A 57,671-nucleotide genomic window follows, 5' to 3' on the forward strand; every position below is an offset into this window, starting at 1 on the left:
GTTCTCAGGGACCCGGGAGTGTGGTTAAGAGCCCGGTTCCCTGGCCCGCGATTGGGCCTGTAACGCATCACGATTTCTCGGCCGCGCCATCTGGCGACGGTGGAGCGGGTATCACCGACGAAGCCGTGTCGAAACCAAGATGCATTGTGTGACGTTGCCGGGCCAGAGCCTCATGGCGCGGGACTTCGACCGGCAGGTCGCGGAAATCCAAATCCGTGTTGCCGTTCTCAACAAGTACACAGTTCTTGGCATACCCATTACTGAGGTCGTAGGCTAAATCCGTCCGGGGAAAGGGGAAGTGCAGGCATGCCCCGATTTGTGCAACAAAGCCCATTGGGCGCCACGCCATTGCGCCGCGCAACGGCGGAAATGCTCTCGCCGTCATACAGGGTCTCCTCAACGATCCGCAGCTTCTCGGCCATGGTCCAGCGCCGACGGCGACCGCCATCGGTGATGGTTTCAATCTCAGATATGAGCACATGCTTAAGGCCATCCTTAAGCCTCCTTGGTCAGGCCAAGGCGTCTGGTCGAAATGGGGGCCAGTTCACTGACCGACTTTCCATCTTACTGCTACAGACCTGATGCCGCGCAAGATTTTGTGAGATGGCCGCAGTGAAGGGTCCGGCGTCGCACAAAAAAGTGACGGGTTTTCGCCTTGTATCATGCGGCGTCTCCCCGTGGAGACGCGCGGGATTTGGGGGTCTGGCCACGTGTGAAGGTCTCGATGATGATCATCGAGCCACCGCCTTTAGGGCATGGCTTTGACCGGTCTCGTTCGTCGATATCGACGTCTTGGTCCGCACTGACTTTCGGATTGGCATCTGCCTCAACCTCCAGCAAGCACCTGATCTTTGCGATCCTGTCCCGCCTGATGCCATTCGCGAGGAAACCTGTGTGTCGGATGCGGTGTAAGCCGGAGGGCAGGATGTGGATCAGAAAGCGGCGGATGAGTTCATCCGTGCTCAGGCGCATTGTCTTCATGCGTCCTCTCGTGGTTGTGCTGCGCAAACCACTGCCGGGCACTGGTACGCCGTGCTTGATCCGATCGTCTTTCCAGCGGAAGGCCACGGTATGGGCATCCGCGCTGACAAGGCGATGATTGGAGATAGCGACACGATGGGTGTATCGGCTCAGGTATGCCAACACCGCCTCGGGCCCAGAGAAGGGCGGCTTGGCATGGACGACCCAGCTGGTTTTGCGCAGCGGCGCAAGATGGGCTGCGAAGGTATCCGGATTGGTCAGCTTAGCCAGATCACCAAAGAAAGACAGTTTCCCCGCCTTGTGGGAACTGTCCAGCCCTTCGAGGAACAAACGCCGGAACAGCCGCGAGAGCACCCTCACCGGCACAAAGAAGCCCGGGCGGCAGTTCACCCAACGCCTGCCATCGGGGGGACAGCCCGCCACCCGGCACAATGACATGGACATGCGGATGATGCGTCATCGCCGAGCCCCATCTGTGCAGGACTGATGTCATGCCGGTCCAGGCACCGAGGTGGTTGGGATCGGCAGCGATGGTCAGCAGCGTCTGGGCCGACGCCTTGAACAGCAGACCATAGACCGCCGCCTTGTTTTGGTAAGCAATATCGACGATCTGCGGCGGCAAGGTGAAGACCACGTGGAAGTATTCGACGGGCAACAGGTCCCCCATCCGCGCCTGTATCCAGCCCTGCGCCGCAGCGCCCTGACACTTTGGACAATGCCGCTTGCGACAGGCGTTATAGGCGACATGCCCGCCAAGGACCGCAGTCCGGCAATCCTCAATTGCGGACATGACTTTCAGCTGCGGCAGGTTCAAATGACCTGAGTGTTCACGACGATTGGCAGCACCATGGAAGCGGAAGATGTCCGCGACCTCCAGTTTGGTGCGGGGCATCTGAGCCGGGGTTTATCCGGCCCCGACCTCCCGGCGCACCAACAGATCGAGCGGGCTGGTCACATCCCGGATCCATTGCCGGGCAGGGCATTGCGCAGCAATGTCCCAAGAGGGGGCTTGGTCGCCACCTTCGTGTAAATCGTCGTCGTTTCCAACTTTGCATGGCCGAGTAGAACCTGCCCTCTCATCGAAACTGCGTTTCGACTGTCGGGTGATAAATGACCCGGATGTCGGTGCCGCCCTCCAGCAGGTGCGTGGCAAGGCTGTGTCGGAGCGTGTGGGGCCAGACGGTCTTCCTGATCTCCGCGAAGTCACAGGCCACCCCAAAGGCCCGGTTGAACTGCCGCGTCGAGATCGGGTCAACCCGGTTGCGCCCGGGAAAGAGCCAGCCTCCGGGCCGAGCCTCGCGATAATAGTCACGCAAAAGCTCAAGCCGACTGGGCGACAGCATCACATGGCGATCCTTGCGGCCCTTGCCCTGGTCGATCCGGATCAGCATCCGGTCGCTGTCGATGTCGCCGATCTTCAAATGTGTGACCTCGCTCGCCCTGAGCCCGCCGCCATAGGCCACGCTGAACGCCGCCCGGTATCTGAGCCCGGGTCCCGGCGCGGCCTCGAGAATGCGCGAGACTTCCTCGGCGCTCAGCACGACGGGGATCTTCCTGGCCGCCCGCTGACAGCGCATATGCCGCTTCATCTCCGGGCGCAGGCACGTGGTCGCGTAGAAGAAACTCAGCACCGCCGGCCGGTTGTTGAAGGTCGGTGCCCCGACGCCCCGTTCCTTCATATCCAGTTGAAACGCCCGCAACTCCTCAGGCGTCGCGCTATCCGGTGTGTGCACCAGAAACCGCGCGACATCGCGCATCGCCCGCAGATACATCGTCTGCGTCTCGGGTTGCAGCCCCTCGATCCGCATATCTTCAAGGAACCGCTGGCGCAGCTTCGGTACATATTGCTCTGACATTGAAATCTCCTGTCATCAGATTGGGAAGATCCCAATCGTCCAACAGGTGCGTCAGTTCACAACATCACGGCGCTTCGATCAGCACACATCACCCGCAACAAGCACCAATACCGCCAGAGCGGTTTCGTCCGCGTCCCGCATTGTGTATTTCTCCAGTGCGCAGCGCATGGCGGGTCATCATCGCTTCGCGCTCAGAACTCCTGATTGTCGCAGGGTCGCGCTGCAAGGGCGGACCTTCGCGGCCACGCGTCGAACCAGCGGGTTGGCTCATGCTGGCCACCGGGGCACACCGATGACCCATGAAGCCGGGATCAACCCCTAGAGCCAACAGCAAAAAAAGGGCCTCAGAGACGAGGCCCTTTTTTCAACCCTCTATGGAGGATCACACCCCGATCAGATCCGGAACGATGGTGACGATACCCGGGAAGAACCACAGGATCGCAAGGCCAACCACCTGGATTAACACAAACGGTATGATCCCGCGATAGATATGGCCCGTGGTGATCCCCGCCGGTGCGACCCCTCGGAGGTAGAAGAGCGCAAAGCCGAAGGGCGGGGTCAGGAACGAGGTTTGCAGGTTCACCGCGATCATGATCGTCACCCATTTGGGATCGAAAGACCCGCCATAGATCACCGGCCCCACAATCGGGATCACGATGTAGATGATCTCAAGGAAATCCAGCACAAAGCCCAGGATAAAGAGCACCAGCATCACGATCAGGAAGACCTTGTACTCGTTGTCAAAGCTCTTGAGGAACTGCTGGATGTAATGCTCTCCACCAAAGGAGATCACCACCAGGTTGAGCAGCTGCGAGCCGATCAGGATGGTGAACACCATCGAGGTCACCTTGGCTGTCTCGCGCACCACCGGGCTGAGAACCCCGTTGGAAAAGAGCACCCAACAGCCAAAGAGCAGACCGAACAGCGCATAGAGATACGCGCCATACGCCAGCAGGAAGGCGATCCAGGTCTCGGCAGACACGACCTCGTTATTGATGCGCAGGTCGAAATTCACGCCGATCAGGATGCAGATGATGATCGCGAAGGTGGACCAGATGATGATATGGCCCGACCGGTTGAGGTCTTTGAGCTTGCGATAGGCCGCCAGCATGATCGCGCCACCCGCGCCCAGCGCCGCGGCAGGGGTCGGGTTGGTGATCCCGCCCAGGATCGAACCCAGAACCGCCACGATCAGAACCAGCGGCGGGAAGACCACCCGGATCAGGTCGTTTTGCGCCAACCGCCCGGCGGCCTCTCGACACCCGTAAAGAACGATCAGAACTGGAATGGCCATCAGCAGCCATTCCGCCCCCGCGCTCGCCGTGGGCGCCACAAGGGTGATATCCACAAGCAGCATCAGGATCAGCCCGATCGCACCGATGATCAGCGGTTTGGGATCGCTTGACGGCGACACCCCCCGCGCAGTGGTCAGCACCAGCCCCAACAGCACCACCAGGATCGCCACACCGGTGCCGATGGGTGCGGCATTGGCGATCTTGGCCTCAAGGGCCGCGGCCAGCTCGTCCTCGGTCAGCCGTTCGCTCTGTGCGACACCGCCCGTCGCATCGATCTGGTTCTGCTCGGCCACAGCCGTGTCCCAGGCCTCCTGACCATGCAGGTCGATCATCGAGGCCTGACATTCCTCGGACACATTGGTCCGAAGGCTGGCCCCCTGCCCCACATCCGAGAACGACGAGATGGTCAGGTTCTGCGAGCCCACGATATTGAGGCTGCTCAGCAGGATCGTGCCACCGATCAACAGGATCGGCGCGCCCAGGAACCAGGTGAATGCCTCGTTGCGCGTGACCGGTTCGTTATTGGTACTGCCCAGCTCCACGGCCGGCGCCTTGGACGGGTTGAGCAGGGCAAAGCCAAAGGCATAAAGCGCATAGAGCAGCGCCAGCATGATCCCCGGCAAAAGCGCCGCCTGAAAGAGTGTCCCAACCGAGACCACCGCAGGCTCCCCCAGGAAGGTCAGCGCGTCCGAGCACCCGGCACTTTGCGCACGCGCCTCTTGTGCGGTGGAATAGAGATCGCCCGCCAGCGTACCCAGCAGAACGATCACGATCGAGGGCGGAATGATCTGCCCCAGCGTACCCGAGGCCGCAATGACACCGGTCGCCAGTTCCGGGGAGTAATTGTTGCGCAGCATGGTGGGCAGCGCCAGAAGCCCCATCGTGACAACCGTCGCACCGACGATACCGGTAGAGGCCGCCAGAAACGCGCCCACAACCACGATCGACACGGCCAGACCGCCGGGCAGCGGACCAAAGACACGCGCCATGGTGGTCAGAAGATCGTTGGCGATCTTGGAGCGTTCCAGTGTGATGCCCATCAAAACGAACATCAGCACCGCCAGCAGCGTCTCAATCGACGCACCGGCCAGTACGCGTTCGTTGATCCGATTGACGATGAACGACACGTTGCGGTCCATCGCGACTTCCCAGCCTTGCGGGAACACCGGCTCGCCTATGCGCGGCAATTCGGGGTATCGGAAGACCGAGACATCCGCAGCTTTCGCCCCCCCCGCGATCAGGTCCGCATAGGCCTGACTGGAGGTGTCGATCGCCTGGTGGATCAAGAGCCCCGCACTGTCGAGGGCCGCGATGATGGCGAAAGAGATGACCCCGGCCCCGCCAATGGCAAAGGCCACGGGAAAGCCGGAGAGGATGCCCCCGAAAAGGCAGATGAATACGATGATCAGGCCGATTTCGACGCCATCAAGACCGAATAGCATGGTTGCTGTCCTTAAAGGTTAATGAGCGCCTTCGTAGGCTTCTTCACCCTCGCCAAGGCTGTCCTTGTCGAGGTATTTGTTCTCGCTTTCCTGCCCTTCACGCCATTCCTGGAATGACCGGAAGAAGAAGGCGACCGCATGGATAAAGACCATTGCCGCGAAGGCGCAGAGTAGCACCTTGAAGAGGAAATAGGCGTTGAATCCGTTGGGGCTGAACCCGATCGTCTCGACATTCCAGCGCAGCGCGCGGGATTTCATCAGCAAACGATCCAGCGATTCCGAGGCCGAGGGTTTCGGTACGATCAGATGGCGCCAGAGGAAATACCAGCCGTACATCCACGTGATCACCGCCATCGGCGCCATGAAGATCAGGCAGCCGACCATGTCGATGACCTTCTTGGTGCGGAACCGCACCGAAGAATAGATCAGGTCGACCCGCACATGCCCGCCCTGCACAAAGGTATAGGCACAGCACAAAGCCACCACCATCGCATTATAGAGTTTCAGTTCTTCGGCAAACCAGCTCACATCGAATTGCAGCGGGATACCGAACCCGATCGAGATATCGGGCCGTGCAAAGACCCGTTGCATGAAGATGATAACGATCTGCTGAAGGACCATGATCAGGCCCGCCCAGGCAAAGAACCGGCCGACCGTGTTGGCAAAGCCTTCCAGCACCCGCACGGTGCCCCACATGATCGACCCGCGCCATATGCCCAGCCCGAACAGGATCAGTACCGTGGTAAAGCAGACGAAGAAGAATTCCACCGATCCGCCGTAATACACAAAGCGCATGATCGCTTCGTTGTTCGACCAGTCCAGCCAGAGGCCGGGATGTGTGATCGCATAGAAAAAATTGTAAAACGATAGGCCGATCTGGCTGACGAACCAGACGATACCGTCCAGAATGGCCGCGAACCCGCCGCCTTGGACTGCTTCTTCTTCCATCAAGGCTCCCCCGTGCGGCGCATCTTTGGCGCCTTGTCTCAGGCCGGTGACGTTGCGGCTCTCCCCTTCCGCATGTCAGCTTGGATGAAAGAGGCCCGATGCGGATGCACCGGCCCTCTCTCGCGATATCTTCCTGTGGTATTTTGGATCGGTCCAGGCGGTAACCCGGACCGCAAACCGCTCTCGCTTAGCCCAGAACCCGGTCGCGCTGTGCGACATAGGCGGTGGACGACTGCTTGAGCCAGCCCGACGAGGACTTCATCGAGGCCATGGCGCTGTCGTGGATCTTCTTGAACAGATCGTCACCCATGTTCTCGTCGAGAACTTCGCGCGATGCCGCACCGAACGCATCCCAGACGCTGTCGGGGAATTCCATGACCTTCACGCCCGAGGACTGAAGCCGCTGAAGCGCCGAGCCGTTGTTGGACAGGAATTGTGCCAGATTCCACTGGTGGCATTCGCCCGACGCGATCTCGATGATGCGCTGATGCTCGGGGCTCAGGCTGTCAAAGACTTCCCGGTTTGTGGCCAGCGACAGACCCGCGCCCGGCTCGTGGAAACCGGCGGCGTAGTATGTCTTGGTGATTTCCTGGAAACCGGCTTTTTCATCCGCCCAGGGGCCGATCCACTCGGTCCCGTCAATCGCACCCGACGCCAGCGCCTGATACACTTCGGAACCGGGAAGGTTCTGCACCGATGCACCCAGTTTACCCAGAGCTTTGCCGCCCAGGCCGGGCATGCGGAACTTCAGGCCGTTGAAATCTTCGGGTCCGCTGATTTCATTCGCGAACCAGCCGCCCGCTTGGGCACCGGTGTTCCCGGCGAGGAACGACTTCAAGCCAAAGATCTGGCCCAGTTCGTCATGCAGTTCCATGCCGCCGTCGAAATAGTACCAGTTCACCAGCTCCTGTGCCGTCATGCCAAAAGGCACGGCTGTGAAGAACGCATAGCCTGGGTGCTGACCCACGAAGTAATAGTCGGCCCCATGATACATGTCGGCCTGACCGGCGGTCACGGCGTCGAACACTTCGAAGGCGCCCACAAGCTCACCCGCGGCCTTGAGGTCGATCGTCAGCGACCCGCCGGACATTTCGGTGATTGTTGTGGCCACACGCTCGGCCGCGTCATGCACGCCCGCCAGGCCACGGCCCCAGGTTGTTACCAGCGTCAGCGTGCGGTTGCCCTGTGCGTAAGCCGGTGCGGCCAGCGCGCCCGTGGTTGCGGCAGCGGCACCACCCAGTGCAGAGGTTTTTAGAAACTTACGGCGATCCATAGGGTCACTCCTCCCGTTATGGTTGACGCCCGGCTCTTGCGGCCAGGCGGATCATCAAAGTGGCGTCACCCTACTGATCATCCTGCCGGTGTGAATACCAAGTACTACGTAGAGAGGTAAATTTTTCAGACCAATTTAGCTATTTGACCGGTTTGACGCGGAAAAGAGGCTGATCGGGCCATGCGATTCGCCTCAGGACATCGGTCGGGACTGGTCTTTAGGGTGATTCCCCCGTAACGATTCGACTATGCGGAGGTTACGCGCATTCCTGACCCCCAATTACGCCCAGAAACTGTCGTTGCTGGCGGCGATTCCCCTGATTATCGCCGCCACGCTGATCGCGGTTCTGGTCGCCTATCAGTCCAGGGTGCTGGCCAACCGCGAAATCGAAGCGCTTCAGGAACAGCTCATCGAAGCCAAAAAGGCCGAGCTGAGAAACTATGTCACCCAGGCGCGCAACGGCTTCTATTTCATCTATGGACGCGCGCCCCACGATGACGACATTGCCAAGGATCAGGTTGCCCAGATCCTTGCCGCGATGATCTACGGTATCGACGGATCCTTCTTTGTCTACGATTACGACGGCACCAATCTGGTCAATCCACGTCATACCGATCTGATCGGCGGAAACTGGGCCGGTCTGACCGACACCGCGGGCACGCCCGTGGTCGATGAGCTGATCCGCCTGGCGCGCGAGGGGTCCGGGTATCACAGCTTTTTGTGGACCAAACCTTCCACCGGTGAAGAGGCGCAGATGATCGCCTATGTCCTGGGCTTGCAGGACTGGCGGTGGGCCGTGGGCACAGGTGTCTTCATCGACGATATTCTGGCCACGGTTGCCGCCCAGCGGGCCGAGGTCGAGGCCCGCGTTCAGACCACCTTTGTCTCGATCGGGGCGATCACGCTGGTCGCGCTTTTGGTTGTGTTCGCCTCGGGCATGGTGCTCAACATCCGCGAACGTCGTCTGGCCGATGCCAAGCTCAAGGAACTGACCCAGCGCGTCTTTGATGCGCAGGAAGAGGAACGCGGTCGGGTTGCGCGCGAGCTGCATGACGGGATCAGCCAGATCCTGGTGGGCATCCGCTATGCGCTGGACAACGCGCGCCGCCGGTTCCAACGCGGTGACGACCGCGCCGAGGAGGCGCTGGAGAACGGCATCGAGACCCTGGGTCAGGCCATCCAAGAGGTCCGCCGGATCAGCCGCGATTTGCGCCCCGGCGTGCTGGACGATCTGGGCCTCGGCCCCGCGCTCAAGTCGCTGACCGACGATTTCAGCACCCGGACCGGGATCGATGTGGATTTCACGACGGTCGTGTTCCGCAACCGCCTGGACCAGGATGCCAAGATCGCACTCTATCGTATCGCACAGGAAGCCTTGACAAATATTGAACGGCACGCCGGCGCCACCCAGGTGTCGATCGACCTTCGCGGGCACACGTCCGGCGCCACCCTCAGGATCAGCGACAATGGCCGGGGCCTGCCAGACCACCATCACCCCCGCGCCGGACTTGGGTTGCGCAATATGCAGGAACGCATCGAACAGCTTGACGGTAGCCTCAGGATCCTGTCCACCAAGCCCGCGCGCGGACAGCGCGGCGGAATGGTGATCGAGGCCCGCGTGCCACTGACCCATCTGCTGCCGCCGGACGAGCATGCGCAATCCGATTGGGAGGCCCAGGCATGACCGCAGCCATCAAACCGCCGGTCAAGGTGATGATCGTCGATGACCACCCGATGGTGGCCGAAGGGATTCAGTCGATCCTTGAGACCTATGACGATATCATGATCGTGGGCACGCTGGGCAATGGTCAAGAGGCCGTTGACCAGATCGACACCCTCGCCCCGGATGTGATCCTGATGGATCTCAACATGCCGCGACTGGGGGGGCTCTCGGCCACCGAGATCCTGCTTGAAAAACGGCCCGGCACCCGCATCCTGATCCTGTCGATGCATGACAGTCCCGAATACATCTCAAGCGCGCTCAGCCATGGCGCGATGGGCTATGTGCTCAAGGACGTGCCCACCGACGAGATCAAACAGGCCATCGACACAGTGATGGGGGGTCGGCGCTATCTGTGCACCGGGGCCGAAGGATCGCTCAAACCCAAGGAAGGCGCGCGCGAGGCGCTCACCGGGCGCGAGCAGACCATTCTTTTGCAACTGGCGCAGGGCAAATCCAACAAGGACGTTGCCGAAGCGCTCGATATCTCGGTGCGTACGGTGGAAACCCATCGCAAGAACATCAAGCGCAAGCTTGGCATTTCTTCGACCGCCGGCCTGACACGCTATGCGTTGGAGCATGGCGTGCTCCAAGGGACCGGCACCGGATTCTGACGCGGATTTCAGGCGGCATCCGGATGCGTTCGGGCAGGAAGGCCATCGGTCTCCTCAGGCACAATTCCTGTCCTAAACGAACGGTCGCGCCGACCGCCCGTGATCTGTCGCATTTTAAGAAGCGATAAACGCCTTGTTAGGGGCTCTGAGCCTAGGTTGCGGCCAGATGGATCGCATTCAAAGGGGCACCCGTATGAAACTGCGTATTTTGATGATGCTGATAATCGGCCCACTTCTTGCACTGGCCGGTTTCTTCCTGTGGCTGGATCTATCCGAATTCCGGGAAGCCATTAAGAATGGCGAACACACCCAATCCGTAGCCGCGGAAATGAGTGCAGTGTCTGAATTGACGCATCAACTGCAAAAGGAACGCGGATATTCTGCGGGGTTTGTCGCTGCCAATGGAACGAATCTCCGCGAAGATCTTGCCAGACAACGAGGTGCGACCGATCAGACAGTGGACCGGATATGGCAGAGTCTGTCGCATATCGGGGAGCATGACCCGGCGCTTTTGTCACGGTTGCGCGACAAGATGGATCGGGTGGAGGCGCAACGCGCGCAGGTTGACAACCTGTCGGTCACCGTTGCGCAAACGGTCACCTTCTACACCGATCTGATCGACACACTGCTCAACACGATGAAGGCAGACACACTTGAGATCGAAGAGCCGTCGGTCCGGTCCTTGGCGCGCGCAGCGATGCTGTTCGGACGGGCCAAGGAATATGCCGGGCTGGAACGGGCCGCCGGGGCTACGGGATTGGCGGCAGAGCAGTTCTCACACGGCATCTATGGTCGGTTTTTGGGACTGGGCGCGTCGCAGACAACAGCGCTCGATCTGGTTGCGATCGAATTGGCCGACCGTCAAGCGCTGAACGATCTCTATCGCCAATCGGCCTTTCTACAGGTCGAATCGATGCGCGATGCGATCGCTGCGGCAATGGCGGGTGATCGGATCGTGGACTTTGGCGCGGCTCAATGGTTCGAGACCTCCACCCGCTGGATCGACAGCCTGTACGAGATCGAGGGTGATCTGATCAATCAGATAAAGACCGAGACCAAAAACCTGCTGCAGGAGGCGCGCAAGAAATTGCGCGACGAGTTGATCTATAGCATCAGCATCGCGTTTGTCGTCGTACTGCTGGCGGTGGCGAGTTTCGAGTATCTGATTTTCCGGGTCAAACGCCTGACCCGCGCAATGAAGCAGTTCACGGAAGGCAAGTTCGACGTCTGGATCCCTGGTATCGACGGCCGGGACGAGGTGGGCAGAATGGCCCGAGCTGTCTATGAATTCAAACAGGAAACCCTGGCGATGCGCCGGGCAGCGGCCGAAGAGAAGGCCAATGACGAGGCTTTGATCCTGGGCAAGGCGCAAAGGGTGGTGGAACTGGTCACCGAAGGGCTTGCCGCTTTGGCGCAGGCCGACCTGACCCAGCATTTCGAGGATCCTCTTGCGCCCGAATACGATGCGATCCGCAACGATTTCAACGCAGCAACGGCACGGTTGCGCAATGTGATGGCGGCGATTTCGGAAACGGCGGTCGATCTGGATGAACGCGCGGAAAACCTGATGCGGTCCTCCCGCGATTTGGGAACCCGCACGACCGAGCAGGTGGAAACGATCGCCTCCACCAACGAACGGGTCTCCAAGCTTTCGGCGGAGGTAGCCGATTACGCCTCCCATGTTCGCGACGCGTCGCATCGCGCAAGTCTGGCCAAGAACACCGCCGACAAATCGGGCGAGGTTGTGCGATCAGCCGTTGATGCGATGGACCGTATCGCCTCCTCTTCCAAAGAGATCGGCCGCATTATCTCGATCATCGAGGATATTACCTTCCAGACCAATCTCTTGGCGCTCAATGCCGGTGTCGAAGCGGCACGCGCCGGCGAAAGCGGGCGAGGCTTTGCCGTGGTTGCGTCCGAAGTGCGGGAGCTGGCCAAACGGTCCAGCGCCGCCACACAAGAGATCAAGACGCTGATTGATGACAGCAGCACCAATGTGGCCGAAGGCGTTGGACTGGTCGGCGAGGCTGGACGCTCTCTTGAAGAGATCTTCGGCGAGATCGCCCAGATTGACGATGTTCTGGGACAAGTGGCCCAGGGGTCCATCAGTCAGGCCGATGATCTGCGCGACATCGCGCAGGAGGTGACCCGCCTCAACGATCTGGCCAACCGCAATATGGATGTTGTCGAAGCATCCGGAGACACCTCGCAGGAAACCGCGCAAATCTCAAAACAGATGACACATCTGGTCAGCGATTTCCGCCTCGGTTCGGGCGAGGATCAAAGACATCTGTCCGCGCGGGTCGCCTGACCTGCCGGCAGCACCTTGCCCGACGCGGCGCACTCCCGCGCTTTGGCCACGACACAACAGACCCTGAAGCCAAGACCGCGCTACACAGCTCGGTCTTGGCCCGTTTAGGAGCCGGGCATCGTCCAACCTTTGGTCAATGTGCCGCAGAACCCCATCTCAGATTGCAGTTGTTTCTCTTTACAGCCCAAAACGCGCAACTTCTGCAAAGAAATCCCTGCGGCCACCGATGTTTTTTTCTTGATTGACTGTTGACGCCCTCCGCGCGCGCTCATAATGTCCGCGTCAGCGTAAAGGAGCTACGGTATGACCCGGCTAATCGTCATTGTAAGGAACACGCGCATGGGCCGGTAACGGTTGACCATACTCAGACCCATGCGCCTCCGACTGACCATCGGGGGCTTTTTTATGCGCTACAGCGGATCTCAATCGGAGACATGAGATGAACAAGGACATGACCGGAGCGAAAATGGTGGTTCAAGCCCTCAGGGATCAGGGCGTGGACACGGTATTCGGGTATCCCGGTGGCGCCGTTCTACCGATTTATGACGAGATCTTTCAGCAAAATGACATTCGCCACATCCTGGTGCGCCACGAGCAAGGTGCGGTGCATGCCGCCGAAGGTTATGCGCGATCCACCGGAAAACCCGGCGTTGTTCTGGTGACATCCGGCCCCGGTGCGACAAATGCTGTGACCGGCCTGACCGACGCGTTGATGGATTCCATCCCGATCATCGTGCTGACTGGCCAAGTGCCCACCTTCATGATCGGCTCGGACGCGTTTCAGGAGGCCGATACGGTCGGCATTACACGGCCCTGCACCAAGCATAACTGGCTGGTCAAGGAAACCGATGCCCTGCCCCGGGTCATCCACGAGGCGTTTCATGTGGCAACCGCAGGTCGCCCGGGCCCGGTTCTGGTCGACATCCCCAAGGACGTTCAGTTTGCCAATGGCACCTATCAAGGCCCCAAACCGTCGGCGTCCCATTACCAACCGCCCGTCAAAGGCGATATGGAAGAGATCACCGAACTGGTCGCGGCCATCGAAAAAGCCAAGCGCCCGATCTTTTATACAGGCGGTGGCGTGATCAATTCCGGCCCCGCCGCCAGCCAGCTGCTGCGCGAGCTGGTTGACGCGACAGGCTTTCCGATCACCTCAACCCTTATGGGGCTGGGCGCCTATCCGGCATCGGGCAAAAACTGGGTGGGAATGCTGGGGATGCACGGTCTTTACGAGGCCAACATGGCGATGCACGATTGCGATCTCATGATCAATATCGGCGCGCGCTTCGATGATCGGATCACCGGCCGTATCGACGCATTCAGTCCCACATCGAAAAAGGCCCATATCGATATCGATCCGTCGTCGATCAACAAGGTGATCCGCGTCGACATCCCGATTATCGGCGATGTGGCGCATGTGCTGGAGGACGTGCTCAAGGTCTGGAAGTCACGCGGTCGAAAGACCAATGGCGACGGCCTGGCGAAATGGTGGTCTCAGATCAACGACTGGCGCAAGGTGGACTGCCTGGCCTTTACGCAATCGGGCAATACGATCAAACCGCAATACGCGCTGGCCCGGCTGGAAGCGCTGACCAAGGACCGCAAGGATCGCTATATCTGCACCGAAGTGGGTCAACATCAGATGTGGGCCGCGCAGTATCTGGGTTTTGAAGATCCCAACCTGTGGATGACCTCCGGTGGCCTGGGCACAATGGGCTATGGGTTTCCCGCCTCAATCGGCGTGCAGATGGCGCATCCCGATGCACTGGTTATCAATGTCGCGGGCGAGGCGAGCTGGCTGATGAATATGCAGGAAATGGGCACCGCGGTGCAATACCGCCTGCCCGTCAAGCAGTTCATCCTGAACAACGAACGCCTTGGCATGGTGCGCCAGTGGCAGGAGCTCTTGCACGGGGAACGGTACTCGCATTCCTGGTCCGACGCGCTGCCCGATTTCGTGAAACTGGCCGAGGCGTTCGGCGCCAAGGGCATTCTTTGCAAGGATCCTGACGATCTGGACGACGCAATCATGGAAATGCTGAACCATGACGGCCCGGTCATTTTCGATTGTCTGGTTGAGAAACACGAAAACTGTTTCCCGATGATCCCGTCGGGTAAGGCTCATAATGAAATGCTGCTGGGCGAGGCCGAAACCCAAGGCGTGATCGACGCCAAGGGCTCGGTTCTAGTTTAAGAAAGGTCGGCAAATGTCTGCACTAAAGATCAAAAAAGGCGCGACCAGCCATTCGGCCTATAACCTGCGCCCCACCTTTTCGGATGTGGAGGAGCGGCACACGCTGGCCGTGCTGGTCGAAAACGAGCCGGGCGTATTGGCGCGGGTGATCGGGCTGTTCTCCGGGCGCGGCTATAATATCGAAAGCCTGACGGTCGCGGAGGTTGATCACACCGGCCACTTATCGCGCATTACCATCGTAACCACCGGGACCCCCCAGGTGATCAACCAGATAACGGCGCAGCTGGGCCGCATCGTGTCTGTGCATCAGGTGCATGACCTGACTGTCGAAGGGCGCAGCGTGGAGCGCGAGCTGGCCATGTTCAAGGTCGTCGGCGGCGGCGAGAAGCGAGTGGAGGCCCTGCGGCTTGCAGATATCTTTCGCGCCAATGTTGTCGATTCCACCCTGGAGAGTTTCATATTCGAGATTACCGGCGCGCCAGAGAAAATTGACGCATTTGCCGATTTGATGCGACCGCTGGGACTACAAGAAATGGCGCGCACCGGCGTTGCCGCCCTTTTGAGGGGCGAATAGAACGTTAAGCTTGTTCTGACATTTCGGCCAGACCGCGGCATGCTGCAACCGGCTGCCTGCTGCGGAACGGAATGATCTGGGCCGAACCTTGCGGCGCCTGCTCCGGGGTACTCTCTGCGCGTTCCAAAGACGCCGAAAGGCTTAGATACAGGCCTTCTGTCACAACCTGTGGATTGTGTGCGTATCGCAAATGCCGATCCGTCTGGATATCGAACTGCACGAGATCGCCAGTGTCGAACCCCAAGTCATCAAATGAGGCCACGTCGTTCTCTGCATAAAACGCGAGATCACCGTGGTCCTCACACCAGATGACAGCCTTTCTTTCCTGCGGATTGCTCCAAAGGACTACACCAAACATACTATCCGACCCAACTTTCCGTATTTTTAATTATTGAACCAAAACTGTGTCACAGGCAGTTGGAAATGCTGCGTCTGAAACTTGCATTTTGTGTCGGTTTGGGTAGTGTGTAGCCGCACAACAGCGTCACACCTGATGCTATACAGCACCAAATTCTTAGTTTTCTTAAATCGTGCCCTGTTTTCACCAAAATTTTAGGCTTCAAATAGCCCAATACCGTCGAAAAGATGTTGCGAAATGACTAAAACGACCAGAACGCCGGCTGAACTCCGCAACATGTTTGGCGCAAATCTGCGCATCATGGCGCGATCCTACCCCTCAATCTCTGAACTTTCGCGTCAGCTTGGGATCAATCGGACGCAGTTTAACCGCTATCTTGCGGGCGAAAGCTTCCCCCGTCCGGATGTGTTGAACCGCATCTGTACCTTTTTCGGGGTGGATGCGCGTATCCTCCTGGATCCGGTTGACGCGCTTTCGTCCACGACTGACCCATTGACGGGCGGCTTCCTGAACGAATTTGTGGGCAAGGGTGTCTCTGAGGTCACCGAAGACTTCTTTCCAAGCGGGTTTTATCGGTTCAGCCGTCGATCCTTTGTCGACGCCGAAAGATTTGCCATGGGCTTTGTCTATGTCTTTCGACGCGACGGGACCTGTTACGTGCGCGGCTATGAACCGCGAGAGGCCATGCGGGTCCAAGGCTTTCCCTTGGGTGCGCGGGCGCGGGAGTACCGCGGGATCGTACTGCGCGAAGAAGAGGGAATCGCCTCGCTGATGTCGCGACGCGGCACGATGACCTGTTCGTTCAATTTCCTGACGCGCGTTGCGTCTTTCGACAATAACTACTGGGTCGGTTACGTCACCCGGACGGTGCCAGAGAATGTCAGCACCAACCGCGTCGTGCGGATGGTCTATGAGTATGTCGATCTCCCTTTCCGGGAGGTGATGAGCATGGCACGCGAAACGGGGTTTATCACCCAGGACAAGCTGCCTCCGTTCCACGCGCGCCTCCTCGAGCCGTCCCGCACATTCCGGTGAATCTGGCCGCGCCCAATGTTGTGTCGGTTGCGGTAAAGTCGCGTCGCCCTTGGGCGCGATTGGCCCATTAATCCCACCCAGACTGTCGGCATCTGCAAGAAAGGACCGTGCCGATGACCGCCTCTCTGACCGATCTCGCCCAGGTGCGCCGCCCAATCGACAGCGCCCGTGGCCTCTCAAACGCGCATTACGTCGATCCCGCTGTCTATGACGAAGAAAAACACGCCGTTCTGGGCGCCAATTGGGCGGGTCTCGCGACCGCCTCGGACGTGCCGGAGCCGGGCGATGCGGTCCCGGTCAGCTTTCTTGGACAGCCGCTGCTGCTGATCCGCGACAAATCGGGGCAGGTTCGGGTCTTTTTGAACACCTGCCGTCATCGGGGCATGATCCTAGTGTCCGAGCCCGGCAAGATCGACGGCGCCATTCGGTGCCCCTATCACAGCTGGTGCTACGGCACGGATGGTCGCCTGGTCAGCACGCCCCATGTGGGCGGACCCGGGCACAACACGCATGAAGGGATCGACCGCGCCACGCTTGGTCTGATCGAGGTGCGCAGCCATATCTGGCGCGATGTTGTGTTCATCAACCTCTCTGGGCAGGCCGATCCATTCGAGGTGGCGATGGCAGATGTCATGGACCGCTGGGCTGAGTTCGACAAACCCCTCTTTCATGGCGGACCCGAAAGCGCATTTCAGCTTGAGGTGAACTGCAACTGGAAGCTGGCCGTCGAGAATTACTGCGAAAGCTATCACCTGCCCTGGGTCCATCCGGGCCTGAACAGTTATTCCCGCCTGGAGGATCATTATCACATCGAAGCGCGGGGCCGGTACTCCGGTCAAGGGACCTTGGTCTATCGTCAGTTCAAAGGTGAGGATGGCACGGTATTCCCCGATTTTGCCGACCTTTCGGATCAGTGGGACAAGGGGGCCGAGTACATCGCCGTCTATCCCAATGTGCTGATGGGCGTGCATCGCGATCATGCCTATGCGATCATTCTGGTCCCCGACGGACCGGGCAGAACGGTCGAACATGTGCATCTCTATTATGCCACCCCGCAGACCGATGCCGAGATGCGCAGCACCAACGCCGCGCTGTGGAAAGGGGTCTTTGTCGAGGATGTCTTCGTCGTCGAAGGCATGCAACGCGGCCGGTACGCCGAAGGGTTCGACGGAGGCCGGTTCTCACCTGCGATGGATGGGCCAACACATTTGTTCCATGACTGGATCGCTGAGCGAATAGAGGCTTACCGCGCCACCGAACAGGCCGCTGAATGACCGATCTGGATTCGCGGCTTCTGGCGGCGCATGCCGCGGGGGACCATGTTGCCCTCGTCGAGCTCTATCGCGAGGCCGCAGATCGCGCGGCCTCGGTGGATGCGGCCTGTTTTTATCTGACACAGGCCTATGTGTTCGCTTTGGAACGCGGCCATATGGCGGCCCCCGCCCTGCGCGCGCGACTGGTCGCCCAGGGTCGGGAACCTGCCTAAACCTCGGCGCTGATCAGCCGATAGAAATGCCAGGTTGCGTGCCCCAGCAGGGGCAGCACGACCAAAAGACCCAAGAACCAAGGCACCAACGCAATAAACGTGGTCACAGCAATGAAAAAGGCCCAACCCAGCATCGCGGTCGGGTTGGCCAGCACATATTGAAAGCTGGTGATCATGGCGGTTACGAAATCCACCTCACGGTCCAAAAGCAGCGGCAGCGCCACAACCGTGATCATGTAAAGCAGCAGTGCAAAAAGCGCGCCGACCAGAGTACCCACTGCCAGCATCGCGATCCCGTTGGGGGTTAGAAACACGTCCATCGAGGTAGAGACGTTGGTCATCGTCGAAAGCCCCAGAAACAGCGCAAAGATCATATGCCCCAGGAAGAACCAGAACATGAACACCACCACGATGATCGCGCAGATGGATGGCAACTGACGGCGGCTCTGGCGCAGGACCACACCGAAAACTCCAGGAATGTCCAGCGTCTGGCCCGCCTCCAACCGGCGCGACACCTCATAGAGGCCGACCGCCGCAAAGGGTCCGATCAGCGGAAAACCGATCGCCGCGAGGACCAGCCAATAGGTCGTTTCCGTCTCGGCCGTGATCCAGGCCATGATCCACCCGGCCATCACATAAAAACCGCCAAAGATCAGACCGAAAAGCGGCGCGCGGCGCATATCCTGCCAACCGCGCCTGAGCGCTTCGCGCATCACCCCGGCATCGGCCGATCTCAGTTCGGGCACACCAAATTCAGGCACCTGCTCGGTCATGGGTTTTTTCCTCCTCCAATTGCGGGGGCCGTGTATCGGGCCATTGGGTCGCCGCGTGATAGGCCGCCCCAATCCCCAACAGACGCGCATCAGCCCCACGCGGACCCACCAGCTGGAGGCCCATCGGCAAACCCTGCGCGCCAAATCCCGCGGGCGCCGCCAGCGCAGGCAGGCCCGGCAGGCTGGCAGGCACCATCACCTGCATCCACCGATGATAGGTGTCCATGGATTGCCCCGCAATCTGGCGCGGATAGGCGATCTCATTGGCAAAGGGCCAGACCTGCGCCGTGGGCAGCACAAATGCGTCATAGCGTTCAAAAAAGGTCAAAGACGCCTTAAGCCAGGCGGAGCGTACCACGCTTGCGTTATGCACCTCGAACGCGCTCAGCGCGCGCCCCCGTTCAAGCTCCCAGATCGCGGTATCCTTGAGCGTCCCGCCCTGACCCGCGAGCGCTTCCAGCTCGACCGCGACCTGCCAGGATCGCAGCGTTGACCAGCTCTGGAACAGCGCCTCGGCATCAAAGGGCGCGCTGGGCGTCTCGACGTCCGCTCCCAGATCGGCCAGCGCCCTCAGTGCCGCCTCACAGGTTTCCAGCACCCCCTCCTCCATCGGAAAGGCGCCGCCCCAATCGCCCAGCCAGGCAATGCGCACACCGCGCAGCGACGGCGCATGCAACGGCACGAGCGGCGGAATGGGCCAGCCATGCGGCCTGCGCGGATCGGGACCCGAGATCACATCGAGCAAAAGCGCGATGTCCTCGGGACTGCGCGCCATCGGACCAGGCGTCGACAGCTGGTGCAGATAGACTTCGCTGCGGGGTTGCGGCGGCACCACACCCCAGGTCGGCCGGAACCCATAGACATTGTTCCATCCCGCCGGATTGCGCAGGCTGCCCATCATGTCCGATCCATCGGCCAAAGCTGTCATCCCGGTGGCAAGGGCCACGGCGGCCCCGCCCGATGACCCGCCACATGACAGCGACGGATCATACGGATTGCGGGTCACGCCATAAACAGGGTTAAAGGTATGGCTGCCCAGACCAAACTCTGGCGTATTGGTCTTGCCGATCAGGATGGCGCCTGCGGCCCTGAGCCGCGCGGCCAGCAGATCGTCCTGATCCGGCACGAAACTGGCCAACAGAGGTGAGCCTTGGGTAGACCGAATACCCGCCACATTCACCAGATCCTTGACCGCGATGGGCAGCCCATGCAGCGGGCCCTTGTCCCGGGCCGCATCGGCGGTCGCGGCTTCTGCCATCAGATCCTCGGCATCGCGCAGCGCCACGATGGCATTTACCTTTGGGTTTACGGCCGCGATCCGATCCAGCGTCGCCTCCATCAACGCGGAGGCGGTCAACCGACCCTCCCGCAGGTTCTGCACAAGGGTCGAGGCAGAGAGGGGGATCTGGTCGGTCATCTGGGTCTTCCTTCAAAGTTGGATGCAACCTTGGCCCAGAAAACCGGCATTGAAAAGATGCGCTCTGGTCGGGACACGCCCGTGGGGTGCCCGAGAAATGCAGCGCGGTCAGTCGCCCTGCGCCTCGGCCCGGCTCTTGCCCGACACATCCAGCGCCAGTGTCGCCGCCATGAATGCGTCGAGATCGCCATCCAGAACCCCCTTGGTGTCGGAGGTTTCAAAGTTGGTGCGCAGATCCTTGACCATCTGATAGGGCTGCAAAACGTAAGACCGGATCTGATTGCCCCAACCGGCATCGCCCTTGGCCTCGTGAGCGGCATTGATCTCCGCGTTGCGGCGGTCCAGCTCCAGTTGATAGAGGCGGGATTTCAGCGCTTTCATCGCGATATCGCGGTTCTGGTGCTGGGATTTTTCCGAGCTGGTGACGACGATCCCAGTGGGCGCGTGGGTGATCCGAACGGCGGAATCGGTGGTGTTGACATGTTGCCCGCCCGCGCCCGAGGACCGGTAGGTATCGACGCGAATGTCGGACGGGTTCACCTCGATCTCGATATTGTCGTCGACCACCGGATAAACCCAAACCGATGAAAACGACGTATGCCGCTTGGCCGCACTGTCATAGGGCGAGATGCGGACCAGCCGGTGCACACCGCTTTCGGATTTGAGCCATCCATAGGCGTTATGCCCCGAGATTTTGTAGGTCGCCGATTTGATGCCGGCCTCATCGCCCGCGCTTTCGGACTGAAGCTCGACCTTATAGCCCTTCTTTTCGGCCCAGCGGACATACATCCGCGCCAGCATCGCGGCCCAATCGCAGCTTTCTGTGCCGCCCGCGCCGGCATTGATTTCCAGAAAGGTGTCGTTGGCGTCCGCCTCACCGTTCAAAAGCGCTTCCAGCTCCTTCTGCGCGGCCCTACGCGCCAGGATCTTCAGGCTTTCCTCCGCCTCGGCAACGACCTCGATGTCCTCTTCCATCTCTCCCAGTTCGATCAGGTCGACGATATCGGTCAGGTCCTGTTTGATGCCCTCATAGGTTTCCATCGCGTCGACCAGTGCCTGCCGGTCCCGCATCAGTTTTTGCGCAGCCTCCGGATCGTCCCACAGATTGGGATCCTCGACGCGCGCGTTGAACTCCTCCAGCCGGTGCTGCGCGGTCGCCTGGTCCATCCGTTGGGCCAGCAGATCCAGCGATTTCTCAATCTCGGCCACGGTATTCTGGGCATCTGCGCGCATCGGGTCGGTCTCCTGAACTCAACGTATCGCTGATATCGCACAGGGGTGCGCCCCACAAGCCTCCCTCAGGGGGTTTGACGGCGCGACCGGGGTTGGCGGGCGGGCGCCTTTGGCGCAGCCAAACAGACCCGCCGCGCCGACCGCAATGCACGCCCGGTTTGCGCTCTATCCTGACCAGACATTAAGGCGCCCTAATACAACCCACCCGAGCTAAGTGTCCCGAACGAGGCGCGCGGTCCCACCACCGCCGTTCCACCCGATGAGGTGGTCACCTGCCGCCCGCCTGTGGCCGCCTCCTCAAACAGCGGCAGATCCGAACCCATGGCAAATCCGCCGTCAAACATCACACCGAAAAGCGGCTCTTCCCCGTCGCGGAAATACTCGGCCACCACACTGGCCCCGCTCGCCTCATCCGAAAGGCGCGCGCCGGTGAACCGGTCGATCTTGATAAACCGCCCGCCCGGGGGCACGTCAAAGGCGCCACCGCCGTATTTCTCCACTGCCTCTTGCATGAAGGTGTTAAAGACCGGCCCGCACATCCCCCCGCCCGAGGCGCTCCGTCCCAGGGGACGGGGCTGATCATAGCCGATGTAACAGCCCGCCGCGATGTTCGAAGTAAAGCCGACAAACCAGACATCGCGCGCATCATTGGTTGTGCCGGTCTTGCCCGCCGCGGGCACCGGCAGGTTCACCGTGCGGCTGGCGGTGCCGCGATCCACAACGCCTTTCATCATCGACGTAAGCTGATAGGCCGTGATTGCATTCATGATCCGTTCGCGGTTCGACCGGATCTGCGGCAGCATGCCGGGGTCCAGGCTGGCCGACTGGCAGTCGATACACTCGCGCTGATCATGGCGATAGATCGTGCGACCATAGCGATCCTGGATCCGGTCCACCAATGTCGGCTGCACCCGCTCGCCGCCATTGGCAAACATGGAATAGGCGGCAACCATTTGATACAATGTCGTTTCCTCTGATCCCAGAGAATTGGCGAGGAACAGCCCCATATCGTCATAGACGCCAAACCGTTCCGAGTAATCCGCAACGACGCCCATACCCACTTCCTGTGCGAGACGAATGGTCATCAGGTTCCGCGACCGCTCGATCCCGGTCCTCAGCGGGGTCGGGCCGTAAAACTGGTTCGTTGAGTTCCGGGGCCGCCACAGACCTTGCGGCGTGTCGATCTCAATGGGCGCATCCACTACGATAGTCGCTGGTGAATAACCGCTGTCGAGGGCTGCGGCATAGACAAAGGGCTTGAACGACGATCCCGGCTGCCGCAAGGCCTGTGTGGCCCGGTTAAAGACCGACTCCTGATAGGAAAACCCGCCCTGCATCGCCAGCACCCGTCCCGAGTTGACATCCATCGCCATAAAGGCGCCCTGCACTTCGGGAACCTGACGCAGGGTCCAGCGGATAAAGCTGCCATCCTCGTCAGAGGTCATCGCGCGCACCAGCACCACGTCGCCCACATCCAGCAGATCGCCCGCGACCCGTGCCTGACGCCCCAATGCGCCGCCATCCTGGCGCGGACGGGCCCACTGCACGTCGCGCGCGGTGATCCAATGGCCGTCCTCGTCCTCGGGCACTGTCTCAATACCCACCCGTGCGTCATTGGTGCCCACCTCCAGCACCACCGCAGGGAACCAGGGGCCCTCCAGCACGATATCGCGCGGCATCTCGACATCCACCAATGCTGCGCGCCAACGCTCCTCGCTGGTCAACTGATCGGCAGGAATGGTCAGCCCGGTGCCCTCCCAGATGCCGCGATTGCGGTCGTATTTCTCCAGTGCGGCGCGCAGCGCGGTCGCGGCCACCGCCTGCATTTCGGCGTCAATGGTGGCGCGCACAGTAAATCCGCCGGTGAAAAACTCCCCCTCGCCGAAATCCTGGCTCAGCTGGCGGCGGATCTCGTCGGTGAAGTAATCGCGATCGGGAAGGGCTGTGCGAAAGCTTTCGAAATCGCCGTTTTGCACCGATCGGAGGGGCGCTGCAATCTCGGTCTCATAGGTCGCGCGATCAAGATATCCGTTCTCGTACATCTCTTCGAGAACGAAGTTGCGCCGCGCCAAGAGCCGGTCCTTGCGCCGGACGGGATGGTAGTCTGACGGCGCTTTGGGCAGAGAGGCCAGGAACGCCGCTTCATGCGGGGCCAGCGTGTCCAGCGTCTTGTTGAAGTAAGTCTGGGCCGCCGCCGTCACGCCATAGGAGTTCTGGCCGAGAAAAATCTCATTGAGGTACAGTTCGAGAATGGATTCCTTGTCGAGCGTTTCTTCCAGACGGGCGGCCAGGATGATCTCCTTGATCTTGCGCTCGACCTGGCGGTCGCCGGAAAGCAGAAAGTTCTTCATCACCTGCTGAGTGATCGTCGACGCACCGCGCAAGGTCTCGCCGCGAGACCGCACAGCCTCCACCCCGGCGGCGGCAATGCCGCGCATGTCATAGCCCTTGTGGGTATAGAAATTCTTGTCTTCGGCGCTGATGAAGGCCTGTTTGACCAGATCGGGGATGTCTTCGGCCGGGGTAAAGAGGCGCCGTTCCTGTGCGAACTCGTCGATCAGACGCCCTTCGCCTGAGTAGATACGGCTGATCGTGGGGGGCTTGTACTGCGCCAGTGACGCATGGCTGGGCAGATCGCGACCATAGATCCAGAAGATCGCGCCGATGGACAGCGCAACCATGGCCACGCCCAGCGTGATCATCGAAAAGATCGCGCCGAAAAACGAAAAGACAAACCTCAACACCTGGGGCCCCCTCTGGTCAGGTTCATCCAATATAAAGTGCGTGGATGAACGCGTCAAAACACGAAACGCAGCGGAACGGCCGGTTTCCGCCAGCAACACCAGAATTTGACACAAATTCTGAGTCAGAAACTGACACAGTTTCTCAGGCCCGGCGCGCAACCGTCGCCCAAAGTGAGATTTTGCGTCAAAATCTAACCAGAACCTGTGTCAGGTTCTACGTGACTAGTGCCGCACCAAGGGGCGCATCTCGGCGTCCTTGCGCAGCCAGAGTTGCAGCCCGTCACGAATGCCCTCTGCCATTCCGGCCCGCCAATCCGCATCTTGCAGATTCTGCAAATCACGCGGGGAGGACAAGAATCCGATCTCAATAAGAACCGACGGAATATCGGCGGCCTTGAGCACCGAAAACGCCGCCCGGCGCAGCGGTCTGCGGTTCATCGGCCCGCCCCGATTGCCCATGCCAGAGACCAGCGCCTCTGCCAGACCTTCGGTGCGCGGCGCGGTTTCCTGGCGCGCCAGAGACAGCAAGACGGCGGTGACCTGATCATCGGCCCGGGACAGGTCCACGCCAGACAGCAGCTCGTCGCGGTCATGCCGTTCGGCCAATTTGGCCGAGGCCACATCCGATGCCTCATCCGACAGCACATAGACCGTCGCCCCATGTGCGCCGCCATCGGCCAGGGAATCCGCGTGCAATGACAAGAACACATCCACCTGCGCCTCATGCGCCATTGCGATGCGCCGCTCCAGCGACACAAAATAATCCCCCGTCCGCGTGAGTTGCACCTCGAACCCGCCCGCGCGCAGCAACGCCTCCTCCAGCTCGCGGGCAAAGGTCAACATCAGTGTTTTTTCATTGATCCGCCCCCGCTCGGCGCCGGGATCAATCCCGCCATGGCCCGGATCCAGCATCACCCGCACCAGATCGTCAGAGCGCGCGCGCGGCGTATCGAGCACTGCGGCAGGGGGCAGATCCCAGCGTGGATCGTACGGGGCACCCGCAGCCGCAGCATAGGCATCGACCGGCATCTGCTCCAGCGACAGGCGCAGCACGGCGCCGCCGGTTTCCGGATCGGTCTGCAACTCGACACGATCGACGCCATAAGGTCCCGCCAGTTCCGCAACCAACCGGGACCAGCCCGGACGGAACGTGCCCGCGCGCAGCCTGGTCACCGCCTCGGCCCGATCGAACGCGTCCAGATCCAGCCCTTGCCAATCCACTTCGCGGAAATCGACCACCAATCGGCGCGGCGCATCCAGCGTGAAGACACGGTAGGGCACCCCTTGTGTCAGCGACAAGACCATGTCCACGCCGTGCCGGGTGTCCGTCATCCGGCTGGCCTCCGCCTGCACTCGCGCCAAGCCCGAAAACTCCTGCCCGGCGGATGCGGTGACCCAGAGGCCCCACAAACACATGACAAGTCCCGCGATCCTGCTCATCCGCGTCTCTGCCTTCTGCTCTCAACGGGCTCTGATCGGCCCTTCCTGAACAGCAGGTTACACCAGCCCGGTGCGTTTGGAAACGCTCAACGCGTGGCCATGAACGCTCTGAGCCGCGCCAGCCCCTCTTCGATATCGGGCGTGGCGCGCGCATAGGAAAAGCGCAACGTCTGATGTCCGCGCACCGGATCGAAATCGAGGCCCGGTGTCACCGCAACACCGGCCTTGTCGAGGATCTGAGCGGCAAAGGCGCGGCTGTCATCTGTCAGGCCCGACACATCCGCATAGACATAGAACGCACCGTCCGGCGGCGCGATCCGGTCAAACCCGGCTTTCGGCAATCCAGCCATCATCAAATCGCGATTGGTGCGGTAAACCGCAAGATTGGCCTGCAGCTCCGCCTCGCAGTCCATGGCCGCCAACGCCGCCACCTGCGCCACATGCGGGGCACAGATGAACATGTTCTGTGCGATACGCTCGACCACCCGCACATGATCGTCCGGCACGACCATCCAGCCCACACGCCACCCGGTCATCGAAAAATACTTGGAAAACGAGTTGATCACATAGGCCTCGTCCGTCACCTCCAGCGCGGTGACCGCCTTGGCTTCATATTCGATGCCATGATAGATCTCATCGCTGATAAACGAGGCGCCCTGCCCCTGAGCGGCCTCGATCAGCGCACTCATCGCGGTGCGATCCAGCATTGTGCCTGTCGGATTGGCCGGGCTCGCCACCATCAGCCCCGCCAGATCGAGCGTGGCGAAATCCGCCGGAACAGGCTGATAGCGGTTTTGCGGATCTGTCTGCAAATCGACAGGCGTCAGATCCAGCGCGCTGAGGATCTGGCGATAGGAGGGGTAGCCCGGGGCGCCGATGCCGACCCTGTCGCCGGTATCGAAAAGCGCCGTGAACGCCAGGATAAACCCGCCAGACGAGCCGGGTGTGATCACCACACGTTCGGGGTTCAGATCGACATTGTACCATTCGCCGTACATCCGCGCGATCCGCGCGCGTAGCGCAGGCAGTCCCAGCGCCACGGTATACCCCATCGGGTCGCCCTGCATCGCCCGCGTCACCGCCTCCACCGCGCCTGGCGGTGCGCCGGTACCGGGTTGGCCCACCTCCATATGGATGATGTGGCGGCCGCTGTCTTCGGCGCGGCGCGCGGCATCCATCACATCCATCACGATGAAGGGATCGACCTTTGACCGGGTTGAAACTCGCATGGCTTTTCCTCAGACTTCCTCCATGGTCTTTCATCCTGTCTGTCGCCTCGCGTCAATCCCGGCCCTGTGCCTGATCGTGTTGCTGGCCTCTGCGCTGGCGGCACAGGCGCGCGGGCTCTTGCGCGACGCCGATATCGAACACGCATTGAGCGAACTGGCGACGCCGGTGCTGCGCGCGGCTGGCCTCAGCCCGGCGCGGGTGCGAGTGCTGGTCGTCAATGACAGCTCTCTCAATGCGTTCGTGATCAACAACCAGGCGATTTTCATCCATTACGGTCTGATCCAAAAAGCCGAAACGCCTGAGATGCTGCAGGCCGTGATCGCCCATGAAGCGGCCCATATCGCCAATGGCCACATTGCCCGGCGGATGGGCAACATGCGCGGCGCGCAAACGCTGGCAGGGCTGGGTATCGCCCTGGCCGCCGCCGCAGCGGCCAGCGGCAACAGTCAGGCCGCGGGGGGGCTGGCTGCGGGGATCTCAAGTTCAGCCTTGCGCGGCTTTCTCAAACATACCCGGGCCGAGGAAGCCGCCGCCGATCAGGCGGCCGCCCAGTTCCTGCGCGCTGCCGGTATCAGTCCGACAGGCCTGTTGGAGGTGCACCGGCTCTTTCGTGGTCAAGAGGCGCTGAGCGAAAGCCGACAGGATCCCTATATGCGTTCGCACCCCCTGACCCGCGATCGGATCCGCGCCGCCGAAGCCTATGTCGCGGCCTATGGAGATGAGGCTGAACCCAATCCACAGGCCGACTATTGGTTCGCGCGGATGCGTGGCAAGCTCTCGGCCTTTACCCGGTCGCCCAAATGGACAATGCGCCGGGTGGGCGAAGAACGCTACAAGGACGTGCGCCTGATGCGGGAAGCGGTCGCCTTTCACCGCCAGTCCGACACAACAAGGGCGCTGCGCGCGATTGACGCGGCAATTGCCGCGCGTGGCGGGCAGGATGCGTTCTATCTTGATCTCAAAGGGCAGATCCTGTTGGAAAGCCGCCGGTTCGACGCGGCGCTGGACGCCTATATGCGGGCTGCGCGGCTTGCGCCACGCGATCCGCAGGTCCTGGGCGGTCTGGGACGCGCGCAACTGGCCGGTGGCCGCCCACAGGCCGCCGTCGAGACGCTGGAGGCTGCGCGCGCGCGCGACCGGGCGGATGCGAGAATCCTGCGGGACCTGGGACAGGCCTATGCGCGGGTGGGTCAGACGGGCATGGCCTCGGTGGTGACGGCTGAGCGGTACGCGGTGCAAGGCCGACTTGACGACGCCGCAATCCATGCAAATCGCGCGATGGGCCTGTTGCCTCGCGGAAGTGTGGGTTGGCGTCGGGCGCAAGATGTGCTTGTTGCATCCCAGAACGCTGCAAACCGGAGATGATGATGTACCGTTGGATTTTGCCCGCGCTGGCCGCGCTGACATTCGCGACCGCGCCCGCTGCGGCTTTTGACATCTCTGCCATGTCCGATGAGGACCGCGAGACGTTCCGGGCCGAAATCCGCGCCTACTTGCTCGAAAATCCAGAGGTGATCTTTGAGGCGGTCCAAATCCTGGAAGAACGCCAGGCCCAGGCCCAGGCATCTGCGGAAATGGATATTATCGCGGCCAATGCGGAGGCGATTTTCGACGACGGGTTTTCCTGGATCGGCGGAAATCCGGATGGCGACATCACGCTTGTGGAGTTCATGGACTATCGCTGTGGGTTTTGCCGACGTGCAGCCCCCGAGGTTGAAAAGCTCGTGGAGGGTGACGGCAATATTCGGCTAGTGATCAAGGAATTCCCGATCCTCGGGGAGGCGTCGATGTCGATGTCGCGCTTTGCCATCGCCACGCATCAGGTTGCGGGCGACGCGGCCTACAAACAGGTCCACGATGTGCTCTTGTCGATGAATGGCGATGTCAGCGCGCCGCGCCTGCGCCGCGTTGCGACCGACCTCAATCTGGACGCGGATGCCATCCTGGCCCGGATGGACGCTCCCGAGGTGACCGAGGTGATCACCCGAAACAGGGCGCTGGCACAGGTGCTCAACATCTCCGGCACGCCCAGTTTCATTGTCGTTGACGAGGTCCTGCGCGGGTTCTTGCCCGCCGATGAGATGGGACGGATCGTCGAGGAAAAACGCGATCAGGGGTGACCAGAAACTGACACAGTTTCTGGGCAGAATTTGACACAAATTCTGGAGCGCACGGCACAAGCCTGGAACAGAAACTGTGTCAGTTTCTCCGCAAAATCTGCGTTAGATTTTGCTATTCTGCGGCCTCCTTGGCGTGCTCCGCATCTAGCTCGGCGGCCTTTTTCTCCACCTGTTCCACAATGTGATCGACCATCTGGTCGTTCGACATCTTGTGGCTTTGCTTGCCTGCCAGATAGACCATCCCCGCCCCGGCCCCACCGCCGGTAAAGCCCACATCGGTCATCAGCGCCTCACCGGGGCCATTTACCACGCAGCCGATAATCGACAGGCTCATCGGCGTCTTGATATGCTCCAGCCGCTCCTCCAGCCGCTCCACCGTCTTTATCACGTCAAAGCCCTGCCGCGCGCAGGACGGACATGAAATGATATTGACACCCCGATGCCGCAGGCCAAGGGATTTCAGGATCTCGAAACCAACCTTGATCTCTTCGACAGGGTCGGCGGACAGGCTGACGCGGATCGTATCGCCGATCCCCATCCACAGGAGGTTACCCAGACCAATCGCCGATTTAATGGTGCCCGAGACAAGCCCCCCTGCCTCCGTGATCCCGAGATGGATCGGCGCGTCCGTCGCCTCTGCAATGCCTTGATAGGCGGCCGCGGACAGAAACACGTCGGACGCCTTCACGCTGATCTTGAACTCGTGAAAGTCATTGTCCTGCAGGATCTTGATATGATCAAGACCGGATTCGACCATCGCCTCCGGACAGGGTTCTCCGTATTTCTCCAGAAGGTGCTTTTCCAGGCTTCCGGCGTTCACACCGATGCGGATCGAGCAATTGTGGTCACGCGCGGCCTTGATCACCTCTTTGACGCGGCTCTCATCGCCGATATTGCCCGGATTGATCCGCAGGCAGGCTGCCCCGGCCTGGGCACTTTCGATCCCGCGCTTATAGTGGAAGTGGATGTCGGCCACGATGGGAACCGGGGATTCCGCCACGATCTCTTTCAGGGCCTTGGACGATGCCTCGTCGGGTACCGACACACGCACGATATCGGCCCCTGCATCCGCCGCCGCCTGAACCTGAGCAACCGTTGCCTTGACGTCCGTGGTCAGCGTGTTGGTCATCGTCTGAACCGCAATCGGCGCATCGCCGCCGATCGGAACGGTGCCAACCATGATCTGCCGCGACTTTCTGCGGTAGATATTGCGCCAGGGGCGAACATGGTTCAGCGACATCGGTTCCCTCGTCTTTCCAGTCAGGTTCATCCGCAAAGATAAGACGGAACAGACCGTCCGGCAATGCGACGCAAGATCAATCCCGAACCCTAAAGCATGCCGACCATAATCTGAACCGCCTGTCGCTGCCTGAAATCTAACGATTTCAATGCGAAAGGCGGTGTTAGATGCCTCAGATCAAAGTCGAAACGCTATCGGAGGAAGGGTCAGTCTGCCGCAACATCCGATATCGCGGCCTCGGCCACCATGCGGGCCAGATCATCATCCCGGTCCAGATCCGCCAGCGCCATGGTCTGGGACACCTGATCGACCGAGAGCGCGAGGTTCGCGGTAACCGTTCCGCGTGGCCCCACTGGTCCATAAAGCGCCCCGTTCAGGTCGAAATAGATGGCGCCGGATTCCCCCACGCGTAGCGTCGGAGGCTCTTCGGTGGCGGGCACGTCATAGCTTTGGCCGCCCTCCATGATGCCTTCGAAAACCACCGTTCCATCGGCCGATGTCACGCGAACCCAGGCCGGGCGCACGGCGACCATGCGCAGCTGGGGCGCACCGTCCTCGACCACACGCGGCACTGCGCCCTGACTTCCGGGCGCCGGAGCGGCCTGCGCCTGTTGCGGCGTTTGCGGAAGGTCCGGGGCGCGGAACGTGCCCACGGTCCGCGGATCCAGCGTTGAGATCGGCGCGTCACGTGCCACCAGCACCGGCACATCCAGCGCCTGCGGGCGGTAAAGCCGGTCCAGCGCCTCGACACTGGGTGCAGAGAATCCGTCCGACCCGGTGCCCGTCGCCGATAGGCCATTCGCGTTCAACGGATCGAGATCCGACAGCACCACCGGCGCCTGATCAACCGGTGCGACCTGCACCTGCTGCACCTCGCGCAGCACCGTCCATCCGCCATAGCCCAGCCCGCCGATCAACGTGACCAGGACCAGCATGGAGCCAATCGCGCGCGGTTCGATCTGCGACAGGATGGTGTCCCCGGGCACACCTGCAAAGGGCGATGCGGAGGACCCGAACGGGTCGGGTCGGCCCGCCCCCATGTTGCCGCGCGCGGCTGCGTCCGATTTCTTGACCACAGAGGCCTCGGAGGACATGCCATGCGCAACGGTAAAACCGCTCTCCTGACAAAAGGTGTCATAGGCCTCGTCAGGGTTCATGTTCAGATAGCGGGCATAAGACCGCACATAGCCCGCGATGAAGCCGGGCGTGTCAAAGGCGGAAGGATCGCAATTCTCAATAGCGGCGATGTAGGACGCTTTGATCCGCAACTCGCGCTGCACATCCAAAAGCGATTTGCCCATTGTCGCCCGCTCGCCGCGCATCACGTCCCCGAGGCGCAACTGGAAATCGTCAAAGCCCTTCGGCTTTGCGATCTCTTCGCTATCCGCGCGCGATGGTTTGCGCCTGATCATGCCTGCCGCCCCATTTCATTTCGCCGCGACATCCCCATCCCCGAATGATTCGTCGCAGAAAAAGTTTTGCGAACATTAACACAGACAGGGACGAATGCACATCGTCGTAGCGTCAGGCGGACAGCTCGGCGCGATTTAGCGCACAATGGCTCCACAGCGCGTCCATAGCCCGCACCAGGGCGTCCATCTCATCGGGGCCATGAACCGGAGACGGCGTAAACCGCAGGCGTTCTGTCCCGCGTGGAACGGTGGGATAATTGATCGGCTGCACATAGATACCGAAATCCTGCAACAGCATGTCGGACAGCTGTTTGGTATGGACCGGATCACCCACGATGACGGGCACGATATGGCTGCCGTGATCAATGATCGGCAAGCCAAGGCCCTTGAGACGCATCTTCAGAATGCGAGCCTGATCCTGATGCTGCTGGCGCAACTCAGGCGCGCGTTTGAGATGCGCGACCGATGCGGCGGCCCCTGCGGCAATCGTCGGCGGCAGCGATGTGGTAAAGATGAAGCCCGGCGCATAAGACCTTATGGCATCGCACATTTTCTCGCTTGCTGCGATATAGCCACCCATCACGCCAAAGGCTTTGGCCAAAGTGCCATTGATGATGTCCAGCCGGTGCATCAGCCGGTCGCGCTCGGCCACCCCGGCCCCGCGCGGCCCATACATGCCCACCGCATGGACCTCGTCGATATAGGTCAGCGCGCCAAACTCGTCAGCCAGATCGCAGATCGCCTCGATCGGGCCGAAATCGCCATCCATGGAATAGATCGATTCGAACGCGATCAGCTTGGGCGCGGCCGGATCATCCGCTTCAAGAAGCGCGCGCAGATGGTCGAGATCGTTGTGCCGGAAGATCCGCTTGGCCCCGCCGTTGCGACGCACCCCTTCAATCATCGAGGCATGGTTCAGAGCGTCCGAATAGATGATCAGACCCGGAAACAATTTGGGCAGCGTGCTCAAAGTTGCATCATTCGCGATATAGGCGGAGGTGAAAAGAAGCGCAGCGTCCTTGCCATGCAGATCGGCCAGCTCGGCCTCCAGCCGCTTGTGATAGACGGTGGTGCCAGAGATATTCCGGGTCCCGCCAGAGCCTGCGCCTGTGGCGTCAATCGCCTCGTGCATGGCCTCCAGAACGACCGGGTTCTGACCCATGCCAAGATAGTCATTGCCACACCACACGGTGATCGGCTGTTCGGTCCCGTCAGGCCGGGTCCAGACCGCATGGGGAAATTGCCCCTTGCGGCGTTCGATGTCGATGAACGTGCGATAACGCCCTTCTTCGTGCAGACGGGCGATCGCTTGATCCAGCTTAGCGGTATAGTCCACCGGCTCCTCCAGGTATTTTTATCTTGCCTTCCGATAGCAGGGGGGTGGGCAACATGTCGTGGGCAGTTCTCTTTTTCGCTTTGCTCCGAATATAGACCCCAATCCCTGTGTTCAACTTAATACCTGTGGGCGCGGTGTCGCAGCCTTGATCTGGATCAAGGGCTTCTCGGTAACACGACGGCCGGAGCATGCGAGACCGGGAACCGACCGCCCGGGCAACGGGGCTGGACACCGCGCGGCGCGGCGTTAGGCTCGGTCCCTGACCTCACTTAAACGGAGATGCCACACATGTCGCTTGATGCCGTTCTCGCCCGGATTGATGCCGATCTGCCTGCCGCCACCGACCGGTTGCTGGAGCTGTTGCGCATCCCGTCAATTTCTACCGACCCCGCGTTCAAGGCCGACTGCGACCGGGCCGCCGATTGGCTGGTGGCCGATCTGACGTCGTTGGGGGTCGAGACCTCCAAGCGCGCCACGCCGGGCCATCCGATGGTGATGGGGCATGTGGCGGGCGAAGGGCCACACCTTTTGTTTTATGGCCATTACGATGTCCAGCCGGTGGATCCGCTTGAGCTGTGGGACCGCGATCCGTTCGATCCGCAGGTCGAAGAGACGCCCAAGGGCAAGGTGATCCGGGGGCGCGGAGCCGCGGATGACAAGGGTCAGCTGATGACCTTTATCGAAGCGTGCCGCGCATGGAAGGCGGTGCAGGGCACCCTGCCCTGTCGGCTCACCTTCTTTCTGGAGGGGGAAGAGGAATCGGGATCACCCTCGCTCGTGCCTTTCATGAACGACCATAAAGAGGCGCTGAGTGCCGATCTGGCCTTGATTTGCGACACCGGGCTTTTTGACAGCCGGGTACCCGCGATCACCACCATGCTGCGTGGGCTTCTGGGCGAAGAGATCACCATCACCGGGCCCGACAAGGATCTGCATTCGGGGATGTATGGCGGGGCGGCAATGAACCCGATCCGGGTTCTGGCGCGCATTCTCGCATCGCTCCACGATGAGACGGGGCGCATCACGGTCCCGGGGTTTTACGACCGGGTGCCCGAGATCTCTGACGAGCTGCGCGCGCAGTGGGAGGGGCTGTCTTTCGATCACAAGGCGTTCTTGGGGGATGTGGGCCTGAGCGAGCTGGCCGGAGAAGAGGGGCGCAGCGCGCTGGAAATGCTCTGGGCGCGCCCCACTTGCGAAGTCAACGGCATCTCGGGCGGCTATGCGGGCGACGGGTTCAAGACGGTGCTGCCCTCGAAGGCCAGCGCCAAGATCAGTTTCCGGCTGGTGGGCAGCCAAGACCCGCTGGCCATCCGGGAGAGTTTTCGCGCGCTGGTGCGTGGAATGGTCCCGCCCGATTGCTCGGTCGCATTCGAGGGGCATGGCGCCTCGCCAGCCGGGAGTTTCGACACGACCGGCCCGGCCTTCGAGGCCGCGCGCGCCGCACTCAGCGAGGAATGGCCTGACCCTGCGGCCTATATCGGCTGTGGCGGGTCAATCCCCATTGCCGGGCATTTCCAGCAAATCACCAACACCACGCCGATGCTGATCGGTTTTGGCAAGGATGACGACCAGATCCATTCGCCCAACGAGAAATACGACATGGAGAGCTTTCACAAAGGGATCCGGTCCTGGGCGCGGATCCTCGATGCATTGACGTGATCCGAATGTGCGCCCTGCGGGCGCGTTACTTTGGCTGATCCGTGAGGGGGCGCTGCCCCCTCACACTCCCCCGTCGGTATTTTGAGCGAGAAGAAGGATCAGGATCGTTTGATCCGTTCCTCACGCCAGAAGATGTAGATGCCAGATGCGATGATGAACGCGGCCCCCACAAAAACCGACGCGCGCGGCCATTCGTCGAACACAAGCCAGCCCCAGAACAGCGCGAAGATCAACATGACGTATTCAAAGGGCGCAACCACGGAGGCTTTGGCCTGGCGATATGCCTGGGACATCGAATAGCCGATCAGCGCTGAAAGTACACCGAGGCCGATCAGCAAGGGCAGATCCTGATCTTCGGGCCAGGTCCAGGCCCGCAGGAGGAAGTAAAGGCTTTCGGGTGTGGTGTCATCGACAAAACGGCCATCACCCGCAACCAGATAAAAGCCGGCCGCCACGATCAGGAAAGCCACCTGAAGATAAAACGCCAGCGCCGAAGCCGCACTTGCCTGTCCGAGCTTGCGGGTCAGCACCGACATGCCTGCATAGCCCGCCGCCGCCAGGACTGGCAAGACCACCGCCCAGCCAACGCCGCCCGTTAACTGGGCGCCCATCATCAAGAGCACCCCGCCAAAGCCCGCAAGCACCGCCAGCAGCCTGCGCGGGCCAACCTGTTCTTTCAGGACAGGCATCGACAATAAGGTCACAAAAAGCGGTGCCACGAAATAAAGCGCCGTTGCCGTGGCCAGCGGCATAATCACGATGGCCGCGTAAAAGCAGCTATTGGCAAAAACCACCAAGAGCGCGCGCAACGCATGCAGCCCTGGTTTGTCGGTGCGCAGGAGGACAAATCCGCCTTCCAGTTTCAAAAAGACCAGCGTCAAGCAAAGGCCCAGCCCGGTGCGCCACATGATGATCTGGTGCAGCGGATAATCCCCAGCCAGGCCCTTGATCAGCATATCGTTGAGCGAGATCAGGAACATGCCCGCCATCATGAACGCGATGCCCAGACCGGGTGCGTTGCGTTCGGTCTGCATGGACGGGCCTTTCCTGTGATGCGCGGGCGCGGTATGTCGCCCCGAGATAGACCTTCGAAGGCCGACAAAGGCAAGGGAAACCATCATGAACACTTTGGACGGGTTCACCGATCACGTCGCGCATTTGGATGCGGGCGACATCGCCTATTCCCGCGCGGGCAGCGGGCCGCCGGTCCTGCTCTTGCATGGCTTTCCCCAGACACGGGCGATGTGGCACGCGGTAGCGCCGCACCTGAAGCCCGAATTCACCGTGATCGCGCCAGATCTGCGCGGCTACGGCCAGAGCCACAAGCCCAAGGGGGTGGAGGCGATGAGTTTTCGCAGCATGGCCGCCGATCAGGTCGCGCTGATGGCCAGCCTTGGGTTCGACCGGTTTCACGTGGTGGGCCATGACAGGGGCGCGCGGACCGCACATCGACTGGCCTTGGATGCGCCCGATGCGGTGCTGTCGCTCACGCTGATGGATATCGTTCCCACCCATCTGTTGCTGGATGCGCTGACCCAACGGGTAGCCAGGGATTACTATCACTGGTTTTTCCTGGCACAGCCCGCCCCCTTTCCCGAAACCCTGATCGGCGCCGATCCGGATCTCTATTTCGAGCGATGTCTCTTGGGATGGGGAAAGGCGACGCTGGACGATTTTGATCCGCGCGCGCTGGACGCCTATCGACATGCCTGGCGCGATCCGGTGACAGTTCACACCATGTGCAACGATTATCGCGCGGCAATCGAGGTGGACTTTCACCATGATACGGCGGATCTGGAGCGGCGGGTCACCTGCCCTGCGCTGATCCTTTATGGCAGCGCCGGACCGATGGCCGCGACCTATGATGTGGCGGCAACCTGGGCGGATCGGCTGACGCGCTATCGAGCGGCCGCCATACCGGGCGGGCATTTCTTTCCGGATCATGCACCGCGCGAGACGGCAAATGCTCTTTGCGATTTCCTATTGGGCACGGACGCCTGACCCCGCGCCTGTTGCTTCTTCTGGCCCTAAATATTCCCGGGGGAGCGCGCAGCGCGGGGGCAGAGCCCCCATTCCGCGCCCGGCCCCTGCGCCCAGATCGTTTCGGCTCTATGGTTTTGGCGACCATCCTCGCCGGTGAACGCGACACGCAACTCTCGGTTTTTCAACGCCCCGTCCAAGCGCCCTAAAAGACCCCGTCAAAGCGTTCCGGCAGCAGGTACTGAATGTCGTAGTCCGGCCGGTCGAATTGCCAAAACCCCGTATCTCCACGCGGACGCCAGGTGCGGTGCATGTTCTGGCGGATTGGGTCAAGATCGAAACCGTCCTGCATCTCCAATCCGGCAAAGGTGTCAAAAACGGCGCGGTCCTCGCCGCGCTCCTCGGCGAACCAATGGCGCCCGATTGCGGCCTCGCGGATGCCCACACCGGTGGCGGCGCTCACCGCATTGCGATGATCCATAGCGCGGGAATAGGCTGCGGCATCGCAGAATTTCAGGTGAAAGAGATAGAGCGGATCAGGCGTGATCAGCTTGTCAAATTCTGTGAAATGACCGCCCCGCGCGATCTTGGTGCCTGCCGAGATCACACAAGGTTTGGAGTAATGAGGGGCCGGGCGCACGTGGCGCCTGGGACCCAGAACCGTGCCCATGATGGGACGATCCTCCAGATCGATGCGGTGGATGACCTCAAGCCCCACCGGTGTGAGCACCCGGCGCGGCGGGGCCCGCATCAAAAACGCGCGCAGATCCTGGCCGCTGGCAGGGTCCATCACGACCAGCTCGTCCACATCGCCCACAACCACATAGTCGTAATACGAACGCAGCCCCATCACCAGATTGTTGAGCAGACGCCACCGTTTCATGTCGAAATTCTTGTGATGAATACCGGGGATGCCGATCAGGTTGCAGCCTTCGGCCTGCGCCGCGACATCCTCCCCCCGGCCATGATTGACGATGTAGCAGTTTTCGCGCCCGAACATCTCGCCATAGTACCGCAGCCAGATATCGAGAAAGAACGCATCGTCGCGCACCATCGTAACAACGGCGATTTCGGGCATCGGCTCGGGCCTTTTCTGGTACACGCGGGAATGGGTTTGCGCGCGCTGTCTTTTTTACTCTTTCCGTTTTACCCAAAAGCGGGCCGGTGTAGAATCCCCAAAAACCATCAGGGTCGGGCAGTATGACAGATCTTTCCGCCGTCGCCGCATATATGCAGAAGACAGGCTTTCATTTTCATCGCGCCAGGCCGGAGGACCCCACCATGTTCCAGGTGCTGGGCGAGAGGGGCAGCGGCACAAACCTTGTGCGCAAGGCAATCCAGCGCAACGTAGATATTTTCCGAACCGAAGCGCTGGGATGGAAGCACGGCTTTCCGATGATGCTTGCGATCCCGCGTGAGATGGTGGTGGTCTGCGTCTTTCGCAATGCGGTGGATTGGGCGATCTCGATGTATAAACGGCCCTGGCATGCGCATCCCGACATGCAAAACCTGGGTTTTTCTGCGTTTCTGCGCACCGAATGGCGCAGTGTCGTGGATCGGACAAGCGACTTCGAGATGATCCATCCCGAATTGCGCGTTGACGGGATGGATCTGCAATTCGACCGCCACCCCGTGACGGGCGCGCGGTTTGAGAACCTCTTTGCGCTGCGCCAGGCCAAGATGGCAGCGGTTCTGGGGATGCTGAACCGCGACTGTCACGTGGCACTGGTCAAGATGGAAACCGTCCAGGAGGCCGGTGAAAGCTTTATCGGAGCGTTCCGCAATGCATATGGGCTGAACCAGCGCTGGCCGCAGGTAAAGATGCCGCAGCGCCGGATGGGCAACCTGTTCAGTGCGTCGGTGAAAGGCCGCGAGCCGGCGCCGGATCATCTGTCGGATGCGGATCGCCAATTCATGCGGTCACAGCTCGATCTGGAGGCCGAGGCGGCATTGGGTTATCGCTATTGATCCACACCCGGGCCGCGTGCGCCATCGAAGCCGTGATCCAAAGGCGCGCCTGCGGCGCACGCATTTTATCGCCGGATTGGCACGGCGGGATCCCCAGATAACGTCCTCGATGTCTGCCTGCCCGGTCAGAGCCGTGCGCCTGCGCGCCGAAAATCAAGCCGATGTCGGACAAACTCAAAAAGAATAGGGCCGGATGAAAGACTGGCGCGGTTGACGGGGCTCGAACCCGCGACCCCCGGCGTGACAGGCCGGTACTCTAACCAACTGAGCTACAACCGCTCACTGCCCGTCCAAGGATGCCCTCGAACGTCTGGATCTAATATGGTGCGCCCTGCCCCCCGTCAAGCGAACAAATGCACGAAGCGGACGGAATTCAGGATGGCTTGGCCAGCGCGCTCAGGTCGGACCAGTGTACCGGCACCGATCGGACCGGATGGCCCAGGACCGTCACGTCACGGACCGCCCCTTCGCGCCCGCCCATCCTGGCATAGACTGCGCGGGCAGAGCCGTTGTCCGCAAAAACACAGAGCCACATTCCCTCGAACCCCTGCGCCAGCAAGTCCCGCGCGGCGTGCGCCATCAGCGCGCGTCCAACGCCCTGACCGCGTGCGGTTGCCGCGATATGCAGGCTTTCCAGCAGCGGTCCTTCGGGATCGTCAAGATGGATCAGGCAAAACCCCAGCAGGCCGGATCGGCCTTCGGCTACGCGCACAAGGCTGCGCTGGCCCGGAAGGCTGGCCCATGCCCGCCCCATCTTCGCATCAAGTGGATCACCCAGTAAGGTGGCAGGCAACTGATCGCGATAATCGTGGCGCCAGTTGGATAGATGCAATGCCGCGATATGTGGAAGATCGGTTTCTTTGGCCGGGCGGATCAACATGGCACCCTGACTGCCATGCCCTTACCGGTCGGGCAAGGGGATGAACTCCCGATCGTCCCCAGGCGGCAGGCGAAAGCGGCCATGCGCCCAGTCCCCCGCGCGCCATGCTTCCTTGGCCGCGTCGATGCGTTCCTGCGAAGAGGCGACGAAATTCCACCAGATATAGCGCGGGCCATTGAGTGTCTCACCGCCCAGCAGCATCAGCCGCGCACCCGCGTGACCGGCCGTCAGGCTGATCCGGTCGCCGGGACGAAAGACCATCATCCGGCCCGCCTCATAGGTCTCTCCCGCCACGGTGACGGCGCCGTCGACCACATAGACGCCTCGGTCCTCGTGATCGTCGGGCAGTGGGATCGAGACCCCGGGCTTGAGCACCGCATCGGCATAAAACAGTTCCGAGGCGACCTGAACGGGGGCGCGTTCGCCATAGGCCGAGCCGAGGATGAGGCGCACCTCTTTGCCCTCACCCTCCATGAACGGCAGCGCCTCTTTTGGCTGATGCTCGAAATAGGCGGCATCGTCTTCGTTGCGCTCCGGAAGGGCGACCCAGGTCTGGATCCCGAAAAAGGGCATGGGATCGGTCTGTGTCTCGTCATCGGTACGCTCGGAATGGGTGATGCCGTGGCCTGCGACCATCCAGTTCACGGCACCCGGTTCGATCCAGCTGTCGGTGCCAAGGCTGTCACGGTGATGCATGCGACCGCGATAGAGATAGCTGATCGTCGCCAACCCGATATGGGGATGGGGGCGCACATCCATGCCGCGCGTCGGCAGGAACTCTGCCGGGCCCATTTGATCGAAGAAGATAAACGGCCCGACCATCTGGCGCTTGGGCGCGGGCAAGGCGCGGCGCACCTCAAATCCCCCCAGATCGCGGGCACGCGGGATAATCACGGTTTCGATGGCATCCACAGCGTCACCTTTGGGGCAATCGGGATCAAGGGCGGGGTTCCAGCTCATATCCGGTCTCCTGAAATTGGGGGCCCCTTTTAAATAGGGCGCATCGATCCGGTCACAAATCGCTGTGGGCGGGCAGGATCTGTGCATGATTGCACATTGTGCAAAGGGGCCGCCAGCAACCGGCAAGGACCGCACCTTATGCGGACAACAGGACTGCCCAGAAGGTCAAGTGGTTTGCCGCGCGTGTTACGGCGATGCGTTGAAGGTGCCGCTCAGTCCACGCGGAACGCCGCGCTGAACTTTGTCAGGTTGCCGAGCCTCGTCCGGGGAACAACGTGCTGCACATCCCGGTCCGATGCGCCTTGTTCAAGATGCGAGACGTGCGCGGATTTGGCTGGGCGCAGATTAGAACATGTGGTTGTGTCCATCCTCTCGGCATTCAGGACCTCGGCGACGCCACCTTGGCGGATGTCAGAAAGCCGATCGCCGACGGGGGCGCCGCCCCCTCTGGCCTAACCGCCCGGCAAAATGTCCAACAGACCGCGCTGGCCAAATGTGGCGCCGCGATCCGCGCCGAAATCGAGCCGCACGCCCAGCCCGATATAGGATTCCGATCCACCCAGCCCCATCAGATTTGCATCCACATTGCCAAACTCGGCATAGTAATTTGCAAAACCCGGTGTCTGATACTCAACCCCAACGCTCAGCCGTGTCAGATCCGCCCCAAGGTCAAAGCTGGCCCGGTCAAATCCGGCGTTCAGTGCGATCTGATCGTTGACGTTATAGGCGAGATCGAAACCGAAGACATCGCCATCAACCCCGTCGTCATCGCCGGTCGAGAAATAGACCTCTGCCCCGACGGCGTTACTGAAATCGAACCCGGCCTCGACACCGAAGAAATCCGCGTCTCCGCTGCCGATGTCGTCACGTGTATAGAACGCACCGAACGAGGTCGTCTCGTTCAGGTGGAAAGTTCCGTGCAGCGACACATTCGTGCCGGTTTCATCCTGCGCATCAAAATTATACGAACCCAGATCCAGTTGCAGTCCGAAATGGCGGTTGAACCCAAGCTCGGCCTGTCCCCGCAGCGCGGTGCGCGAGACATCCGTGTCGTCCGTAAAGGCAGAATAGCCCAAATCGATCGACCCGCCGGTCAGTTCCACCGCGCCGGCATGTCCGACACACAGATAAAACGCGCAGAACGCGCCTGCTGTTGCTTTTCTCATTGATCCTGCTCCGCCATCCGCATGCGCCAGTTGATCTGACGCTATATAGCACCGATCTAGCACGGGATTGATTCACGGTGAATCCAACGGGATAGCACAAAGACCGAGTGTTGCAGGCCCGCCACAAATGTCTGACCGAAGGACATCCGGGGCGCATGTCGGCCCACGCCCCCTCGCCTGGCGGCGGGATCGCCGATGCGATGATCGAACGCCCTTGTCCAAAGGACACGGAGCAGGTAGCTGGTCCCCCGAAAACCATCCGACGGATCATGGTTGTTTGGTTGAGCGGACTGAGCCCCGAACCCCAGCGCCACAGACCTGCGGTATAGATCAAAGCAGCGACAGGAGATGAGATGACCCACCCGCCGATCTGGTTCCTGCGACATGGGCAAACCGAATGGAACGCGGTGCGCCGCATTCAGGGTCAGATGGAATCGTGCCTCAGCGATCAGGGCCGGTGGCATGCGGGTGAGCAGGCGCGCGTCATGGCAAGCCTGCTGGAAACCGAACCGGACTGCCTTGTGTCGCCGTTGGCCCGCGCCCGTGAAACTGCTGAGATTGCGCTGGGCACCTACCCCATTCAGGTCGACCCGCGTTTGATGGAGATCCATGCCGGAGACTGGCAGGGACTATACTATGATGACGTTCTGGCCCGCTGGCCGGATCTGGTGAATGACCAGATGACCGCGCTCGAGCTTTTTGCCCATGCACCGGGCGGAGAGGGTATGTCGGCCTTCCGCGCGCGTGTCGAAGAGGTCCTTTCGGGTTTGACCCGCCCGACGGTTCTGGTCGCGCATGGGCTCTGGGGGCAAGTGGCGCGGGCGAAGCTGCGCGGGCTGAGCGAAGCCGAGATGCAGCGCCTCGACAACCTGCAAGGCGTTGTCTACGCCCTGGAAAACGGGCAGGAAACGGTGCTGCGCGCGCCGCTCTAAGGGTGTCGGTCAACCCGTCGCGCCGACGCGGAGCAGTTCCCGTCGTGATTGGGCAGGCGCATGGGAAGGTGCGTCACTTCGGTTCTGCGACCCCGCCCCGGCAGGATGGTTTCAAAGGCGGGAGAAGGCAGATCGACCTCATGCAAGGGGCTGTAAAGGCTGCCTCGGCCATTCCACAGAGCCAATCGGCGCCTTACCCAACCGAGGCACAAGCGGGCTGGCCGCAATCGCCGCGTCGATCAACAATATCAACCAATGCGCCAAAGGATCGGGAGGGCCAATGCAATACCGAACGGCGTGGCACTGGTGGACCGGATGCTTCTCGCCCGCCGCCACCCGATGCCCGAAAGGGACGCCGCAGCTGATGGAGCGGGATGGCGCGCGCAACACCACACTCACCGGACATTCGTCAATCCCCGCGAGGCGCGGGCCCGATATTGGCACCGACCAACGGAGATGACATCTGCCAGATACATCTGACCGGCGGCGGCAAGCCAATGGCATCTGACCCCCTTGCACGTCCTGCGCCGCTTTTGTAAACGCTGAGCGCGCCGGGTCGTTAGCTCAGTTGGTAGAGCGCTTCGTTTACACCGAAGATGTCGGGAGTTCGAGCCTCTCACGACCCACCATCCTATCCCTTTGATACTGAACCACTACCGGCTGGCGCCGGTAGGATCGGCAATGTGCTGCTCCAGGTACTGAAGTACGATGTCTTCCATTATGGCAGACAGTTGTGCCGATGACGACTGCGCCGATTCCTGCGAACACCTGCGTCCAGGTCTCGCCCGCACCGCCGATCCCAGAAAGGCCTTTGATGGCATGGAATCCGGCGACACCAGCGGGCAGTGCATAAAGCGCTCCAAGCGCGAAGCGGACCGGCGTTGAACGAATGGTGGCGAACGCGATCTGGCCGAGGATGAGCGTGGCGGCACCGACCAAAAACGCCGCCGCAAGTGAGCCGAGGAGCCCGGGCTCAGCGGTGTAAACATAGTGCCCGACGGTGACGGCCACAAAGAAAGGCAGTGCTTAGACGGCGAGGGTGAACAGCACCCAGCACAGAAAACCGAGGCCGAAGAGGCTCAATATGGCGGACACAAACATAGGCGGTCTCCTTCATGAGGTGACTGCGCCTCCACATCCGCCACGGCGCAGCCTGAGTATAGCAATATTGTCCGGCGCCGGAATACTGCAGCACCGGATTACGTGATGGGCGGGCCGAACACAGGCGTCCCGATCCGTCGATGCTGACAAAGGTGCCAGAAATGGTGCGCTCTTCTTCCTCGAACCGGACTGGCCGATCCTGCAACGCCTCCATCGCCGTTTCGATCTCGCCAAGCCGTTCGTCCACCTCTTCAGGAAGGTCGTCGGCCTCGGCGTAGTCGTCCTCAAGCTTCTGGTACTCGGCCTTGAGTGCTTCGTAACTCTTCTGCTCTTCGTCGCTCATGGGTTCGGCGTCGCCGACGATCCGGCCCATGCCGTAGGTGTGGCCGTAAGGAAAGTCGGTGCCGACCTCGACCCATTTCCAGCCTTCGGCCTGGATCGTCTCAGCATCCTCGCGGAGTTGTTCCGCGACCATCGTTTCGAGCAGCGCGGCGTGCCGGGTTGAGCGCGCTTCTCGACGAGATGGTTCTCGGCCCGGTCCGGATCCTGCGCGACTATCTCAAATCACTGACCTACATCGGGCCGCTCCGCGACATACCCAGCCGTGGCTACCGTCCACGCCTATCGCCTGACGAGTCCCGCTGGGCACAGGGCCTTGCTGCCTGGGACGTGTTGCACAACCAGAGCACGGAGCACCTACTTGAAAGCGTGAATGACTGGCTCTCCTCCGATCTGAAGCTGAGGACCGGCTACCAGCTGCAGCAAACGGTCTTCAAGCAGGTCCCCAACACCAGCCGGTTCCACCAACTCTTCCAACGGGGCATCGATGAAGATGACCTTGGCGACCTGCAGGAACTCTACGCTTCGTTGAAGACCGTAAAGGAGTTCCGGTTGCTCGATCTGAACAAAGGGGTGCTGGTTGCCCCAAGCGACGTTGGCGTGGGCATTTCTCAGATGGTGCCTGTCGTTGTCGCGTGCCTGATGGATCCTGACGGCCTGATCGCGATCGAGCAGCCCGAGCTGCATATTCACCCGGCCATCCAAGTCGGACTTGGTGATCTCTTCATCGAAGCGACGCAAGGCCCACAGCCGGCAGTTGGTCCCGAGCGCAGCCTTTTGATCGAGACGCACAGCGAGCACATAATGTTGCGGTTGCTGCGTCGCGTGAGGGAGCAGACGGAGAATGAGATACCGCCAGGCGTTCTCGGTCTCACTGCCGACGATTTGTCCGTTGTCTATGTGGAGAATTCGGTTGATGGGGTCCGCTTCCGTCCTCTCCGAGTGAGTCCCGATGGTGATTTCGCAGACCGATGCGCAGCAACTACGGAGCCGGTTTTCTGCAAACTCAACAGTTTACACCCGTGTTGGATCTGCGGTTCGGGTTGATGCCAACGGCAACGTTGATCTCTTTTGACCCGAGAGCCCGAGCGGCATTGTAATTGTGGGAAAGGTGTTTGATTTCGGTCCCTTTTGGGAAAACGCCACCAACGTCGAAGTGCTCAGCCGCTCTTCGGAAAACGGCATTGGGGTCAGACACTTACAACCTGAACACCAAACAGACGCAGTTATCAGGCCCAGAGAATATCGGCCCTGAGAGACCACTTCCGGGCCCCTCGGCGCAGGGGCAGTGCTCAGCCCCATCCGCATAACCCTCGAAAACAAAGGAAAAATCCGGCCGCAGCCGGATCGGGAGAATGCTTTCGCGGGGGCAAGTGGCGGAGCGACAGGGATTCGAACCCTGGAGACGGTCTCCCGCCTACACACTTTCCAGGCGTGCGCCTTCGACCACTCGGCCACCGCTCCGTGCGGGCGACTTTTGCAAGATCGGCTGGCGCATTGCAAGGCGCAAAACGCGGGGGGCCATTAATCGTCGATATGCAGATAGATACGGCGGTTCTGACGGCCCTTTTTCTCCATCTTGCCGATACGCAGCTTGCCGATTTCGGCAGTGGTGCGGACATGGGTGCCACCGCAAGGTTGCAGATCGACCTGATCGCTCCCCTGCCCGATCCGGACCAGGCGCACGCGGCCTGCGCCGCGTGGCGGCGCGACCGACATCGTCTTGATCAGCTCGGGCTGGGCGGCAAGCTCGGCATCGGTGATCCAGGCCTCGCTGACCGGCAGATCGCGCGCGACCAGCGTTCTGAGGCTGGCCTCCAGCGCGTCGCGGTCAACCACCGCTTCGGGCATGTCGAAATCGAGCCGACCCTTGCCAGCCGAGATCGACCCGCCTGTCACCGGCAATGGGATGGCGACAGACAACAGGTGAAGCGCGGTATGCACCCGCATATGGGTAAAGCGGCGGTCCCAGTCGATCTGCTGGGTAACCTCCGCCCCGATGGGGGGCAGTTCGCTGGCACCGCCCGGTACCAGCGCGATGGCACCGTGGTCGGCCTTGACGGCGGTGGCAATGGGCAAGGTCCCGCCAGCCCAGGTGAGTTGCCCGCTGTCACCGGGCTGACCGCCGGAGGTTGCATAAAAGAGGCTTTGGTCCAGAACGATGCCGCCCTCGGCCGTGTGCGCGCACACTCGGGCCTTTGCGTCGCGTCTGTAGGCATCGGCCAGAAACAAAGGTTCGGTCATGTCTCTTGCTCTCCTCCGTTGCCGGTGCTCAGCGCCTCGGGGTTGCGCAGCCAGATATCGCGCTGTGCAAAGGGCACCTCGATCCCGGCTTCGGTGAACCGCTTGGCAATCTCGTGGTTCATGTCGGATTTCACCGACAACACCCAGTTCACGTCGCGCAGGATGGCGCGGATCTCGAACTCCAGCGCATCGGCGCCAAAGCCCCGAAAGAACACACTGGGCGGGGGTGCGGCCAGGACCATCGGATGGCTTTCGGCGACCTCGCGCAGGATCTTCTCCACCTGTCGGGTGTCGGTGCCATAAGCGACACCCACCGGAACGATCGCGCGCCCGATGGTGTTGCCGCGGGTGAAATTGGTCACCGTACCGCTGACGAAATCGGCATTGGGCACAATGACATCGGTGCGGTCGAACGTCTCGATCCGGGTCGAGCGCACAGAGATCGAGCGCACATAGCCCATGTTTCCGTTGACCTCGATCCAGTCGCCCTCGGCGATCGGCCGTTCGATCAGCAGGATTATCCCCGACACAAAATTCGACACGATGTTCTGCAGGCCAAAGCCGATCCCAACCGACAAAGCCCCCGCGACAATAGCCAGCGAACTGAGGTCGATCCCCGCCCCGGTGATCGCGACCAAAGCAGCAAGGAAGATGCCGACATAGCCGGTGCCCGACACGATGGCGTTCTGTCCGCCTGTATCAAGCCGGGTCTTGGGCAAGAGCGAGGATTTGAGCGCACCCTGAAACAGCCGCGTGATGGCAAAGCCGATGGCAAAGATCAGCACGAAAGACAGAAAATCCGTGGGAGAGATGCGGGTTTCGCCCAGTTGGAAGCCTGCGTTGAAGATCGCCCAAAGCTCCCACAGCTCGCTGACACGCACACCCCAGATCAACGCCAGGATCGGCAGCGACAGCAGCACCAGCAAAAACCCGATGAGGACCGGTACCAGCGCCTCACGCCCGGCCTCGCCGCGTTTGGACAGCAATCCATAGAGATCGGCAAAAAAGCGTTGCAGCACCGCCACGAAGCCAAACAGCGCCAGGGACAGGATCGATGGGTAGAGGATCGCATCCCCCAGCCGCGCATAGCCTATCCCCGACAGCACCGGCGTGATCAGCGCCACCAGGATCGAGGCCTGACCCATCCATTTCAGGATACGCGCGAAACCGGACGACAGGTCACCTGACGTGCCCTCGGGGTCGGTGTCGGTCAAACGCGGTGCGGCCAACAGGATCTGACCAAAGCGGAACAGGATCAGCGCCGCCACCAGCATCACCGGATAAGTGACCACGGCGACGGCCGTCTCGCTGGCGTTTTCGATATCCAGCAGCACAGCCAACGCGCCCCGCAACACAAACAGAGCGGCAAGGAACGTCCCGTAAAAGCGCAATTCGCTGCGACGCTCGGGCGCGAACGGGATCAGCGCGTCATCATCGCGTTTGGAGAACAGCCGCTCACAGAGCCAGCGCAGAATCAGCAGAACCGCACCCCACGCGGGGATGTTTTCGACCAACTGCGCACTGCGCAGGCCCACCAGGCCCGTGGCAAAGGCCGCACTGGTCAGACAATACAGCCCCAGAACCGGAAGTCCGATCCGGCCCAGCGACATGGCAAGGGTCCACACGCCGGTTCCGCGCCCACCCAGCCTGCGCAGGGCGTTGCCGGCGATATCGGCCCAGCGCCGCCCCCGCGCCAACAGGATGGCGCCAATGGCCGTCAGCACCAGGATCAGCGGCAGATTGCCCTGCAACTCGGCGCGCTGCACATCGCTGTTCCAGGTGCGGCGCAATTCACTGCGCAGCGACCGGCTGCCATCGGCAACCTCGGTCCAGGCTTCGGGCCAATGGATCGGGTTCAAGGGCGAAGCTCCAAGCTGCAAAAGCTCGTTCGCGCGCCGGTCCGAAATCACCCGGTCGATTTCGCGCACCAGACCTTCGGCGCGGTTATAAGCCGCCTCGGCGGTCAGGCCGGGCGCACGCAGATCCTGCAACTGACGGTTCAGCGCCGCACGCCGGTCGGCGATCTCCGCAAGCTCGTCACCGCTTTCGGGCGCGGGGCCCAACGCCTCGATCTGCGATTGCAACGTGGTGATCCGCGCTGCATTGGCCGAACTCGCTTCAAGAAACTGCTCGCGAAACCCCACCAGTTCGCGGCGCACCGCTTCGAGCGCAGTGTCTGACGCGCGCCCGGCGTCAATCGCCCCTTCGGCCCGGTCGGCCAGCGTTTCCCAGGCCTCATAATCCGGCGTGACGGAGCCGCCGGTTTGCGCAGCCACCGCCGGTGCAATCAGGATAAAGACCGCGGCGATCAGGCTGTAAACACCGGCAAGACGGGACATCATACGTCCTCGAACACACCAGGTATGCTGGCCGGTGCCGCGGTCATCCAATCGGGCACGGGCAGCTCTTTTTCCCGAAGGAAATCAGGGTTGAAGAGTTTCGACTGATACCGCGTGCCATAGTCGCACAGGATCGTGACGATGGTGTGGCCCGGCCCCAGATCGCGCGCCAGACGCACGGCGCCCGCGATATTGATGCCCGAGGAGCCGCCCAGAACCAGCCCCTCTTCGCGCAGAAGGTCAAAGACATAAGGCAGCGCCTCGGTATCGGTGATCTGATAGTTGAAATCGGGCGTCAGACCTTCGAGGTTCTTGGTGATGCGCACCTGGCCGATGCCTTCGGCGATGGAGCCGCCCTCCATCTTGATCTCGCCGGTTGTATAATATGAGTAGAGCCCCGCTCCCATCGGGTCGGCAAGTCCGATCTTGACGCCCTTTGGCTGAAGCGCCTCGGCCACCCCGGCCAGCGTACCACCCGACCCGCAGGCGCAGATGAAGCCGTCGACCTTTCCGTCCAATTGTTCCCAGATCTCGGGGCCGGTCGTCTCGACATGGGCCTGGCGGTTGGCGACATTGTCGAACTGGTTGGCCCAGATCGCGCCATTGGGCTCGGAGGCGTTCAGCTCACGGGCCAGACGCTCGGAATAGCGCACAAAGTTGTTGGGATTGCGATACGGCGCCGCCGGCACCTGGACCAGCTCGGCCCCGGCCAGACGCAGCATGTCCTTTTTCTCTTCTGACTGGGTCTCGGGAATAACGATGACCGTGCGAAACCCCATCGACGCCCCCACCAGCGCCAGCCCGATCCCGGTGTTGCCGGCCGTGCCCTCGACGATAGTGCCGCCGGGTTCCAGATCGCCGCGCGCCACCGCATCGCGGATGATGTAAAGTGCTGCGCGATCCTTGACCGACTGGCCGGGATTCATGAATTCGGCCTTGCCCAGGATCTCGCACCCGGTCTCCTCGCTCACCTTGCGCAGCTTGATCAGCGGCGTGTTTCCGACGGCCTCGGCCAAATCCCGTGCGATGCGCATGATAATCCCTCACTGGCGTGTTCGGATCAGGTGTATCCCCGCACCGGTGCGACCTCAAGCCGTCCCGCGCAACCGGTTGCGATGCAGCATCAGCCAGAGGGCCGCCGTTATAAGCGGCGTGTCGCGAAACCGATGCGTGCGCAGCCCCTCCTCCAGCTCGGCACAGGGCATTTCGTGGATCAGGATATCCTCTCCCTCCCCCGCCAGACCGCCGCCGCCGCTTCGCGTCCCAAAATCGGCCAGCCCGATATAGATCGACACGAACTCCGTCGAAGAGCCTGTGGACGAATAGCTGGCGCTGACCAGCTCTAATCGATCCGGGGTCACACCTGCCTCTTCCTGGCTTTCGCGGAAGGCCGCCTGTTCGGCACTTTCGCCCGGATCGACAAAACCAGAGACCGGCTCGATGACCCAGGGCGACGGATCACCATTGGCAAAAACATTCGGTCGAAACTGCTCTGTCAGCAAAACAGTATCGCGTACCGGATCATAGGGCAGCACGGTGACCGCATCGCCCACGAAAAATACCTCACGCGACAGAACCTCACTGGTCGCGCCATCAAATCTCGGATGGGTCAAATGCAGATGATCCAGCGCAAAGAAATGCGAGTGAACCCGCGTGCGCGACAGAACCGCGATCCGGTCGGCACCGGCGCGGTGATCCGGTGAGGGGCCACGCGCCCCGGCCATTTTCCGGGCGTTGTTGCGGCGGCGGATCATCGGCAGACGCCCGGCCAGATCCTCCGCGCTCCAGATACCAAAAGCGTCCATCGCTTCGCGAGCGGATAGGCAGCTTAACGCGGCCCAATCCTTCTCCCAGTCTTGCAGCGAGAATGGCCTGCCCTTGGCCCATCGACCTGCCTGCGGAACATAGACCGAAACCGGTTCTTCGCCCTCTGACGTATGGGCGGTCCGCTGCTGCACGTCATAGGCAAACCCGCCCTCATAGTAATCGAGCCGCGCGGTGTCCTCGTCCGTGACATTGCGCAGGATGAGCCCCTGTGCCTGCGCCCCTGGCTCCTGCGCGATCAACGGAAAGACCTGATCCTTGACCCAATAGCAGGCGTGATCCGGCAGAACCGCCTCGACCAGATCCAGCCCGGATCGCGAGCGGTCCAACACAGTCTCGAGCAACGCCACATGTCGCAACGTGCCATAGAAAAACAGGGATTTCAGCGCCATATGCGCGACACATGTTCGGTGATCAGACCCGAGGCGAGCGCGCCAATGGCCAGTGTGATCAGGACGTTGGGAACAGCAATGATCACCGCATAGTCATAGCCGATCTCAAAGATGGCAATGATCGCCTCGAACGGGCCGTCATAGCGGTTGCGCATCGCCAGCCGGACCATCTCCACACAGCCCTGCACAAAGAGCGCCCAGAAGACCAGAACCGCGACGCCCGTTATGCCGTTGTTGATGCCGGGGGTCAGGCCGCGCCCGGCCCGCGGGCCCATCACCTTCCAACCCACCACGGCGCCGATCGCCATGTTGACCAGCGTGAAATAGCCAAAGTCCTTGCCCTCTTCAAAAAGCGGTATGATCTGGCCGGAGACGACAAAAGCCAGCACCGCAAGGCAAGTCGCGGCGATCAGGCTCGATGCGTTGGGCATGATGGTCAAAAACGGACCCCCGGCTGGCCCGTTATCCGGGTCGGGAAATGGTAATCTGCGTCACGTCGCAATTTCCACTCTGAAAGGTCGACGCGCAAGAGGTGAGATAAAAATTCCACATCCGGCGGAACCGGTCGTCAAAGCCGAGCTCGGCCACCTGGTCCCATTTCTCGTTGAAGGTCTCATGCCAGCGGCGCAGCGTCAGATCATAGCTGGAGCCGAACTCAACCGACTTGACCACCGCCAAACCGGCCCGTTCGACATTCTGGCGCAGCACCTTGGGACTGGGCAGCATGCCGCCGGGAAAGATGTATTTCTGGATGAAATCCACGCCGCGCTTATAAACATGCCACCGACGGTCGGCGACGGTGATGATCTGCAAGGTCGCCGTCTTGCCGGGTTTGAGCCGGTCCCGTACGGTCTCGAAATAGGTGGGCCAGTACTTTTCGCCGACAGCCTCGAACATCTCGATCGAGGCGATGCCATCATAGGTGCCACGCTCGTCCCGGTAGTCCTGGAGCTTGACATCTACCTTGTCGGAAAGCCCTGCCTTTTCAATACGCTCACGGGCATACTTGAACTGCTCTTCGCTGATTGTCAGCCCAGTCACGCGCATACCGCGTTCCTTGGCGGCGTATTCGGCGAACCCGCCCCAGCCGCAGCCGATCTCCAGAATGTGATCGCCCGGCTTAGCGCCCATTTCATCAATCATGGAGGCGTATTTGGCAGCCTGCGCCCGCTCCATGCTTTCCTGGCCGGTTCTGAACAGCGCTGAGGAATAGGTCATGGTGTCATCCAGCCAGAGCGCATAGAACGCGTTGCCCAGATCGTAATGATACGAGATGTTCTTGCGGGCCTGCGTCTTGTGATTGCGCTGCAACCAGAACCGCAACTGCTCATATTTGCGCACCAATCCCATGCCAGGAAACCCGTCATAGATCGCCTCGTTATCGGCATGAATCAGATCCATGAAGGCCTGCAAGTCGGGGCTGGACCAGTCGCCGTCCAGATACGCGTCGCAAAATCCCAGATCGCCCTCACGGATCAGCCGGGCAAAGACATCGGGGTTGTGAATGTCCATTTCCGCGACCGGGCCAGGGCTCTTGCCTTCGGCGCGAAAGACGCGCCCATCGGGCAGCGCCATATCCAGGCGCCCGTATTGCATATGTTCGGCCATGTCGAACACACGGGTGAAGTATCGCGGCAGGTTTTTTTGCCCGTCGGTCGAGGTCAGGATCATGCGATCTCTCTGTTCTTTGCGCTCGTCGTAACGCTAGGCGGACAGGGAAGGAGCGGCAAGTGATGCCGTTCAAATTTATCAGAAATTTCGTGTTTCATAGGCATCCAACGCCCGTTTGCGCCCCACGTCGGCAGCGACGATGGGATCGGGGTACGGATCGGACGGCGCCATCGCCCAATGGCGCGGGATCGCCTCGAAATAACTCAGCCCGGCTTCGGAAGGGTTTGCGAGACCTTCGGCCAGCCAGTGGCGTACATACGCCCGGTCGGGATCGAATTTGTCGAGCTGCGTGACCGGGTTGAAGACCCGGAAATAGGGCGTGGCGTCCGGGCCGGAGCCTGCCGACCACTGCCAGCCCATGGCATTGGAGGCCGGGTCCCAGTCGATCAGGCAATCCTCGAACCACTTCAGACCGATCCGCCAATGCGACATCAGGTGTTTGGTCAGATATGAAGCCACGATCATCCGCCCGCGATTGTGCATGCGACCCGTCACATACATCTCGCGCATTGCCGCATCGACGAACCGGATGCCGGTGCGGCCCCGCGTCCACGCGATCACCTCTGGGGTCTGCTCATCGGTGTTCCACGGAAAGCCGTCCCAATCCTGTTTCCAGTTGCCGTCAAGGATCCGGGGCGTGTGGTGCATCAGGTGATAGGCGAACTCGCGCCAGACAAGCTCCTTGAGAAACGTCTCGGCGCCGCCCTTGCCTTCGTCGCGTGCGCGCAGCCCCGCATGCCAGCAGCGGTGCGGGCTGATCTCACCCAGCGCCAGGTTTTCCGACAGACCCGAGGTGCCGTCCCGGTCGGGCCGGTCCCGGTCGGTGTCATAGCGCGCGACGATCCGGTCAATGAAATGATCCAGACGGTCGGTCGCCGCTGCCTCGCCCAGCCGAACATAGGGCCGGACCACCCGCGCGCCCCGGTCCATCGCCGCACCCATCCGCCAGTCGTCCAGATCCTCGCTGGCGGGCCAGGCCTGTGGCGCCGGGATCGATCCTGGCCGCGGCACCGGCGGCTCAACCGCGTGGTTGCGGACCGATTTCCAGAACGGCGTGTAGACTTTATAAAAGCCGCCCGTCTTGGTCTGGACCGTCCAGGGCTCAAACATCAGATGACCCCCAAAGGATCTTGCCTCGACACCGGCCGCTTTGAGTGTGGCTTTGACCTCCGTGTCGCGGGCAACGCTGCCCGGATCGTAAAGGCGCGACCAATAGACCGCCCCTGCCCCGGTCTCGGCGATCAGCGCTTTGAGGACATTCAGCGCCTGCCCCCGCCGCAGGACCAGACGGCTGCCCGCCCCTGCCAGCGTCCGGCCCAGATGCTCCACCCCCAGCCCAAGGCGCCATCTGGGAGCGGCCCCCAACCCTTCGGCAAGATCGTCTAGGATAAAGACCGGAAGAACCGGGCGCCCCGTCTGGCATGCGGCACTGAGCGCGGGATGGTCAGACAGGCGCAGATCGCGCCTGTACCACAGGATAATCGGGGAGGTCGTGTCGGTCATATCCGCTCGTCTTGCCGCTGGGTCGGCGTTCTGCCGTTTGGGTGCAACTGGCTCACTTTGCGGCTATGGCAAGGGCGGCACCGCCAGTTCCTGCCGCAGGTCGCTTCCAGATCACACGAGACCCGCACGCCCGGTCAAAGCCGTGCAGTGGCGCGAGAGCCGATCACCAAACGGGATTGGGACAAAATCAGCCGTGTCCGATGGCCGGGCACCTAAAGCACGTCATCGAGCGCATTGAGCAACTGATCCACTTCGGCGCGGGTGGTGTAATGCACGAAACTCAGCCGCAGAACCCCTGCCTCCGCATCGACACCCATCGCGTCCAGCGGGCGTTGCGCGTAGAAATCCCCGCCCCCGCACATGATCCCGCGCGCGGCTAGTTCAGCCGCCACCGGTTCAGCCGGCCGGTTCAGCGACAGGGCAACAGTCGGCGCCCGCCGGGCGGCATCGGACGGTCCGATCAGGCGCACCGCGTTGCGCGATTTGACTGCATCGAGCAACGGTTGCAAGAGCGCCACCTCATGCGCACGCATCAGATCATGGGTCAGCGCGCCGCGCCCTTTGGCGTCCAGGTCGCCACCCCCATGATGCACAGCCAGCGCGTCGATATAATCCGCCATGCCCGCGCTCGCCGCGATCTGGGCGTGATCCGGACCGGCCGGCGTGAACCGCTTGGACAGAGAGCCTGCGTTAAAGTGATGCCCCTGGTTGGGCAAGAGCTCTCCCAGAGGGCGGCGGATCACCATGCAGCCCTGATGCGGGCCATATGTCTTGTAGGCCGAGAAGAGGTAGATATCCGCCCCCAGACGTCCGATATTGGGCAACCCGTGCGGCGCATATGAGACGCCATCGACGCAAACAAAGGCACCCGCCGCATGGGCAATCGCCGTGATCTCGATCACCGGATTGATCTCTCCCACCACGTTGGAGCAATGCGGGAAACACACCAGCCGCACCTTTTCGTCCAGCAACCCTTCGAGTGTTTCGGGGTCGAGACGCCCCGTCTCTGGATCTATCTGCCATTCTCGGATCTCAATTCCGTCCTCGGCCAGACGCCGCCAGGGACCGGAATTGGCCTCGTGATCCTGATTGGTCACGATGATCGCCTCGCCCGGATCCATCCACTGCCGGAACGCCTGCGCCAGAACATAGGTGTTCTGTGTCGTCGACGGGCCGAAAGACAGCTCATCCGCGGTCACACCCAGAATGGCTGACAGACGGGTGCGGGCCTCGTCCATCTCGGCGCCCGCCAGACGGCTGGCCTCATACGGGCCGTAAGGTTGCACCTTGCGCTGCGTGTAATAGCGGGTCAGCCGGTCGATCACGGGCTCGCAGGTATAAGAGCCACCGGCATTCTCAAAAAACGCCTGGCCTTGCAACGAAGGCTCGGCAAAAGCCGGAAACTGGCGGCGGACGAAGTCGATATCAAGTGTCATGGCGCGCACTGAATCGCAAATCCACAATCCTTGCAAGGCCCCAGATATCGGACCGATTCGGCCTCGATGTGTCGGTCTTGAGCAAAAAACATGCGAAAACGACCCGCAAAGTTGTATTCTTGCTGTCACACTTTCTCAAACCGCCAAAAAATATGCGGGTCACTTGGGCCGGGCGCTGCCTGCCAGGTTCCATACAAAAAAGGACAGGGAAAAAATGCCAGTGAAAGATCCATTTACCGATCTGGAGATCAAGAAAGCCCCGTCGGGGTTCTACGAAGGCTACAGCCTGCCGATTGCGCTGAAATCAAAGATCATCATGGTGTCGCTGGTTCTGTGGGCGATCATCTTTCCGGTCAGCGCCAATGGCACGCTGGACAGTTGGAACTGGGCGCTGCTTCAGGGGTTCAACACATTCTACATCATTTCGGTGGGGATCTTTGCGTTCTTCCTGATCGCTCTGGCCATTCTGCCCACCGGCAAACGCAAGCTGGGCGGACCGGAAACAAGACCTGAGTTTTCCAACTTTTCGTGGTTTTCGATGATGTTCGGCGCGGGCCTGGGCGTGGGTCTGATGGTGTTCGCGACAGCCGAGCCGCTTGGCCTTTGGGGGTCCAACCCCTTGGTGGTGAGCGGTGACGTGCAAGCCAACAGCCCCGAGGCGCTGCAATCGGCCTATCGCTATACCTTCCTGCACTACGGGTTTCACGCCTGGGCGATCTATGTGATCACCGGGCTCAGCCTGGCCTATTACGCCTATACCCGCGACATGCCGCTCACGATCCGCTCGGCGCTGACGCCGCTTTTGGGCAAGATGGCCAACGGGTTTGTCGGCCATGTGGTTGACGTTCTGGGCGTTGTTGCGACGATCCTGGGTGTCTCGGTCACCATCGGCTTTGGTGTCAGCCAGTTCGTCGACGGTGTCTATGCGGTCAGCGGGATGGAATGGCTGATGGGTGATGTCGAAGGCGACGCAGTCCCGACCCCGTCAACGGTGGGCCTGCTGGTTGCCCTGGCGGTGATCATGTTCCTGTCGATCCTGTCTGCGGTGTCGGGCGTTGGGCGCGGGATCAAGTATCTGTCGAACCTCAATCTGGTGCTTTCGATCATCCTGCTGATGACCTTCGTGATCTGGGGCAGTTTCGCCTTTGCCATGACCACATATGGCACCGCGCTGGCCGATTACATCCTCCAGTTCTTCGCGCTCAGTTTTCAAGCCCATAACCCGCTCAGCGAGGCGGAGTTTGCCGCCAGCCTGCCCGCCGCCGCCGCCCCGCTGGCGTCCGAGCTTTATGGCGGGGCCACCAATGCCTGGGGCTCTCTTACAGGCTTCCAAGGCGGTCTGGAGGGGGCTGCGGCGGCGCTCCCGCCCGAGGCGCAGGTCGCGGCCTATCAGGCCGGGACAGAAGGTCGCCTGTTTGGCTGGCAATCGGGCTGGACCACCTTCTATTGGGCTTGGTGGATCGCGTTCTCGCCCTTTGTGGGCCTGTTCCTGGCGCGTATCTCCAAGGGACGCACGGTGCGGGAGTTCATCCTTGGCTGCATGTTCGCCCCGGCGCTGGTCTGCTTTGCCTGGATGACGATCCTGGGCGGCACCGCGATTGACCTGGAGCTTTCGGGCGTGGCCGATGGTGCGATTATCGCGGCATCGAACACCAACAAGCTCTTTGTCACGCTAGGCTTTATGATCGAGGGCGGGTTCTTGTCCGCGATCACGGTGATGTGCGTCGTGCTGATCATGACATTCCTGGTGACCTCGGCGGATTCGGGCATCCTGGTGATGAACACCATCATGTCGGGCGGCGAACAGGAAACCGGCATCAAGCATCGCATTATCTGGGGTATGATTATGACCGGCGTGATCGGCGGGCTGATCATCGCCGGGGCCTCGGGCCAGGGCGCCGATCCGCTGGCCAGCCTTCAGGATGCGATGATCATCGGCGCGCTGCCCTTCACGGTGGTGATGGTGCTGATGGTGATCTCGCTGATCAAGGCGATGTTCAACGATGGCCGCCGAGAAAGGGTCGACGCAGGCGCCGAGCAACCGGCGGAGTAGACGCGCCGCTTTAGGGTCTGTTGAGATTCACTTTGAGTTGAGCAGTGCTGCGCAAGCGTTGATGATTGCTGCGAAGCTGAGGTCGGTTTTGTCGGTTCGCAAGGCGATCCGTCGGAAGTCTTTCAGATCGCAAAAGAAATTCTCGACCAGATGTCGCCATTTGTACATTTCCTCATCAATGTGCAACGGCGC

Annotated in this window: 44 protein-coding genes, 3 tRNA genes and 4 pseudogenes (1 of these 51 running past the window's edge); 18 read left to right on the forward strand and 33 right to left on the reverse strand. The window is 61.2% G+C overall.

What is annotated here, in order from left to right; translation table 11 throughout:
• Positions 1-34 precede the first annotated feature (34 nt).
• Positions 35-277, forward strand: a pseudogene (locus HEP69_RS06775) (IS5/IS1182 family transposase); the annotation flags it as partial.
• Between the two features lie 49 nt (positions 278-326).
• Here HEP69_RS06775 and HEP69_RS06780 read toward each other — a convergent pair.
• From HEP69_RS06780 to HEP69_RS06805, 6 genes and pseudogenes are all read right to left on the reverse strand, one after another.
• Positions 327-479: pseudogene (locus tag HEP69_RS06780) on the reverse strand (transposase); the annotation flags it as partial.
• A 181-nt stretch (positions 480-660) separates the two neighbouring features.
• Positions 661-1,873 (reverse strand): annotated as a pseudogene (locus HEP69_RS06785) (IS91 family transposase).
• 184 nt (positions 1,874-2,057) lie between these two features.
• Positions 2,058-2,837 carry a tyrosine-type recombinase/integrase gene (locus tag HEP69_RS06790; RefSeq protein WP_290557801.1) on the reverse strand — a complete coding sequence of 260 codons (780 nt, stop codon included), beginning with the start codon at positions 2,835-2,837 and terminating at the stop codon, positions 2,058-2,060.
• Positions 2,838-3,219: 382 nt separating this feature from the next.
• Positions 3,220-5,574: a TRAP transporter large permease subunit gene (locus tag HEP69_RS06795; protein ID WP_290557802.1), complete on the reverse strand. Its 2,355-nt coding sequence runs from the start codon at positions 5,572-5,574 to the stop codon at positions 3,220-3,222.
• An 18-nt stretch (positions 5,575-5,592) separates the two neighbouring features.
• The gene (locus HEP69_RS06800) at positions 5,593-6,522 is read right to left on the reverse strand and encodes a TRAP transporter small permease subunit (protein ID WP_290557803.1); all 930 of its coding nucleotides are present in this window, start codon (positions 6,520-6,522) and stop codon (positions 5,593-5,595) included.
• Positions 6,523-6,709: 187 nt separating this feature from the next.
• A complete protein-coding gene (locus HEP69_RS06805) occupies positions 6,710-7,795 on the reverse strand; it encodes a TRAP transporter substrate-binding protein (protein WP_290557804.1) in 1,086 nt (361 codons plus the stop codon).
• Between the two features lie 247 nt (positions 7,796-8,042).
• On the opposite strand from HEP69_RS06805, the gene HEP69_RS06810 reads away from it, so the two are divergent.
• From HEP69_RS06810 to ilvN, 5 genes are all read left to right on the forward strand, one after another.
• Positions 8,043-9,479: a cache domain-containing protein gene (locus tag HEP69_RS06810; protein ID WP_290557805.1), complete on the forward strand. Its 1,437-nt coding sequence runs from the start codon at positions 8,043-8,045 to the stop codon at positions 9,477-9,479.
• Entirely contained in the window at positions 9,476-10,129 is a 654-nt protein-coding gene (locus HEP69_RS06815; RefSeq protein WP_290557806.1) for a response regulator transcription factor, read from the forward strand. Before HEP69_RS06810 ends, HEP69_RS06815 begins: the two co-directional genes overlap by 4 nt.
• Before the next feature lie 193 nt (positions 10,130-10,322).
• A complete protein-coding gene (locus HEP69_RS06820; RefSeq protein WP_290557807.1) occupies positions 10,323-12,440 on the forward strand; it encodes a nitrate- and nitrite sensing domain-containing protein in 2,118 nt (705 codons plus the stop codon).
• A gap of 439 nt (positions 12,441-12,879) precedes the next feature.
• Positions 12,880-14,634, forward strand: a complete 1,755-nt coding sequence (locus HEP69_RS06825; protein ID WP_290557808.1) for an acetolactate synthase 3 large subunit — start codon at positions 12,880-12,882, stop codon at positions 14,632-14,634.
• Between the two features lie 13 nt (positions 14,635-14,647).
• On the forward strand, positions 14,648-15,208 hold the full coding sequence (gene ilvN / locus HEP69_RS06830; RefSeq protein WP_290557809.1) for an acetolactate synthase small subunit: 561 nt from the start codon (positions 14,648-14,650) through the stop codon (positions 15,206-15,208).
• Positions 15,209-15,212: 4 nt separating this feature from the next.
• Here the strand turns inward: ilvN and HEP69_RS06835 are convergent, their stop codons facing one another.
• The gene (locus HEP69_RS06835) at positions 15,213-15,566 is read right to left on the reverse strand and encodes a hypothetical protein (protein WP_290557810.1); all 354 of its coding nucleotides are present in this window, start codon (positions 15,564-15,566) and stop codon (positions 15,213-15,215) included.
• 237 nt (positions 15,567-15,803) lie between these two features.
• Here HEP69_RS06835 and HEP69_RS06840 point away from each other — a divergent pair, with 237 nt between their 5' ends.
• The 3 genes from HEP69_RS06840 (at position 15,804) to HEP69_RS06850 (ending at position 18,087) form a co-directional block, all read left to right on the forward strand.
• Complete coding sequence (locus HEP69_RS06840; protein ID WP_290557811.1) at positions 15,804-16,601, forward strand: helix-turn-helix transcriptional regulator; 798 nt, start codon at positions 15,804-15,806, stop codon at positions 16,599-16,601.
• A 113-nt stretch (positions 16,602-16,714) separates the two neighbouring features.
• Positions 16,715-17,875, forward strand: coding sequence for an aromatic ring-hydroxylating dioxygenase subunit alpha (locus HEP69_RS06845; RefSeq protein WP_290557812.1), 1,161 nt, complete (start codon positions 16,715-16,717; stop codon positions 17,873-17,875).
• On the forward strand, positions 17,872-18,087 hold the full coding sequence (locus HEP69_RS06850) for a hypothetical protein (RefSeq protein ID WP_290557813.1): 216 nt from the start codon (positions 17,872-17,874) through the stop codon (positions 18,085-18,087). Before HEP69_RS06845 ends, HEP69_RS06850 begins: the two co-directional genes overlap by 4 nt.
• Here HEP69_RS06850 and HEP69_RS06855 read toward each other — a convergent pair.
• The 6 genes from HEP69_RS06855 to HEP69_RS06880 all read right to left on the reverse strand — a co-directional run bounded on the left by HEP69_RS06855 (position 18,084) and on the right by HEP69_RS06880 (position 26,923).
• Positions 18,084-18,860: a DUF2189 domain-containing protein gene (locus tag HEP69_RS06855; protein ID WP_290557814.1), complete on the reverse strand. Its 777-nt coding sequence runs from the start codon at positions 18,858-18,860 to the stop codon at positions 18,084-18,086. The two genes, HEP69_RS06850 and HEP69_RS06855, sit on opposite strands and share 4 nt — an antisense overlap.
• The gene (locus HEP69_RS06860; protein WP_290557815.1) at positions 18,841-20,277 is read right to left on the reverse strand and encodes an amidase; all 1,437 of its coding nucleotides are present in this window, start codon (positions 20,275-20,277) and stop codon (positions 18,841-18,843) included. Before HEP69_RS06860 ends, HEP69_RS06855 begins: the two co-directional genes overlap by 20 nt.
• A 108-nt stretch (positions 20,278-20,385) precedes the next feature.
• Positions 20,386-21,510 carry a peptide chain release factor 2 gene (prfB, locus tag HEP69_RS06865; RefSeq protein ID WP_290557816.1) on the reverse strand — a complete coding sequence of 375 codons (1,125 nt, stop codon included), beginning with the start codon at positions 21,508-21,510 and terminating at the stop codon, positions 20,386-20,388.
• A gap of 191 nt (positions 21,511-21,701) precedes the next feature.
• Positions 21,702-24,254, reverse strand: coding sequence for a PBP1A family penicillin-binding protein (locus tag HEP69_RS06870; RefSeq protein ID WP_290557817.1), 2,553 nt, complete (start codon positions 24,252-24,254; stop codon positions 21,702-21,704).
• Positions 24,255-24,476: 222 nt separating this feature from the next.
• Positions 24,477-25,694 (reverse strand): N-acetylmuramoyl-L-alanine amidase, encoded by a 1,218-nt coding sequence (locus HEP69_RS06875; protein WP_290557818.1) that lies wholly within the window; start codon positions 25,692-25,694, stop codon positions 24,477-24,479.
• A gap of 86 nt (positions 25,695-25,780) precedes the next feature.
• Positions 25,781-26,923, reverse strand: a complete 1,143-nt coding sequence (locus HEP69_RS06880) for an aminotransferase class I/II-fold pyridoxal phosphate-dependent enzyme (protein WP_290557819.1) — start codon at positions 26,921-26,923, stop codon at positions 25,781-25,783.
• A gap of 22 nt (positions 26,924-26,945) precedes the next feature.
• Between HEP69_RS06880 and HEP69_RS06885 the strand changes: the two genes are divergently transcribed.
• Together HEP69_RS06885 and HEP69_RS06890 are read left to right on the forward strand one after the other, a co-directional pair.
• The gene (locus HEP69_RS06885) at positions 26,946-28,289 is read left to right on the forward strand and encodes a M48 family metalloprotease (RefSeq protein ID WP_290557820.1); all 1,344 of its coding nucleotides are present in this window, start codon (positions 26,946-26,948) and stop codon (positions 28,287-28,289) included.
• On the forward strand, positions 28,286-29,044 hold the full coding sequence (locus tag HEP69_RS06890) for a DsbA family protein (RefSeq protein WP_290557821.1): 759 nt from the start codon (positions 28,286-28,288) through the stop codon (positions 29,042-29,044). Before HEP69_RS06885 ends, HEP69_RS06890 begins: the two co-directional genes overlap by 4 nt.
• Before the next feature lie 112 nt (positions 29,045-29,156).
• Here HEP69_RS06890 and ispG read toward each other — a convergent pair whose 3' ends face one another.
• The 3 genes from ispG to hemA form a co-directional block, all read right to left on the reverse strand.
• Positions 29,157-30,284: a flavodoxin-dependent (E)-4-hydroxy-3-methylbut-2-enyl-diphosphate synthase gene (ispG, locus tag HEP69_RS06895; RefSeq protein ID WP_290557822.1), complete on the reverse strand. Its 1,128-nt coding sequence runs from the start codon at positions 30,282-30,284 to the stop codon at positions 29,157-29,159.
• A 206-nt stretch (positions 30,285-30,490) separates the two neighbouring features.
• Complete coding sequence (locus tag HEP69_RS06900; protein ID WP_290557823.1) at positions 30,491-31,696, reverse strand: helix-turn-helix domain-containing protein; 1,206 nt, start codon at positions 31,694-31,696, stop codon at positions 30,491-30,493.
• Between the two features lie 112 nt (positions 31,697-31,808).
• Complete coding sequence (hemA, locus tag HEP69_RS06905; protein ID WP_290557824.1) at positions 31,809-33,032, reverse strand: 5-aminolevulinate synthase; 1,224 nt, start codon at positions 33,030-33,032, stop codon at positions 31,809-31,811.
• A 288-nt stretch (positions 33,033-33,320) separates the two neighbouring features.
• Here hemA and HEP69_RS06910 point away from each other — a divergent pair, with 288 nt between their 5' ends.
• Positions 33,321-34,691: a M20/M25/M40 family metallo-hydrolase gene (locus HEP69_RS06910; RefSeq protein ID WP_290557825.1), complete on the forward strand. Its 1,371-nt coding sequence runs from the start codon at positions 33,321-33,323 to the stop codon at positions 34,689-34,691.
• Positions 34,692-34,789: 98 nt separating this feature from the next.
• On the opposite strand, the gene HEP69_RS06915 is transcribed toward HEP69_RS06910, so the two are convergent.
• The gene (locus HEP69_RS06915) at positions 34,790-35,725 is read right to left on the reverse strand and encodes a DMT family transporter (protein WP_290557826.1); all 936 of its coding nucleotides are present in this window, start codon (positions 35,723-35,725) and stop codon (positions 34,790-34,792) included.
• Between the two features lie 85 nt (positions 35,726-35,810).
• Here HEP69_RS06915 and HEP69_RS06920 point away from each other — a divergent pair, with 85 nt between their 5' ends.
• A complete protein-coding gene (locus HEP69_RS06920; protein WP_290557827.1) occupies positions 35,811-36,692 on the forward strand; it encodes an alpha/beta hydrolase in 882 nt (293 codons plus the stop codon).
• Positions 36,693-36,876: 184 nt separating this feature from the next.
• Here HEP69_RS06920 and HEP69_RS06925 read toward each other — a convergent pair whose 3' ends face one another.
• Positions 36,877-37,749, reverse strand: coding sequence for a glycosyltransferase family 2 protein (locus HEP69_RS06925; protein ID WP_290557828.1), 873 nt, complete (start codon positions 37,747-37,749; stop codon positions 36,877-36,879).
• Positions 37,750-37,871: 122 nt separating this feature from the next.
• Between HEP69_RS06925 and HEP69_RS06930 the strand changes: the two genes are divergently transcribed.
• Complete coding sequence (locus HEP69_RS06930) at positions 37,872-38,639, forward strand: hypothetical protein (protein ID WP_290557829.1); 768 nt, start codon at positions 37,872-37,874, stop codon at positions 38,637-38,639.
• 202 nt (positions 38,640-38,841) lie between these two features.
• Here the strand turns inward: HEP69_RS06930 and HEP69_RS06935 are convergent.
• The 4 genes from HEP69_RS06935 to HEP69_RS06950 all read right to left on the reverse strand — a co-directional run bounded on the left by HEP69_RS06935 (position 38,842) and on the right by HEP69_RS06950 (position 41,645).
• A tRNA-Asp gene (locus HEP69_RS06935) sits at positions 38,842-38,918 on the reverse strand.
• Positions 38,919-39,012: 94 nt separating this feature from the next.
• Complete coding sequence (locus HEP69_RS06940; protein WP_290557830.1) at positions 39,013-39,519, reverse strand: GNAT family N-acetyltransferase; 507 nt, start codon at positions 39,517-39,519, stop codon at positions 39,013-39,015.
• Between the two features lie 21 nt (positions 39,520-39,540).
• Positions 39,541-40,479, reverse strand: a complete 939-nt coding sequence (locus HEP69_RS06945; protein WP_290557831.1) for a pirin family protein — start codon at positions 40,477-40,479, stop codon at positions 39,541-39,543.
• 452 nt (positions 40,480-40,931) lie between these two features.
• Positions 40,932-41,645 carry a hypothetical protein gene (locus HEP69_RS06950; RefSeq protein ID WP_290557832.1) on the reverse strand — a complete coding sequence of 238 codons (714 nt, stop codon included), beginning with the start codon at positions 41,643-41,645 and terminating at the stop codon, positions 40,932-40,934.
• A 353-nt stretch (positions 41,646-41,998) separates the two neighbouring features.
• Here HEP69_RS06950 and HEP69_RS06955 point away from each other — a divergent pair, with 353 nt between their 5' ends.
• Both HEP69_RS06955 and HEP69_RS06960 read left to right on the forward strand, forming a co-directional pair.
• The gene (locus HEP69_RS06955) at positions 41,999-42,577 is read left to right on the forward strand and encodes a histidine phosphatase family protein (protein ID WP_290557833.1); all 579 of its coding nucleotides are present in this window, start codon (positions 41,999-42,001) and stop codon (positions 42,575-42,577) included.
• 553 nt (positions 42,578-43,130) lie between these two features.
• Positions 43,131-43,206, forward strand: a tRNA-Val gene (locus tag HEP69_RS06960).
• A gap of 344 nt (positions 43,207-43,550) precedes the next feature.
• Here the strand turns inward: HEP69_RS06960 and HEP69_RS06965 are convergent.
• The gene (locus tag HEP69_RS06965; protein ID WP_290557834.1) at positions 43,551-44,153 is read right to left on the reverse strand and encodes a hypothetical protein; all 603 of its coding nucleotides are present in this window, start codon (positions 44,151-44,153) and stop codon (positions 43,551-43,553) included.
• 26 nt (positions 44,154-44,179) lie between these two features.
• Here HEP69_RS06965 and HEP69_RS06970 point away from each other — a divergent pair, with 26 nt between their 5' ends.
• The gene (locus tag HEP69_RS06970) at positions 44,180-45,064 is read left to right on the forward strand and encodes an AAA family ATPase (RefSeq protein WP_290557835.1); all 885 of its coding nucleotides are present in this window, start codon (positions 44,180-44,182) and stop codon (positions 45,062-45,064) included.
• Positions 45,065-45,391: 327 nt separating this feature from the next.
• On the opposite strand, the gene HEP69_RS06975 is transcribed toward HEP69_RS06970, so the two are convergent.
• The 9 genes from HEP69_RS06975 to HEP69_RS07015 all read right to left on the reverse strand — a co-directional run bounded on the left by HEP69_RS06975 (position 45,392) and on the right by HEP69_RS07015 (position 55,426).
• Positions 45,392-45,481 (reverse strand) — tRNA-Ser (locus tag HEP69_RS06975).
• Positions 45,482-45,541: 60 nt separating this feature from the next.
• Positions 45,542-46,261 carry an alanyl-tRNA editing protein gene (locus HEP69_RS06980; RefSeq protein WP_290557836.1) on the reverse strand — a complete coding sequence of 240 codons (720 nt, stop codon included), beginning with the start codon at positions 46,259-46,261 and terminating at the stop codon, positions 45,542-45,544.
• A complete protein-coding gene (locus tag HEP69_RS06985) occupies positions 46,258-48,600 on the reverse strand; it encodes a DUF3772 domain-containing protein (RefSeq protein WP_290557837.1) in 2,343 nt (780 codons plus the stop codon). The genes HEP69_RS06980 and HEP69_RS06985 overlap by 4 nt, the downstream gene beginning before the upstream one ends.
• The gene (locus HEP69_RS06990; protein ID WP_290557838.1) at positions 48,600-49,634 is read right to left on the reverse strand and encodes a cysteine synthase A; all 1,035 of its coding nucleotides are present in this window, start codon (positions 49,632-49,634) and stop codon (positions 48,600-48,602) included. Before HEP69_RS06990 ends, HEP69_RS06985 begins: the two co-directional genes overlap by 1 nt.
• A 54-nt stretch (positions 49,635-49,688) precedes the next feature.
• Complete coding sequence (locus HEP69_RS06995; protein WP_290557839.1) at positions 49,689-50,816, reverse strand: NUDIX domain-containing protein; 1,128 nt, start codon at positions 50,814-50,816, stop codon at positions 49,689-49,691.
• Positions 50,807-51,247 (reverse strand): TrgA family protein, encoded by a 441-nt coding sequence (locus HEP69_RS07000; RefSeq protein WP_290557844.1) that lies wholly within the window; start codon positions 51,245-51,247, stop codon positions 50,807-50,809. The genes HEP69_RS06995 and HEP69_RS07000 overlap by 10 nt, the downstream gene beginning before the upstream one ends.
• 31 nt (positions 51,248-51,278) lie before the next feature.
• Positions 51,279-52,487 carry a cyclopropane-fatty-acyl-phospholipid synthase family protein gene (locus HEP69_RS07005; protein ID WP_290557840.1) on the reverse strand — a complete coding sequence of 403 codons (1,209 nt, stop codon included), beginning with the start codon at positions 52,485-52,487 and terminating at the stop codon, positions 51,279-51,281.
• A gap of 78 nt (positions 52,488-52,565) precedes the next feature.
• Complete coding sequence (locus HEP69_RS07010) at positions 52,566-53,990, reverse strand: deoxyribodipyrimidine photo-lyase (RefSeq protein ID WP_290557841.1); 1,425 nt, start codon at positions 53,988-53,990, stop codon at positions 52,566-52,568.
• Positions 53,991-54,202: 212 nt separating this feature from the next.
• Complete coding sequence (locus HEP69_RS07015; protein ID WP_290557842.1) at positions 54,203-55,426, reverse strand: aminotransferase class V-fold PLP-dependent enzyme; 1,224 nt, start codon at positions 55,424-55,426, stop codon at positions 54,203-54,205.
• Between the two features lie 214 nt (positions 55,427-55,640).
• On the opposite strand from HEP69_RS07015, the gene HEP69_RS07020 reads away from it, so the two are divergent.
• On the forward strand, positions 55,641-57,479 hold the full coding sequence (locus HEP69_RS07020; protein ID WP_290557843.1) for a BCCT family transporter: 1,839 nt from the start codon (positions 55,641-55,643) through the stop codon (positions 57,477-57,479).
• Positions 57,480-57,506: 27 nt separating this feature from the next.
• On the opposite strand, the pseudogene HEP69_RS07025 reads toward HEP69_RS07020, so the two are convergent.
• Positions 57,507-57,671: pseudogene (locus tag HEP69_RS07025) on the reverse strand (IS5/IS1182 family transposase); its annotated part runs 41 nt beyond the window's last position; the annotation flags it as partial.

The sequence above is a fragment of the Aestuariivita sp. genome, from assembly GCF_021404545.1.
Lineage (GTDB): Bacteria > Pseudomonadota > Alphaproteobacteria > Rhodobacterales > Rhodobacteraceae > Aestuariivita.

What these genes read in the sequence shown, in the direction of transcription:
- HEP69_RS06790 (WP_290557801.1), bottom strand. Translation starts at nt 2,837, where the DNA reads ATGTCAGAGCAATATGTACCGAAGCTGCGCCAGCGGTTCCTTGAAGAT.
- HEP69_RS06795 (WP_290557802.1), bottom strand. Translation starts at nt 5,574, where the DNA reads ATGCTATTCGGTCTTGATGGCGTCGAAATCGGCCTGATCATCGTATTC.
- HEP69_RS06800 (WP_290557803.1), bottom strand. Translation starts at nt 6,522, where the DNA reads ATGGAAGAAGAAGCAGTCCAAGGCGGCGGGTTCGCGGCCATTCTGGAC.
- HEP69_RS06805 (WP_290557804.1), bottom strand. Translation starts at nt 7,795, where the DNA reads ATGGATCGCCGTAAGTTTCTAAAAACCTCTGCACTGGGTGGTGCCGCT.
- HEP69_RS06810 (WP_290557805.1), top strand. Translation starts at nt 8,043, where the DNA reads ATGCGGAGGTTACGCGCATTCCTGACCCCCAATTACGCCCAGAAACTG.
- HEP69_RS06815 (WP_290557806.1), top strand. Translation starts at nt 9,476, where the DNA reads ATGACCGCAGCCATCAAACCGCCGGTCAAGGTGATGATCGTCGATGAC.
- HEP69_RS06820 (WP_290557807.1), top strand. Translation starts at nt 10,323, where the DNA reads ATGAAACTGCGTATTTTGATGATGCTGATAATCGGCCCACTTCTTGCA.
- HEP69_RS06825 (WP_290557808.1), top strand. Translation starts at nt 12,880, where the DNA reads ATGAACAAGGACATGACCGGAGCGAAAATGGTGGTTCAAGCCCTCAGG.
- ilvN (WP_290557809.1), top strand. Translation starts at nt 14,648, where the DNA reads ATGTCTGCACTAAAGATCAAAAAAGGCGCGACCAGCCATTCGGCCTAT.
- HEP69_RS06835 (WP_290557810.1), bottom strand. Translation starts at nt 15,566, where the DNA reads ATGTTTGGTGTAGTCCTTTGGAGCAATCCGCAGGAAAGAAAGGCTGTC.
- HEP69_RS06840 (WP_290557811.1), top strand. Translation starts at nt 15,804, where the DNA reads ATGACTAAAACGACCAGAACGCCGGCTGAACTCCGCAACATGTTTGGC.
- HEP69_RS06845 (WP_290557812.1), top strand. Translation starts at nt 16,715, where the DNA reads ATGACCGCCTCTCTGACCGATCTCGCCCAGGTGCGCCGCCCAATCGAC.
- HEP69_RS06850 (WP_290557813.1), top strand. Translation starts at nt 17,872, where the DNA reads ATGACCGATCTGGATTCGCGGCTTCTGGCGGCGCATGCCGCGGGGGAC.
- HEP69_RS06855 (WP_290557814.1), bottom strand. Translation starts at nt 18,860, where the DNA reads ATGACCGAGCAGGTGCCTGAATTTGGTGTGCCCGAACTGAGATCGGCC.
- HEP69_RS06860 (WP_290557815.1), bottom strand. Translation starts at nt 20,277, where the DNA reads ATGACCGACCAGATCCCCCTCTCTGCCTCGACCCTTGTGCAGAACCTG.
- prfB (WP_290557816.1), bottom strand. Translation starts at nt 21,510, where the DNA reads ATGCGCGCAGATGCCCAGAATACCGTGGCCGAGATTGAGAAATCGCTG.
- HEP69_RS06875 (WP_290557818.1), bottom strand. Translation starts at nt 25,694, where the DNA reads ATGAGCAGGATCGCGGGACTTGTCATGTGTTTGTGGGGCCTCTGGGTC.
- HEP69_RS06880 (WP_290557819.1), bottom strand. Translation starts at nt 26,923, where the DNA reads ATGCGAGTTTCAACCCGGTCAAAGGTCGATCCCTTCATCGTGATGGAT.
- HEP69_RS06885 (WP_290557820.1), top strand. Translation starts at nt 26,946, where the DNA reads ATGGTCTTTCATCCTGTCTGTCGCCTCGCGTCAATCCCGGCCCTGTGC.
- HEP69_RS06890 (WP_290557821.1), top strand. Translation starts at nt 28,286, where the DNA reads ATGATGATGTACCGTTGGATTTTGCCCGCGCTGGCCGCGCTGACATTC.
- ispG (WP_290557822.1), bottom strand. Translation starts at nt 30,284, where the DNA reads ATGTCGCTGAACCATGTTCGCCCCTGGCGCAATATCTACCGCAGAAAG.
- HEP69_RS06900 (WP_290557823.1), bottom strand. Translation starts at nt 31,696, where the DNA reads ATGATCAGGCGCAAACCATCGCGCGCGGATAGCGAAGAGATCGCAAAG.
- HEP69_RS06910 (WP_290557825.1), top strand. Translation starts at nt 33,321, where the DNA reads ATGTCGCTTGATGCCGTTCTCGCCCGGATTGATGCCGATCTGCCTGCC.
- HEP69_RS06915 (WP_290557826.1), bottom strand. Translation starts at nt 35,725, where the DNA reads ATGCAGACCGAACGCAACGCACCCGGTCTGGGCATCGCGTTCATGATG.
- HEP69_RS06920 (WP_290557827.1), top strand. Translation starts at nt 35,811, where the DNA reads ATGAACACTTTGGACGGGTTCACCGATCACGTCGCGCATTTGGATGCG.
- HEP69_RS06925 (WP_290557828.1), bottom strand. Translation starts at nt 37,749, where the DNA reads ATGCCCGAAATCGCCGTTGTTACGATGGTGCGCGACGATGCGTTCTTT.
- HEP69_RS06930 (WP_290557829.1), top strand. Translation starts at nt 37,872, where the DNA reads ATGACAGATCTTTCCGCCGTCGCCGCATATATGCAGAAGACAGGCTTT.
- HEP69_RS06940 (WP_290557830.1), bottom strand. Translation starts at nt 39,519, where the DNA reads ATGTTGATCCGCCCGGCCAAAGAAACCGATCTTCCACATATCGCGGCA.
- HEP69_RS06945 (WP_290557831.1), bottom strand. Translation starts at nt 40,479, where the DNA reads ATGAGCTGGAACCCCGCCCTTGATCCCGATTGCCCCAAAGGTGACGCT.
- HEP69_RS06950 (WP_290557832.1), bottom strand. Translation starts at nt 41,645, where the DNA reads ATGAGAAAAGCAACAGCAGGCGCGTTCTGCGCGTTTTATCTGTGTGTC.
- HEP69_RS06955 (WP_290557833.1), top strand. Translation starts at nt 41,999, where the DNA reads ATGACCCACCCGCCGATCTGGTTCCTGCGACATGGGCAAACCGAATGG.
- HEP69_RS06965 (WP_290557834.1), bottom strand. Translation starts at nt 44,153, where the DNA reads ATGGTCGCGGAACAACTCCGCGAGGATGCTGAGACGATCCAGGCCGAA.
- HEP69_RS06980 (WP_290557836.1), bottom strand. Translation starts at nt 46,261, where the DNA reads ATGACCGAACCTTTGTTTCTGGCCGATGCCTACAGACGCGACGCAAAG.
- HEP69_RS06985 (WP_290557837.1), bottom strand. Translation starts at nt 48,600, where the DNA reads ATGTCCCGTCTTGCCGGTGTTTACAGCCTGATCGCCGCGGTCTTTATC.
- HEP69_RS06990 (WP_290557838.1), bottom strand. Translation starts at nt 49,634, where the DNA reads ATGCGCATCGCACGGGATTTGGCCGAGGCCGTCGGAAACACGCCGCTG.
- HEP69_RS06995 (WP_290557839.1), bottom strand. Translation starts at nt 50,816, where the DNA reads ATGGCGCTGAAATCCCTGTTTTTCTATGGCACGTTGCGACATGTGGCG.
- HEP69_RS07000 (WP_290557844.1), bottom strand. Translation starts at nt 51,247, where the DNA reads ATGCCCAACGCATCGAGCCTGATCGCCGCGACTTGCCTTGCGGTGCTG.
- HEP69_RS07005 (WP_290557840.1), bottom strand. Translation starts at nt 52,487, where the DNA reads ATGATCCTGACCTCGACCGACGGGCAAAAAAACCTGCCGCGATACTTC.
- HEP69_RS07010 (WP_290557841.1), bottom strand. Translation starts at nt 53,990, where the DNA reads ATGACCGACACGACCTCCCCGATTATCCTGTGGTACAGGCGCGATCTG.
- HEP69_RS07015 (WP_290557842.1), bottom strand. Translation starts at nt 55,426, where the DNA reads ATGACACTTGATATCGACTTCGTCCGCCGCCAGTTTCCGGCTTTTGCC.
- HEP69_RS07020 (WP_290557843.1), top strand. Translation starts at nt 55,641, where the DNA reads ATGCCAGTGAAAGATCCATTTACCGATCTGGAGATCAAGAAAGCCCCG.